At 70.6% G+C, this 57,671-nt stretch carries 32 protein-coding genes (1 of these 32 cut by a window edge); 15 read left to right on the forward strand and 17 right to left on the reverse strand.

Annotated features, from left to right (window positions below; genetic code table 11):
* Positions 1 to 81: 81 nt before the first annotated feature.
* Together ACFVH0_RS26790 and ACFVH0_RS26795 are read right to left on the reverse strand one after the other, a co-directional pair.
* Positions 82 to 603 (reverse strand): ATP-binding protein, encoded by a 522-nt coding sequence (locus tag ACFVH0_RS26790; RefSeq protein WP_385824134.1) that lies wholly within the window; start codon positions 601 to 603, stop codon positions 82 to 84.
* Between the two features lie 187 nt (positions 604 to 790).
* Positions 791 to 1,108, reverse strand: coding sequence for a hypothetical protein (locus ACFVH0_RS26795; RefSeq protein WP_385824136.1), 318 nt, complete (start codon positions 1,106 to 1,108; stop codon positions 791 to 793).
* Between the two features lie 205 nt (positions 1,109 to 1,313).
* On the opposite strand from ACFVH0_RS26795, the gene ACFVH0_RS26800 reads away from it, so the two are divergent.
* On the forward strand, positions 1,314 to 2,444 hold the full coding sequence (locus tag ACFVH0_RS26800) for a PLP-dependent cysteine synthase family protein (RefSeq protein WP_385824138.1): 1,131 nt from the start codon (positions 1,314 to 1,316) through the stop codon (positions 2,442 to 2,444).
* 42 nt (positions 2,445 to 2,486) lie between these two features.
* On the opposite strand, the gene ACFVH0_RS26805 is transcribed toward ACFVH0_RS26800, so the two are convergent.
* The 3 genes from ACFVH0_RS26805 to ACFVH0_RS26815 form a co-directional block, all read right to left on the reverse strand.
* Positions 2,487 to 2,954 (reverse strand): SRPBCC family protein, encoded by a 468-nt coding sequence (locus ACFVH0_RS26805; RefSeq protein ID WP_385824140.1) that lies wholly within the window; start codon positions 2,952 to 2,954, stop codon positions 2,487 to 2,489.
* Between the two features lie 159 nt (positions 2,955 to 3,113).
* Positions 3,114 to 3,566: an SRPBCC family protein gene (locus ACFVH0_RS26810; protein ID WP_385824142.1), complete on the reverse strand. Its 453-nt coding sequence runs from the start codon at positions 3,564 to 3,566 to the stop codon at positions 3,114 to 3,116.
* Between the two features lie 68 nt (positions 3,567 to 3,634).
* On the reverse strand, positions 3,635 to 4,474 hold the full coding sequence (locus ACFVH0_RS26815; RefSeq protein WP_385824144.1) for a DeoR/GlpR family DNA-binding transcription regulator: 840 nt from the start codon (positions 4,472 to 4,474) through the stop codon (positions 3,635 to 3,637).
* A gap of 185 nt (positions 4,475 to 4,659) precedes the next feature.
* On the opposite strand from ACFVH0_RS26815, the gene ACFVH0_RS26820 reads away from it, so the two are divergent.
* Complete coding sequence (locus ACFVH0_RS26820) at positions 4,660 to 7,050, forward strand: hypothetical protein (RefSeq protein WP_385824146.1); 2,391 nt, start codon at positions 4,660 to 4,662, stop codon at positions 7,048 to 7,050.
* Here the strand turns inward: ACFVH0_RS26820 and ACFVH0_RS26825 are convergent.
* The 5 genes from ACFVH0_RS26825 to ACFVH0_RS26845 form a co-directional block, all read right to left on the reverse strand.
* Complete coding sequence (locus ACFVH0_RS26825; protein ID WP_385824148.1) at positions 7,020 to 9,458, reverse strand: right-handed parallel beta-helix repeat-containing protein; 2,439 nt, start codon at positions 9,456 to 9,458, stop codon at positions 7,020 to 7,022. The genes ACFVH0_RS26820 and ACFVH0_RS26825 overlap by 31 nt on opposite strands.
* 152 nt (positions 9,459 to 9,610) lie before the next feature.
* Entirely contained in the window at positions 9,611 to 10,117 is a 507-nt protein-coding gene (locus tag ACFVH0_RS26830) for a hypothetical protein (RefSeq protein ID WP_385824150.1), read from the reverse strand.
* A 322-nt stretch (positions 10,118 to 10,439) separates the two neighbouring features.
* Entirely contained in the window at positions 10,440 to 10,931 is a 492-nt protein-coding gene (locus tag ACFVH0_RS26835) for a DUF6643 family protein (RefSeq protein ID WP_366109936.1), read from the reverse strand.
* A 354-nt stretch (positions 10,932 to 11,285) separates the two neighbouring features.
* Complete coding sequence (locus tag ACFVH0_RS26840; protein ID WP_385824152.1) at positions 11,286 to 11,762, reverse strand: DUF6630 family protein; 477 nt, start codon at positions 11,760 to 11,762, stop codon at positions 11,286 to 11,288.
* A gap of 162 nt (positions 11,763 to 11,924) precedes the next feature.
* Complete coding sequence (locus tag ACFVH0_RS26845) at positions 11,925 to 15,272, reverse strand: BTAD domain-containing putative transcriptional regulator (RefSeq protein ID WP_385824154.1); 3,348 nt, start codon at positions 15,270 to 15,272, stop codon at positions 11,925 to 11,927.
* Positions 15,273 to 15,517: 245 nt separating this feature from the next.
* On the opposite strand from ACFVH0_RS26845, the gene ACFVH0_RS26850 reads away from it, so the two are divergent.
* The 5 genes from ACFVH0_RS26850 to ACFVH0_RS26870 are packed head-to-tail and all read left to right on the forward strand — an operon-like array spanning position 15,518 to position 39,870.
* Entirely contained in the window at positions 15,518 to 16,459 is a 942-nt protein-coding gene (locus tag ACFVH0_RS26850; protein WP_385824156.1) for an ACP S-malonyltransferase, read from the forward strand.
* Between the two features lie 3 nt (positions 16,460 to 16,462).
* Positions 16,463 to 16,720: an acyl carrier protein gene (locus ACFVH0_RS26855; protein ID WP_385824158.1), complete on the forward strand. Its 258-nt coding sequence runs from the start codon at positions 16,463 to 16,465 to the stop codon at positions 16,718 to 16,720.
* A 34-nt stretch (positions 16,721 to 16,754) separates the two neighbouring features.
* A complete protein-coding gene (asnB, locus tag ACFVH0_RS26860; protein ID WP_385824160.1) occupies positions 16,755 to 18,797 on the forward strand; it encodes an asparagine synthase (glutamine-hydrolyzing) in 2,043 nt (680 codons plus the stop codon).
* Positions 18,797 to 38,947 (forward strand): SDR family NAD(P)-dependent oxidoreductase, encoded by a 20,151-nt coding sequence (locus ACFVH0_RS26865; protein WP_385824163.1) that lies wholly within the window; start codon positions 18,797 to 18,799, stop codon positions 38,945 to 38,947. Before asnB ends, ACFVH0_RS26865 begins: the two co-directional genes overlap by 1 nt.
* Positions 38,944 to 39,870 (forward strand): LysR family transcriptional regulator, encoded by a 927-nt coding sequence (locus ACFVH0_RS26870; RefSeq protein ID WP_385824165.1) that lies wholly within the window; start codon positions 38,944 to 38,946, stop codon positions 39,868 to 39,870. Before ACFVH0_RS26865 ends, ACFVH0_RS26870 begins: the two co-directional genes overlap by 4 nt.
* A 90-nt stretch (positions 39,871 to 39,960) precedes the next feature.
* Here the strand turns inward: ACFVH0_RS26870 and ACFVH0_RS26875 are convergent, their stop codons facing one another.
* Entirely contained in the window at positions 39,961 to 41,049 is a 1,089-nt protein-coding gene (locus ACFVH0_RS26875) for an NADH:flavin oxidoreductase (RefSeq protein ID WP_385824166.1), read from the reverse strand.
* A 26-nt stretch (positions 41,050 to 41,075) separates the two neighbouring features.
* Positions 41,076 to 41,240, reverse strand: coding sequence for a hypothetical protein (locus tag ACFVH0_RS26880; RefSeq protein ID WP_385824168.1), 165 nt, complete (start codon positions 41,238 to 41,240; stop codon positions 41,076 to 41,078).
* Positions 41,241 to 41,327: 87 nt separating this feature from the next.
* On the opposite strand from ACFVH0_RS26880, the gene ACFVH0_RS26885 reads away from it, so the two are divergent.
* The 5 genes from ACFVH0_RS26885 to ACFVH0_RS26905 all read left to right on the forward strand — a co-directional run bounded on the left by ACFVH0_RS26885 (position 41,328) and on the right by ACFVH0_RS26905 (position 48,587).
* Complete coding sequence (locus tag ACFVH0_RS26885) at positions 41,328 to 42,113, forward strand: SDR family oxidoreductase (RefSeq protein ID WP_385824170.1); 786 nt, start codon at positions 41,328 to 41,330, stop codon at positions 42,111 to 42,113.
* Between the two features lie 65 nt (positions 42,114 to 42,178).
* Positions 42,179 to 43,375: a cytochrome P450 gene (locus ACFVH0_RS26890; protein WP_385824172.1), complete on the forward strand. Its 1,197-nt coding sequence runs from the start codon at positions 42,179 to 42,181 to the stop codon at positions 43,373 to 43,375.
* A 196-nt stretch (positions 43,376 to 43,571) separates the two neighbouring features.
* Positions 43,572 to 46,973 (forward strand): carboxylic acid reductase, encoded by a 3,402-nt coding sequence (gene car / locus ACFVH0_RS26895; protein WP_385824174.1) that lies wholly within the window; start codon positions 43,572 to 43,574, stop codon positions 46,971 to 46,973.
* Positions 46,974 to 47,055: 82 nt separating this feature from the next.
* Positions 47,056 to 47,430: a nuclear transport factor 2 family protein gene (locus ACFVH0_RS26900; RefSeq protein WP_385824176.1), complete on the forward strand. Its 375-nt coding sequence runs from the start codon at positions 47,056 to 47,058 to the stop codon at positions 47,428 to 47,430.
* A 182-nt stretch (positions 47,431 to 47,612) separates the two neighbouring features.
* Positions 47,613 to 48,587, forward strand: coding sequence for an alpha/beta hydrolase (locus ACFVH0_RS26905; protein ID WP_385824178.1), 975 nt, complete (start codon positions 47,613 to 47,615; stop codon positions 48,585 to 48,587).
* Between the two features lie 65 nt (positions 48,588 to 48,652).
* On the opposite strand, the gene ACFVH0_RS26910 is transcribed toward ACFVH0_RS26905, so the two are convergent.
* Entirely contained in the window at positions 48,653 to 49,897 is a 1,245-nt protein-coding gene (locus ACFVH0_RS26910) for an NADH:flavin oxidoreductase/NADH oxidase family protein (protein WP_385824180.1), read from the reverse strand.
* 99 nt (positions 49,898 to 49,996) lie between these two features.
* On the opposite strand from ACFVH0_RS26910, the gene ACFVH0_RS26915 reads away from it, so the two are divergent.
* The gene (locus tag ACFVH0_RS26915; protein WP_385824182.1) at positions 49,997 to 50,620 is read left to right on the forward strand and encodes a TetR/AcrR family transcriptional regulator; all 624 of its coding nucleotides are present in this window, start codon (positions 49,997 to 49,999) and stop codon (positions 50,618 to 50,620) included.
* A gap of 383 nt (positions 50,621 to 51,003) precedes the next feature.
* Here ACFVH0_RS26915 and ACFVH0_RS26920 read toward each other — a convergent pair whose 3' ends face one another.
* Together ACFVH0_RS26920 and ACFVH0_RS26925 are read right to left on the reverse strand one after the other, a co-directional pair.
* Entirely contained in the window at positions 51,004 to 51,849 is an 846-nt protein-coding gene (locus ACFVH0_RS26920; RefSeq protein ID WP_385824208.1) for a PaaX family transcriptional regulator C-terminal domain-containing protein, read from the reverse strand.
* Positions 51,850 to 51,884: 35 nt separating this feature from the next.
* On the reverse strand, positions 51,885 to 52,520 hold the full coding sequence (locus ACFVH0_RS26925; protein ID WP_385824184.1) for a GNAT family N-acetyltransferase: 636 nt from the start codon (positions 52,518 to 52,520) through the stop codon (positions 51,885 to 51,887).
* 108 nt (positions 52,521 to 52,628) lie between these two features.
* Between ACFVH0_RS26925 and ACFVH0_RS26930 the strand changes: the two genes are divergently transcribed.
* Positions 52,629 to 53,693 (forward strand): alpha/beta hydrolase family protein, encoded by a 1,065-nt coding sequence (locus ACFVH0_RS26930; RefSeq protein WP_385824186.1) that lies wholly within the window; start codon positions 52,629 to 52,631, stop codon positions 53,691 to 53,693.
* Positions 53,694 to 54,133: 440 nt separating this feature from the next.
* Here ACFVH0_RS26930 and ACFVH0_RS26935 read toward each other — a convergent pair whose 3' ends face one another.
* Together ACFVH0_RS26935 and ACFVH0_RS26940 are read right to left on the reverse strand one after the other, a co-directional pair.
* Entirely contained in the window at positions 54,134 to 54,871 is a 738-nt protein-coding gene (locus ACFVH0_RS26935) for a L,D-transpeptidase (protein WP_385824188.1), read from the reverse strand.
* 54 nt (positions 54,872 to 54,925) lie between these two features.
* Positions 54,926 to 56,749: a choice-of-anchor A family protein gene (locus ACFVH0_RS26940; protein WP_385824190.1), complete on the reverse strand. Its 1,824-nt coding sequence runs from the start codon at positions 56,747 to 56,749 to the stop codon at positions 54,926 to 54,928.
* Between the two features lie 328 nt (positions 56,750 to 57,077).
* Here ACFVH0_RS26940 and ACFVH0_RS26945 point away from each other — a divergent pair, with 328 nt between their 5' ends.
* Positions 57,078 to 57,671, forward strand: the beginning of a protein-coding gene (locus ACFVH0_RS26945) for a TerD family protein (protein ID WP_385824192.1). 732 nt of this gene lie beyond the right edge of the window; the window shows 594 of its 1,326 coding nt (coding positions 1–594); the start codon lies at positions 57,078 to 57,080; its stop codon lies off the right edge, out of view.

The raw sequence follows: 57,671 nt of genomic DNA on the forward strand, positions 1-57,671 counted from the left end.
GACGCCCACCAGGTCGGGGGCGACCCGCGGTCGGGGGCCCCCCCCCTCCCCGTCGCGTCACGGTCCCCGCCGCCCCGCAGGTCAGCCGACCACCGCCGACCGCGCGGCGGACGGCGTACCGATCTCCGGATATATGACGGAGTCCAGCTCGAACGGCCCGTCGGTGGTGGCCCCGTACACCGGATGCGGTGGCAGCGCGAAGCTCCGGGGAGGCGCCGGAAGGGTGAACCAGACGATCTTTCCGGCCCCGCCCCTCGGGCGGACCCCCCAGCTCTCGCTGACCGCGGCGATCAGTGCGAGCCCGCGCCCCGACGTACTGGACGCGCTGGGCTCACGTACGGTCGGCAGCCGGGGGTCGTGGTCGTGGACGGACACCGTCAGCCGTTCGAGCAGCAACTCGATCTCGACGGTGCATGACTTGTCCGGCTGGGCATGCCGGTGGACATTGGTCAGCAGTTCGGTGACGCCGAGCGCGGCCTGGTCGATCAGAGGATCGAGATGCCAGTAGCGCAATTGCGCCGAGATGATTCTGCGGACCTGACCGATCCGCGACGGCAGGGCCTGGAGCTCCACCGTGCAGTGCCTGCTTGGCTCGCTGATCACGGCTGCGACTCCCCGAATTAGGTCCGGAAGAAGACGAAGGAACGGATCCGGCGGCCGACCGGCCGCTGATCCGGTCTCCGGCGGTGTGACTCTCAGTGTCACCGCCGGTGAACCATGAGTGACGTGTCCAATGTCGCTCAGGGGTCACAGCTCCGCAACTCGCGACGACCCGGCGCGGCCGACGGCGTCAGGTCATCCGTCCGCCCGCACTGCGCAGCGTTTCGAGGAACCGCCGGGCCGGGCCGCCCCGGTCCGGACCGCGGTTGCGCTGCCCCATCGTCAGCCGGTACCGCGTCCCGTTGAGGCGGGCCACGGCCGCACCGGCTCCGGCGAACCACGGCCTGCCCGCGCTCACCGACACCACCGGGGCGCTGTCGATCTCCCGCCCGTTGCTCGTCAGCAGGGCCAGTCTGCCGTCCTTGACGATCACCTGCCCGGCCCTCGTGAGCGAGCGGGCCCACCGCTCGATCCGTACCCCCGTCGCACTGAACTCCGTTTCCGGCATGGCTGCTTCGCCCCCTTCGTAACACTTCTGATGGGAAGTCTGCACAAACCGGGACCGGTACGCCAGGCCGCGTCCCGGTCCGGTTGCGAAGATGCGGGCCCGCAAGGGCCAAGGCAGGGCTATGGAGCATCAAAGTGAACGTTTGTGCAGGTGGGGGGAATACCGTTGTCGGTGGAGTGACGGCGACACGAGGAGGAACGCGCTGATGGGCACCGAAAAGCACGGCGGCGACGGCCGGGCCGCGGCAACGATCGACATCGACCGCTCCGACGCCGGATACCGGGCCTGGCTGAAGGAGGCGGTACGCAAGGTCCAGGCCGACGCCAACCGCTCGGCCGACACCCATCTGCTGCACTTCCCGCTGCCCGAGGCATGGGGCATCGACCTCTACCTCAAGGACGAGTCGACGCACCCCACCGGCAGTCTCAAGCACCGGCTGGCCCGTTCGCTCTTCCTCTACGGGCTCTGCAACGGCTGGATCCGGCCGGGCAAGCCGGTGATCGAGGCGTCCAGCGGATCGACGGCCGTCTCGGAGGCGTACTTCGCCAAGCTGATCGGTGTGCCGTTCATCGCCGTGATGCCCCGCACCACCAGCCCCGAGAAATGCCGGCTGATCGAATTCCACGGCGGCCGATGTCATTTCGTCGACGACTCGCGGAAGATGTACGAGGAGTCCGCCACGCTCGCCGCGGAGACCGGCGGCCACTACATGGACCAGTTCACCTACGCCGAGCGGGCCACCGACTGGCGCGGCAACAACAACATCGCCGAGTCGATCTACCAGCAGTTGAAGCTGGAGCGCTATCCGGAGCCGACGTGGATCGTCGCCACGGCGGGCACCGGCGGCACCTCGGCGACCATTGCTCGCTATGTGCACTACATGCAGTTCGACACCCGGATCTGCGTGCCCGATCCGGAGAACTCCTGCTTCTTCGACGGCTGGACCCAGCACAACCCCCTGGCCACCAGCGACTGCGGCTCCCGGATCGAGGGCATCGGCAGGCCCCGGATGGAGCCGAGCTTCGTGCCCGGGGCCATCGACCGGATGATGAAGGTGCCGGACGCGGCCAGCGTCGCGGCCGTGCGCGCCCTGGAGCAGGCCATCGGCCGCAAGGCCGGCGGCTCCACCGGCACCGGGCTGTGGAGCGCGTTCAAACTGGTCGCCGAAATGGTCGAGCAGGGCAGCACGGGCAGCATCGTCACCCTGATCTGCGACCCCGGCGACCGCTACCTCGACAAGTACTACTCCGACAGCTGGCTCGCCGCACAGGGCCTGGACATCGCCCCGTACACGGCGACCATCGACTCCTTCCTCGCCGACGGCAACTGGCCCTGACCACCCGGGCGGAGCGTGGTGCGCGGGGGGTCGGGCCGCGGATCAGGCCAGCCGCCGGTCGAGCTTGCGCACCGCGTCCCGGAAGGACCGGCCCATTCCCGACCGGGCCAGCCGCAGAGTGAACCGGAAGGGCCCGGAACCGTCGGCGGCGAACGTCCACCGCACCCGCGTCCCGGTCCCGGCCGGGGTGAGCCGCCACTCCTCCAGCAGGGCCCGCATTCCGGGGGCGTTGGTCCGGTCGGCCCGGTAGGCGTACCGCTTGCCGGGCTCCGCCGCCATGATCGTCTCGTGGATCACGAAACCGCCCTTGAGCCGGACCTCGCGGCCCGCGCCGTCCTCGGTGGGCCGGGCCGACGTCACCGCCGTGAACCAGTCGGGCCAGCCCGGCACATCCTCCGCGAGCGCCCGGTAGACGCCCTCGGGGGCCGCGGACACCTCGGCGGCGAAGACCAGTCGCAGCGGAGCGGAATCGACGAAATCGAGTTCCACGGAACGGAGTCGGCGTGGCATGGAACGCACCTCCCGGGCGGTCGGCGGCGGACGGGGCCGTGCCACACCATAGCTGACGCCTCATCAGATGTCGTGCGGGGTGGAGCCGTCACGCCTCGGCCAGTACGGGGCTGCGCCCGTCCGCGGACGGGTCCGTGCCCACGCGGCCCCGGCACCGCGCTACGGACGGTGCCGCGCCGGACGGTCCAGCATGCTGTCGAGCACCCGGCCGAAGACCCGGCGACCCGCCCCGGCGATCAGCGGATCGCACCACCGCGGCAGCAGCCGCGTGCCCAGCTCCTCCACCCACACCACATGCGAACCGGAATCCGTCGGATACACATCGATCGACGCCCGGCCCCGCACCAGCGAACCGCGCTTCTCCAGCCGGCACAGCCCCGCGCGCCCGGCCGCGGGCGGCGTCCACCGCACCACTTCCATCGGATCGTCGAACGCCAGCGGCCCCACGCCCGTGCGCGCCACGAAAACGGTTCCGACGCCGGTCGGCAGCCCCATGGGGACGGTGATCGTGGTCAGCGGTACCTGCGCGGCGTGCCGTTCCCAGTCCGTCACCCGGCGCCAGGACTCGGCGGCGGGCAAGGAGGTGAAGCGCTCGATCCGGAAGACGGCCACAGCACGATCCTAAGGGCCCGGGCACCGCCCGTCGCGAGCCGAGCGGAATCCGTGCTATGGCCTACGGCTCAGGAGTCGTCGCCCTCCGCGACCGCGCCGGTCACCACCAGCCCCGGCAGATGCTCCTCGATCTCCTCGCGGGCGGCGGCCGACAGCCCCGCGTCCGTCACGAAGGTGTCCACCTGATCCAGCGAAGCGAACGAACTCAGGCCCACCGTGCCCCACTTGGTGTGGTCCGCGACCACCACCACCCGCCGCGCCGACTGGACGAAACGGCGGTTGGTCTCGGCCTCCGCCAGATTCGGCGTCGAGAGCCCGGCCTCCACCGAGATCCCATGCACCCCGAGGAACAGCACATCGAAGTGGAGGGAGGCGATCGCCTGATCGGCGACCGGACCCACCAGCGAGTCCGAAGGGGTCCGCACCCCTCCGGTGAGCACCACCGTGGCGGCCCCGGGCCGCGCCCCGCCCGTGCCCCCCGAACGCTGCGCGGCGTGGAAGACATCGGCGACCCGCACCGAGTTGGTCACCACCGTCAGCTCCGGAACGTCCAGCAACTGCTGGGCGAGCGCGTACGTCGTCGTACCGCCGGAGAGCGCGATCGCGCTGCCGGGCACCGCCATGGCCGCCGCCGCTCGCGCGATGTCCTCCTTGGCGGTCAGCTCCAGCGCCGACTTGGCCTCGAAGCCGGGCTCGTGGGTGCTCGCCTCGACCACCGGCACCGCCCCGCCGTGCACCTTCTCGATGACCCCTTGGCGCGACAGCGCGTCCAGGTCCCGGCGCACCGTCATGTCGGAGACATTCAGCTTGCGGGTCAGCTCATTGACCCGGACCCCGCCGCGCCTGCGCACCTCGTCGAGGATCAGGGCGCGCCGCTGCTCCGCGAGCAGGTTCTGATTGTCGCTCAACGCCGGGTCCGGTCCTTCCCTCTGGCCGTGCAGCAGTCTCTTCGAACGGGGTCATCCTGCCACGCGGTGTCGCCGGCCGCCGCACTGGGGAGATTCCGTGAGAGCGGTGCGGCCACCGGCCTCCTTCCGCGATTCTGGTGACCGCGCATCGACACCCCCCACGACCGAGAGAGTGAGCCACTTCCGTGCCACCTGCCACCCAGGCCCCCCAGAGTCCCGGACCCGCGCTGGAACTACTGGTCCACGGCGTGGGCGGCGCCACCCCCCAGGAAATGCTCGACGATCCGCGTACGGTCCGGATCACCGGCGACGCGACCGCCGCGATCTACCGGCGGACCGAGGACACGGACGCCGAACAGCACCCGGAGCGGTACCGCGACCGCCCCATCCCCGAGGCCTACTGCTGGTCCAACCTGACCTCCGGCAACGGCTCCCGCGCCCTGTGGCTGCTGCTGCTCCCGTTCATGGTGGTCAACCTCGCCCACTGGATGCGCCCCACCGCCCGCTCCCGCACCCGGACGGTGCGGCTGTACGGCGTCCTCGTCCGGCTCGTCGCGCTCAGCCTCACGGTGCTGCTGACGGCGGCGGCCTGCGAGGTCGCGCTCGACCTGGCGGCCTGGCAGTGCGCGGGCGTGCCCAACTGCTCGAACCAGCGGTCCTGGCTCGGCTTCCTGTCGACCGCACAGGGCGGCTGGTGGTCCCAGCCGGGCCGCAGGCTGGCCCTCGCCGCACTGGTGCCCACCGCCCTGGTCGCGCTCCTCTGGTTCCTGTCCAACCGGACCTGGAGCGCATACGAATCGCAGCGCCCGCTCACCGGAACCGAACCGGACGAGGACCTCGACCCAGCACCCGCCCCGGCCACCACCGGCACCGCCCCGCCCGTCCGCCCCGCCCTCGGCCGGCCCGGGTTCTGGTACGGCCGCCGCCTGGTCGCCCGGCTGCGCGCCGCCCACACCGCCGCCGGCTTCCTGACCGTCGCCGCCTCGGTCGCCGGCGCCGCGGCCCGCCACGACCGCGCCGTCACCGGCCCCGTACCCGGCATCATCGGCCGGCTGATCGAGGCGGCCCTGGTCCTCGGCGGGCTCGTCGTGCTCTGGGTGGTCTGCCGCCGGGGCCGCAGCGAACGGCGCCTCGACAACCGGCTCGACCGCGCCCTCATCACCTATCTGCCCGGCGCGGCCCTGGCCCTGCTCGTCCTCTCCGCGGCGTACGCCGCCTGGTCCCGCCCCGACTGGGCCTCGTCCGGCGCCCTCCCCGGCGACCTCGCCTTCAGCGTCATCACTCTCGGCCAGGGGACACTCGTCGTCGTGCTCGCCGTGGTGGCACTGAGCCTGTACCGCCGCACCCCCGAGCCCCGCACCGTCATGTACGGACTCGGCGGACCCGTGGTCGCGATGCTCGCCTGCGCCCTCGGCGGTGTCATGAGCGGCGGGGTCTCCCAGCGCGTCGCCGACTGGCTCGACGGCCCCGGTACCCCCGGCATGGGCCGCAGCTCCGTCATCGAGGGCCCGCCGGTGCTGCTCAGCTGGCAGGCGTCGGTCATCCCCGTGCTCCTGGTGCTGCTGGCCATCCCCGCCCTGCTGCTGCTCGTACGGACCTGGCTGGCCGCCCGCGCCCTGGAGCCCGGGATCGACCGGGCCTACGAGGACGAACGCCCGGACCCCGCCCGGACCCGGCAGATCGCCCGGATCCAGGCCGCGGCCGCCCTCACCGACTCCGCGCCCTGGATCCTCGGCCCGGTCTGCGGTGCCACCCTGCTGCTCGGCGCGGCGGCGGTCTGCGGGGCCTGGGTGAGCGGCCAGGTGCCCGGACTCGCGATGAAGGGCAGCGGTCCGTTCATCGAGTCCGTCGCCCAGGCCGCCCAGTCCACCGGCTCCTGGATGGTGGGCCTCGGCTTCATACTCTTCGTCACCTGGGGGCGGCGCGCCTACCGCGACGCCTCGGCCCGGCGCACCATCGGCATCCTCTGGGACGTCGGTACGTTCTGGCCGCGTGCCGCCCACCCCTTCGCCCCACCCTGCTACGCCGAACGGGCCGTCCCCGACCTGGCGTCACGGATGTCCGGCTGGACCGCGCTCACCCGGGGCAGGCTCGTCATCTCCGGACACTCCCAGGGCAGCGTCCTCGCCGCCTCCGCGGTCTGGCAGCTGCCCGCCGAGACCCGCGGCCGGGTCGCCCTGCTCACCTACGGCTCGCCGATCGAGCGACTCTACGGACGCTGGTTCCCGGCCTACTTCGGCCCCGGACCGCTGCACGCCCTGCACCGCTCCGTGCACTGCTGGCGCAATCTGTGGCGGGCCACCGACCCGATCGGCGGCCGGGTCCGGCTCGACGAGGCCCCCGGCCCCGAGGTCGACCGCGGGCCGCTGAAGGACCCCCTGGTCTACGGGCGGACCCGGGAACATCCGCTGCCCGAAGCCGTTCTGGGGCACTCGGACTACCAGGCGGACCCCGTCTTCGCCCAGGAACGGGCCGCGCTCCTGGAGCGGCTGGACCCGGTCCTGCCCCGCCAGGCCGACGGGGAGGACACCACCAGGACCCGGGCTCAGGGCAGTTCGGGCAAGTCCTCCGGGTAGAGCAGGGTGAGGTCGTCCGTGCTCGGCTCGGCGAGCTGGGCGACCCGGCCCGCATGCCGCTCCACCATCGACTCGAAGGTCTGGCGCGCGGTACGGCCGTTGCCGAACGCCGGACCCTTGGGAAGCTCGGTGAAGTATTTCAGCAGCGCCTCACCGGTGCCGGAGGCCAGGCTGTACTCGTGCTCTTCGGCCTGCTGCTCCACGATGTGCAGCAGCTCCGCTGGCTTGTAGTCGCTGAAGGTGATGGTCCGTGAGAAACGGGACGCCACCCCGGGGTTCACGGTGAGGAACCGCTCCATCTCGTGGGTGTAACCGGCGACGATGACGACCACCGCGTCCCGGTGGTCCTCCATCAGCTTCACCAGCGTGTCGATCGCCTCCCGGCCGAAGTCCCGTCCCGAGTCCTCGGGCGACAGGGCGTACGCCTCGTCGACGAAGAGCACCCCGCCGCGCGCCCGGTCGAAGGCCTCCTGGGTGCGGATGGCGGTCGATCCGATGTGCTCGCCGACCAGATCGACCCGGGACACCTCGACCAGATGACCCCGCTCCAGCACCCCGAGCGAGGCGAGGATCTCGCCGTACAGCCGGGCCACGGTGGTCTTGCCGGTGCCGGGGGAGCCGGTGAACACGAGGTGGCGGCGGACCGACGCGGCCTTGAGCCCGGCCTCCTGACGCCGGCGGCCCACCTCGATCATGTCGGTGAGGGCGCGCACCTCCCGCTTGACGCTGTCCAGGCCCACCAGCGCGTCCAGTTCCCCGAGCACCGCCTGCGAGCCGCGCGCCGGCGCGGGGGCGGGCACCTCGGCCGGGGCGGGCTCGACGGCACGCTGTCCGGGAACCCCGCCGAGCAGTCCGGGGGCCGACTGGGTCGCTGTCAGCACGGTGGGCGCCGGGGGAGCGGGGGAGCGCAGGGCGCTCTCGTCGCTGGTGCAGTCCTCCACGACGGGGCCGGCCCCCTGACCGTCCTCGCGCGAGACAGGGGGCTCGGCGAACTCGTATCCGCCGCGGGCGCACCGCTCGGTCCGGCAGCGGGTCAGCGTCGTACGGCAGCCGTCCATCACATGGAAGCCGTAGCCGTCGCTTCCGGTGACCCGGCAGCCGTGGAAGGTGCCGCGGCCCTCGGCGGAGACGTAGAAACCGGCCTCGGCGGGCGAGGTGACCGTGCAGCGCTCGATCGTCGGGTCGGCGCCCTTGGTGACGATCACTCCGGTCTGCACCGTGTCGATGGTGCAGTTGTTCAGCGTGCCCCCGCTGCCGTGGTCTCGGAACCAGGCGCCGGTGGAGGCCTCACGGATGCGGCAGTCGTCGAGCTGCGCGGTCGCCCCGTCGCTCACCGAGACCGCGGTGTTGCGGACCTGGGACAGATCACTGTCGACCGCGTCGGCGCGCGAGCCCCGGTCCAGCACGAAGATGGCGTCCGGCACGTCATGGACCCGGCAGGAGTCCAGTATCACCGTCGCCCCGTCGCTCACCCAGACCGCCGGGTAGTCGCCCGTACTGTCGTGGATCTCGCACTGGTTGGCGTCGACCCGGGTACCGGGATCCCAGACCGAGAGGCCGTTGCGGCCGAAGCGGCGCACCGTGGAGCGGGTCAGGGTGAGCACCGAACGGGAACGCAGGTCCACCGCGTTCTCCGGGATGTCGTGGATGTCGCAGTCGGCGAGGGTCAGAACCGCGTCCGTGTCGAGCGTGACGCCGTCCGCCGAAGTGCGGTGCACCGTGCAGTCGGTGAGGTGGGCGGCGGCACGCGCGGTCACCTGTATCCCGCTGCCCTTGATCTCGTACACCTCGCAGCCGACGCCCTCCAGGGCGCTGCCCTCACCGGTGACGCTCAGGCCCGCGCCCGACGCGTGGTGGACCCGGCAGCGCTCCAGCCGCGGATGCGCGCCGTCGCGCACCGAGACCCCGGACTGCCCGGCGGAGACGACCTCGCACTCCTCGAACACGCCGCCCGCGCCGTCGAGTACGGCGATGCCGACCCCGGCGGGGTTGTCGACCGTGCAGCGGCGCACGGTCGGCCGTGCCGTGCCGCGCACCTCGATCCCGGCGGCGGAACGGGTGACGATCCGCAGGTCCGCGATCTCCGGTGCGCCGTCCTCGACCAGCAGCGCGGGGGCCGTCGAGTCCTGGCCCTCCACATGCAGGTCCGAGACGACGGCGGAGGCGCGGACGGTCAGTGGCACCCCGTCGGCCGGCGCGATCCGTACGGAGCCGACGGAGCCCTCGGGGCCGCGCAGGGTCACCGCCCGGTGCAGAACCAGATTCTCCCGGTAGGTGCCCGGGGCGATGGTGAGCACATCGCCGTCGGCCGCGGCCTCCAGGGCTGCGGTGAGGGAGGCGTACTCGCCTGTGCGGCGCCGCCACCGCGATGTGCCGGTGTGCGTCACCTGGACCGTGCCCTGTGCCATGGCGCTGTTGTGCCCCCACCTCGTGCGTGCGTGATGCCCGTGTCACCGGCCTTCCGGCAGCGGTGAATCCCGGGACCGCCCACCGGGAAAGCGGGCGGGCCGGTCCACCGTAGCGCGCGCGGCGGGCGGGAGTTGACCCGATCAGCAGCTGATCAGCTGCCGGTGCCGGTCCTGCCCCAGTCCGGACCGGTCCTGGCCCAGTCCTGGTCGATCCGGGTGTACCTCGACCGCATCATGTGCCGGACGATCAGCTGCCGTACGCCCTCGATCAGTCCGACGGCGAGCATCGTCGCGCCGAGCCCGGCCAGCACCGCGTGGGTACGGGCCGTCGGAGCGTCCATCGGACGCGAGGCGGGGCGGCCGTCGAGGTCCGTCCAGATCTCCACCTTCGTGCCGGGGGCGGTCTTCCGGGAGGAGGCCGTCACCGTGCCCCGGCGGGCGGTGCCGTCCGGGGCCTTCCAGCGGGCCACCACCGGGGTCTGCGAGTGCTCCGAGGAGACCTCGGGATCGGTGACGAAACGCGGCGGCCGCGGTGCCCTGCGCAGCACGACCGCGGTGGTGGCGCGGCGCCCGGCCTGCTGGGCCCGCACCGATTTCTGCAGGGCGTCGTCGGTGTACGATCCGCACGCCCAGCCGAGGGCCGGCGCTGCCAGCACCATCAGGAGCAACGCGAAAAGAGCCACCCATGCCTCGCGCCGGTCAGTGGCGCGGCGCAGGGGATTGTGCCGCCAACGCCAGACACCCGTAACCGCTCGCACAGTCCTGCACCCCCTTCCGTATCCGTCATAGCCTGATACGGCACGCTTCGCGCGCGGAAGGAGCGAAGAGAGAGCAACTTCACCCCGGCCAACGCGCGGACCACCCCCGTGAGTTCCCGCCCGCCGCACCGGACCGCCGGGCCGTGCGGTGCGGGAACGCCGAAGTCGCCGTCGAGTCCCCATGGCTCGACGACGACTCCGTGCGACTGCGCGTGAGGTCGGCTCAGTACCCCCGGCCCTGGTACGGGCGGTTGTACGGGTCCTCGTAGGGCGAGGGCGCCGGGGCCGGACGCTGCGGCGCCGGGCGCGGCGCGGCCGGACGCATGGCCTCGTAACCGGTGCCCGGCGCGGGCCGCTGCTGTTGCTGCGGATGGGGCGGCTGGTACCCGCCACGGGCCGCGGTCGGCTGCTGCGGGATGTACGGCGCCGGGGCGTGCTGCAACTGCGCGGGCTGCATCGGCGCGTAACCCTGCTGAGCCGCCGGCTGCTGGTAGCCGTACGACGGACCGGGCTGGGAAGGCGCCGCAGGAAGAGCCGGCAGCGCCGCCGGGAGAGCCGGCAGATAACTGTTGCCGGTGTCATAGGCGGCAGGCACTCGGATCGGAGCGATCTGAGGGGTGCCCCGCTCCGCGACCAGGGAGTCGTAGATCGGAGTGTCGGGGAACGACGGTGCGGCGTAGTAGCCGCCGCCGTAGGTGGAGCGGGGGGAGGTCATGACACCTAAGTTAAGCCCACGATGAGCCGGTTGGGGAGTCCCAATCTTGGGGTCATCCGTTTTACGCTGATTCTGTCCGCCCGACCTGCTAAGAGATCGATAAAGCTTTCGTCGGTGGCGGGGGGATTTTCCGTCGCGGGGTCCTATGCGCACGCCCGTGGAGAATTTCTCGGAACGGCGGTGGCGTGCTCCCTCACGTCCGCCTTCTGTTCAGTGAGTACGGCGAGTTCCGGGAGTACATCCGCGCCCGGCACGAGCCGGTCCCCGGGTAGGGCGAAGCCCGGCGTGATCCCCCTGAGAGCGCCCGCACTTCACGGTCCGGGGCTCCACCACGCCGTGGTCACCGCACCGCCCTCAGTTCCCCAGGCCCCGGGCGGTGTACCCCGCACGGCCGGCGAGCTCCGTCAGCTCTTCGACCCGCGCCGCCCGCAGACACACCACCGGGTAGCAGTCGGATTCGATGTCCAGGACGGCGAGCGCCGCGCCGACATCGCGGTAGTGCCGACCGCAGGCCATCAGGAACTCATGGGTCGGCAGGGACATCTCGTCGGCTTCGAACAACACCCAGGGGTCCACGGACGGCCGGGAGGCGAGCATCCTCAACTGGTCCCGGATCTCCTGCGGATCCTCCTTCCAGTCGAATTCCGCGAGCAGTTGGTGATCGAAGAGCGCGTCCACGAGCGCTATCCACGCGAGTTCCGCGACGGGTTCGTGGATGCAGCGCTCACCCAGCTGATCCGCGTGCGTCCGCACATAGCCCTCGGGATCGTCGTGGGCGTGCAACACCTGCTCGATCACATCGGGATGAGCCGGGGCGAGAAGCGATGCCATGGCTTCCAACGACATTCGGACTGTTTCGGTGCCGGACATGGTGTGCGCTCCTCGGGCGGTCGTGCTGCCGTGTCGTCGCCGGGGCGAGGGCGGGTGCCCTCTCGGCGTCCACGGATACACCTACACCCCGAGTGGCTCACCGGAGGCCGCGGGTGGCATCACTCACTCCGGCAGTACCGTTTCTGCCGACTCGGGGCCCAGCAGCTCGTGCAGCAGGCGCGTGGCGGGAAGCGCGGAGTTGAGGTACACGTACTCGCGCCGGTGCTCGACCACCGCGACCATGGTGCGCAGGGTGTCCACAGCTTCCTCCCGCTGTCCGGCGTGGTGCTGGGCCTGGGCCAGCAGCCCCAGATGGAGCGGGAGGCGTATGTTCGTTCTGGACTGCCGCAGTTCGGCCAGCGAGTTCTTCATGTCGGATATCCCCTCGCGGCGGCCGGTGTACGTGAGGGCCCAGCCCAGCGGCAGATGGAGCATCGCCTTCCAGTAGTACAGCCCGTGCTCGACGGCCAGCCCGACGCCCTCGGTGCCGGAGGCTCGCGCTGTCTCCACGTCGCCCTCCCAGGCGGCCACGATCGCGTCGGCGTAGAGGGCCTGGGCCCGGTCCCACGGCTTGCTCCCGTGCTGCGTGAGCCGCAGCAGGCGGCGGCGCTGTTCCGCGGCCGTCGCAGAGTCGTTCAGCAGCCAGTGGGCGAGGATGCAGTAGCAGCGGAAGTAGACGCGTGGGTCGGACCGGTACGTTCCGTCGGGTAATCGGCCCTCGCAGGCCAGGCGCTCCGCCAGTTCCGCGCCGGGCTCCAGCTCTTTGAGCGCATCGGACAGGTGCCCGCGGACGAACAGCGCCATACCCTCGCCGTACGCCGCGCCGAGCCGGGCCGTCGGTCCGTCGGTGCGCTCCGCGATGTTCCGCAGCAGGACGGACAGCTGCTGTGACTCGTCGTAGCGGCCGCGGACGAGAAGCGACGTGGCCAGCAACGACAGGACCGCCGGGTCATCCGGCGTATGCGGCGTCGTGTGCGGGGTGTGTCCCTGGGTGATCTCCGCCTCCGCCTCCGCGTCACCGAATCCGTGCACCTGGCCCAGTACATGGCCCAGCTCCAGGTGGAGCCGCTGCTTCAGGTCGCGGGCGGTCGTTCCGTCGGGCAGTGAGCCGGTCATGCCGACCGCACGGCGCAGCCACAGCTCGCGCTCCTCGGAGGCCAGGTGCAGTTCCGCGTTCTCCGCCGCGCGCAGCAGCCAGGGCAGCACCCGCTCCGAGGGCATGACGTCCTTGGCGAGCCAGGCGTGGCGGGCGACGCGATCGGTCTCCTGCGGATCGCCGCCGATCTGGACGTGCGCGGACAGCGCATCGGCGTACCGGGCGTGCAGCCGTTGGCACTCCTCTTCCGTCAGCTCGCCGGCCAGCACCTCCTGAGCCTGGGGAGGGGCGAGGCGGAGCCGTCCGGTGCGCTGCCGGTCCGGAGCGAGCAGGCCGTACCGGACGGCCGACTCCACGATGGCGATGGCCGAATTGCCGCCGAAGGCACGGCAGACCGCATCCAGGTCGAAATCGGGTGCGACGACCGCACACAGCCGGAGCAGCCGAAGCACGGGTTCCGGCAGCATGGCGAACTCCTGGCGCAGTACCGTGCGCGCGCACGTCACGATCAGGCCGAGGATTTCGTCCGTGGCACCCGGCTCGCGCAGGTCCCTGGCGTCGCAGAGCAGGGAGAGCATCTGGATGACGAAATACGGACTGCCCGTGCTCTCGCGGTGCAGCGCGTCGATGATCCGCTCGTCGACGCCCGGCCCCGCGTGCGCGTCGACCAGCGTGGCGACATCCGGACGGGCCAGGCCGGCGAGCCGCAGGATCTCCGCGTCCGGGCCCTTGAGCACCTCGGTCATCACCCGGAACCGCGAGGCATCGGGCCACGCCTCCAGGTCCCAGCCGGTCAGTACGATGCTGAGGGGATGTCCCTGGCGACGGGTGGTCAGCAATCGGAGCAGGTCCAAAGAGGCCGCATCCGCCCAGTGCACGTCCTCCAGCAGCAGCACCAGGGGCCGCTGCGCGGCCAGCGAGAGCAGCACTTCGCAGAGCGCGTCGTGAATCCGGAAGGGGCTCGGTGAGCCGCCGGGGTCGGGGCCGGTCCCCGCGCCGGTTCCGGCCTGCGGTCCGGGCAGCAGCGGGGCGAGCAGCGAGCCGAACGGCGCGGCGGCGGCCTCGAAGGCCTCGGGCCGTGCCGCCGACAGCCGGCGCAGCACCTGCGTCCACAGCCAGTACGGCGGAACTCCCTCCCCGCAGAAGCAGCTGCTCCGGATCGTCTCTATGCCCTCGTCGATGCTCCGGAGGCGCTGGACGAGCTCCATCATGAGGTGGGACTTGCCGAGCCCGGACGAGCCGAACACGCAGGCAAGGTGTCCACGACCCGTCGCCGCACCGGCCGTTGCGGCGACCAGTCGCCGCAGCTCCCGTTCCCGGCCTGTCAACGGCGGGGGCGGCACGGACTCGAAGAGGGCGAGCCCGGGGGCCATGGACGTGACCCGTGCCGTACGGTCCGGTTCCTGCGGCTTGCCCATACTGCGCATGGCGGTCTTCGCAGCCCCGGGGGACGCCTCCGCCACGCGCTCCGCCGCGCCGGACAACACGGTCCGGACGGGCCGGGGGAGCTCGGCGGCCCTGGCCGGCAACTCGTCACTCAGCACGGCACGTGTCCGCTGCTCACCGAGCTCCTGCCGGAGCAGAGCGGTGTGCAGCTGCTGGAGCTCGGCCGTCGTGTCCACGCCGTACTCCTCGACCAGATAGCTGCGCGTCCACTCGTACACCTCCAGCGCCTCCGCCTGCCGGCCCGACCGGAACAGCGCGGTCATCAGATGGCCCACCAGGCGCTCCCGGGTGGGATGCTGACGCACCTCGCGTTCCAGTTCCGTGACCACCTCCGCGGTCCTGCCCAGGACGAGACCGGCCTCCGCGGAGGCCTCCAGGGCGGTGAGCCGGACCTGCTCCAGCCGGGTGCTCTCGTCGGCGAGCGGCTGGTGAGTGACGAACTCCGCGTACGGGGAGCCGCGCCACAGTCCGAGCGCCCGGGTGAGCCGGTCGCGGGCCGCCACGGGATCCTGGCGGGCGAGGAAGCGGCGCCCCGTGGAGAAGAGCTGCTCGAACCGGTGGACGTCCACCTGCTCCGGGGGCAGCTCAAGGACGTATCCGGGGGCCCGGTAGCGGAGGACCGCCGGCCGGTCGGGGCCGGTCGCGGGGGCCAGCACCCGGCGCAGATGCGAGATATGACTCTGCAGGGTGGCGACGGCCCGCCGAGGCGGGTCCTCCCGCCACAGCTCCTCGATGAGCACGGAGGTGGGGACGACCCGGCCCAGCCTGATCACCAGCAGGGCGAGCAGCGCTCTGCGACGTGGCGGGCCCAGTGGTACGTCATGCCCTTCGTACTGGGCCGCCATGGGCCCCAGGACCTGCAGCACCGGTCCGGAGTGGGCGGCCGACGGTGGAGGCAGCAGTGTGCTCTGAGCCTGACGTGCAGACATCTTCGGCCCCATTCGTTACCACGCTTGAGACTTCTCCGGCTAATTGATCCTAGAACAGGGGGTGTTCAGTCATGCGATTCGGCTGATGAATGGCCAATAAACGATCACGTAATTGGCAATTTACTTCTCCTTCATACCGATGGAAGCGGCAAGCGAACGGCAAGTCGGCAGGCAAGGATCCGGACAAGGGTTCGCGTCGGGTCATCAGCATTCCGGCCAGTGGACCGCAAGGGGAGTGGCACAGCATGTGCGGAACCGACATCGCCGCGTGGTGTGGGCCAGCCACCGGCGCAGACCCTGGAGGCATCACGGTGTTCGCGATTTTCTTCCCCGGGCAAGGAGCGCAGTTCCGGGGTATGGGCGCAGATGTTTTCGGCCGCTATCCGGGCCTGACGCGATTCGCCTGCGAACTCTTGGGGTACGACCTCGTCTCGCGCTGCCGCGACAATCCGGACGACGTGCTCTCCCGTACGGAGTGCACGCAGCCGGCCCTGTACACCGTCAACGCGTTGCACACCTTCGAGCGTGAACGCCGGGAGGGCCGGCCCGCCGACTACTGCCTCGGACACAGCGTGGGGGAGTACAACGCGCTCCTGGCTGCCGGGGTCTTCGACTTCGAGACGGGTCTGCGGCTCGTCGCCAAGCGCGGCGAACTCATGGCGGCGGCGTCGGGCGGCGGGATGAGCGCGGTCATGAACACCCCTGCTCCACGCCTGCTCGACGTGTTGCGGGAGGACGGCGTCGACGGCGTGGACGTGGCGGCCTACAACACCGACGCCCAGGTCGTGATCGCCGGCAGCGACAGCGTGCTGCGCGCCGCCCATGCCTCTTTGAAGGCCCGGGGCATCCGCTTCGCCCCCTTGCGGGTCAGCGCCGCCTTCCATTCGCGTCACATGGAGCCCGTCCGCTCCGAATTCGAGAATTTCCTCAAGGGGTTCACGTTCGCGGAGCCCAGAACGACCGTGATTTCCAATGTGACGGGGCGGCCCTACGAGCGGGGTGCGATACCGGAGATGCTGAGCAGACAGCTGGTGGAGCCGGTGCGATGGGCCGACAGTATTCGGTATCTCCTTTCCCTCGGCAGCGGTCTCGATTACGAGGAGATAGGTGGAAAATCCCTTCTCCGCATGGTGAAGAGCATCGAGAAGACCGGTACCCGGGACGCACTCGTCAAGAGCGGGGTGTGAGACATGGACAGGAAGCAGTACATACAGCGGCTCATCGAGGACCAGTTTCTCGTGGAGTTCGACGGTGAACTGACCGCCGAGACCGATCTGTTCAAGACGGGAGTGATGGACTCCTTCGGATATATTCAGCTCCTTACTGCTGTCGAAAGGGAATTCTCCCTCCAGCTGACCGACGAGGAATTTCTCAGGAACATCTTCTCTTCGCTGGAGGCCATCGACGCCTTCGTAGCGAGCAAGCTCGCCGAGCGCGACGGCCACTGAGACCGCGACGATCACTGGAGAAGGAGAACACCGCATGTGCGGAATCGCAGGCTTCGTCGCGCCCTCGCTCCACGACGGAGGGACGCCGGAGGTGATGACCTCGATGCTCTCGCTCATCCGCCACCGCGGGCCGGACGAGGCGGGCTACTACCTGGACGACGGCATCGCCATGGGCACGGCACGACTGTCGATAGTCGACCTCGCCATGGGCGCCCAGCCGATGGCCGACCCGACGGATCGCTACTGGATCTGCTTCAACGGTGAGTTGTACAACCACATCGAACTGCGCGAGGAACTGCGTGGGCTCGGCCGCCGGTTCCGTACTCGCTCCGACACGGAAGTATTCCTGCAGGCATGGGCCCAATGGGGGCCCGCGTGCCTGCCCCGATTCAACGGCGCGTTCGCGGTCGCGATCCGGGACGTGAGGTCGGGAGACCTGTTCCTGGCGCGGGACAGATACGGCAAGAGGCCGCTCTTCTACGTCGACCGCGAGGGGTGCGGCGCCCAGGGAGCCGGGAACGGAGAATTCCTCTTTGCCTCCGAAATGAAGGCTTTTCGCGCGTTCCCGGGGTTCCGTTTCGAGCTCGACCCCCACGAACTCGCCTCCACCTTCGCGGTATGGACGCCGTTGCCCGACCGGACCCCTTTCAAGCACATACGCCAGCTCCCGATGGGGTGTTACCTGACCGTCCGCGACGGGCGGGCGCTTCTGGGTGACTACGCGGAGCTCGAACTCGACGTACCGCCGTTCACCGGTTCCGAACGGGAAGCGGCCGCATTGGTCCGCGATGCCCTCCGTGAGAGCGTCGAGATGCGGCTGAGGAGCGATGTCGAGGTCGGGGTCTATCTGAGCGGCGGCCTCGACTCCTCCATCGTCACCAAGCTGACGACCGACCTCTCCTCGCACGAGGTCCGCACTTTCTCCGTGGAGTTCGACGACGCGGTCTTCGACGAGTCGAGCAGCCAGCAGGTCGTCGCCTCGCACCTCGGCACCCGCCACTCGTCCATTTCCGTGTCCAGTGCCGATATCGCGGCGAACTTCCGGTCCGCCGTGTACCACGCGGAAGTACCCGCGTTCCGCGCGGCGTTCGTCCCCATGTTTCTCCTGTCCCGCCACGCGCGGGAGGCCGGAATCAAGGTGATTCTCAGCGGTGAGGGCGCAGATGAGGCGTTCCTCGGGTATTCGCTCTTCCGTGAGACGCTGCTGCGCGCTTCATGGAACGAACTGTCGGACGATGAGCGCATGGCCAGGCTCGGCAGCCTCCACCCGGAACTGAGCCATTTCGGCCCCGCGAACCGGGCGCGGATGAAGGGTCTCTTCGAGCAGTTCGCCGTCGAACGGCTGCCCGGTCTCTTCTCCCACGAACTCCGTTACCAGAACGGCCGTTTCGCCGCGCGCCTGCTGAAACGACATGGCGAACCGTTCGCGGATCTCATGGCCCTGACCGGCGCGACACCCGGATATGCCGCGCTGAGCCCGGTCCGAAAGGCACAGTGGCTCGAATTCAAGACGCTGCTGCCCGGCTATCTCCTCTCCACCCAGGGCGAGCGCATGAGCCTCGCCCACGGTGTCGAGAACCGGTGCCCGTTCCTGGACCCCGCGGTCGTCCGCGCGGCGGCCTCGATCAATCTGCGCTTCGATGACGGTCTCGATGAGAAGGCCATCCTCAAGAAGGCGTTCCGGGGTGAGCTGCCGGAATCGAGTCTCACTCGGCGGAAGCAGCCGTACCGCGCGCCCGGAGCGGCCGTCTTCAAGCAACAGCAACCCGACTACCTGGAACTTCTCCTCTCGGAGACGGAGCTGGAGAAGATCGACGGCATCGACCCGGTGTTCGCCCGGAAGCTCGTCAAGAAGATCATGGCCACGCCCACGGACGAGATCAGTACGAAGGAGGACCAGGCCTTCGTCTACCTGCTCTCGACCGCGGTCCTCAACCAGCAGTTCGTGCTCGGACAGGAAATACCCGGGGAATCAACGGCACCGGCCGACTTCAAGGTGAACACCATCATTGATCAGCGGAATTCACGGGGATCGACGCCGGCCGGTCGGGGCCTCCCCTCTGCAGGAGGAATCTGATGAGTACGTTCGAACCGGCGCCCGCGACGGACGATGTCGCGATCATCGGGCTCGCTCTGCGATTCCCCGGCGCGGAAACACTGGATGAGCTCGGCGGCCATCTCGTCGCGGGCCGGTCGCTCATCTCGGAAGTCCCGCCGGAACGCTGGTCGAAGGAACGGTACTTCGGTGACCCCAGGCTCGGGGCCCAGAAGACGAACAGTGTCTGGGGCGGCTTCATCGAGCATGCGGACTGTTTCGATGCCGATTTCTTCAATATTTCGCCGCGCGAGGCCGAGAGCATGGACCCCCAGCAGCGCATGGCTCTCGAACTCGCCTGGCGGGCGATCGAGAACGCAGGCTATGCGGCGAGTTCCCTCGCCGGTACGGAGACGGGCGTCTTCATGGGTGTCTGCCATGCGGACTACGCGGAAATGATGGAACGCGAAGGGGCGAGGACGGACGTCTATTTCCCCACCGGGACGGCCTACTCGATCATTGCGAACCGGATCTCCTACTATTTCGACTTCCAGGGCCCGAGCATCACCAACGACACGGCATGTTCGAGCTCGCTGGTGTCGGTGTACGAAGCGGTACGCGCGCTGTGCAACGGCGAGTGCGGTGTCGCCCTGGCCGGCGGAGTCAACCTGATCTGGTCGCCGAAGCACTTCGTCGCGTTCAGCCAGGCGAGCATGTTGTCCCGCACCGGTCGTGCCAGCGCCTTCGACCAGAGCGCCGACGGCTACGTCCGCGGTGAAGGCGGGGCGGTGCTCCTTCTGAAGCCCCTCGCGCGGGCCGTCGCGGACGGCGATCCCATCCACGCGGTCATCAAGGGCGTAGCCACGAACCACGGCGGCCGCACCAACTCCCTCACCGTCACCAACCCGACGGCACAGGCGAATCTGATCGAGGGGCTCTACACCCGCGCCGGAATCCGGCCGGATACCGTTACCTATATCGAGGCGCACGGCCCCGGAACGCCCGTCGGCGATCCGATCGAGATCATGGCTCTGAAGGAAGCCTTCCGGAACCTCCACGCGGCCCAGGGCACCGTCGCCCGGCCCGAGAGCTGCGGAATCGGCTCTGTCAAAACCAATATCGGGCATCTGGAAGGCGCCGCCGGGGTCGCCGGGATCGCCAAGGTGATCAGCTCGCTGGCACTGCGGATACTGCCCGCGAACGTCAACTTCCGGAATCAGAACAGGCTCATCAAGCTCGAGGACAGCCCGTTCCATGTCGTCCGCGACACCCGGCCCTGGACCGCGACGGCCCCGGAGAGCGACGGAACGATCCGGCCGCGGCGGGCCGGGGTGAGCTCGTTCGGGTTCGGTGGCACGAACGCGCATGTCGTGCTTGAGGAACACCTGCCCGATGAAGCGGATGCGGGAGCGCAGGACGCCTCGCTCCGGGGTCCGGAGCTCCTGCCGCTCTCGGCGAAGACGCCGGACCGACTGCGCGCGGTCGCGGTCAATCTGCTCGCCCACCTGCGCGAGCACCCGTCGCAGGCACTCGCCGACATTGCCCATACCCTGCGGGTCGGCCGCGATCCCATGCCCGCCCGGGTCGCGTTCGCCGTCGAGGACCGCGACGAACTGGAACGGCTCCTACGGGAGTTCACCGACGGAACCCGTGCGGCGGGCGAACTCCACCTGGGCGGGAAGGCACGAGGCACGGAAGAGGAAGTCGCCGAGCTGAGGGCGGCAGGGACACGCTGGGTACAGGGCGGGGCGGTGGACTGGGCGGACCGGTTCGGGCACGACGCACCCCGGCCACGTCCACGACGTGTGCGGCTGCCCGGGTATCCCTTCGCCCGGGAGCGGCACTGGTTCGGCGTTCCCCACAGGGAGGCCGAGGCCCCGCACAAGGAGGCCGGGACTCCGCGCACGGGCGTCGAGACCCTGCGCCCGGGCGCCGAGGCAGGAGTGACGCCACCGGCAGCGAGCGCCGCTGCCGCCGCGCACCCACTGGTTCACGCCGACACCTCCGGCCCCACAGGTCACCGCTACAGCTCGATGTTCACCGGAGCGGAGCCGTTTCTCGCCTCGCACGTGGTGGGCGGTGCCCGTGTGTTCCCGGCGGCCGCCCACGTCGAGATGGTCCGGGCCGCGGCCGTTCGTGCGATGGGGCCCGACGCGGCGGAGCCGACGGTCGTCCGGCTCCGCAACGTCGCATGGCCGCGTCCGCTCGTCGTACCGGACGCGCCGGTCGAGGTCAGTGTCCGGCTCACCCCGCAGGTCGGCGCCGCCCTTGCCTTCGAGGTCGCCACCGGCACGGACCCGGCCGCGGTCCACAGCTCGGGCATCGTCGAGACCGACGGGCCGCAGGAGCCGGATCGCGTCGATCTGGGCGCGCTGCTGGCAGCCTGCCCCGGGGAGCGCAGCCCGCTGGACGTGTACGCGGCGTTCCACGACCGGGGCCTGGAGTACGGACCGGCCATGCGCGGGCTCAAGGAGCTCTGGCTGGGGCCGCGGGAACTGGTCGCGCGTATCGGGAAGCCCGCTGCCGGTGAGGCGGCGGACGCCGGATACGTTCTGCCTCCGAGCGTGCTCGACGCGGCACTCCAGTCCTCCGTCGTGCTCCTGGCGGAAACCTCGCGAGAGCCGGCCGACAGCCCGGCACTGCCGTTCGCGTTCGAGGAACTCACGGTCCACGGCGCCTGTGTGTCGGAGACATGGGCGTGGGTCCGGCGCCGCGAAGGACACGGCACGCTCGATGTGTTCGACATCGACCTCTGCGACCCCGAGGGCGTGGTTCTGGTCGCTCTGCGCGGGCTGGTCCAGCGGACGCACGGGGCGAAGCCCGGACGCGGAACCCGCGCGGGCGTCGTCACCGCCGCCGTTCCCTGGGTGCCGGCGCTCCTCGACCTACCGGAGGACCGGACAACGCCCTTCCCGTCCGTGCGCGGGTACCTGAGTGGACGAGCCTGCGCACACACCGCCGCCGTGGAGGACACGACCGGCTTCACCCTCGCCCGCCTTCCCGATGTCGAACCCGGCCGTGTCGCCGATGGTGTCGGGGCCGTGGTGGACCTGGTCTTCCGGCACGCCGCGGAGCTGGTCAGGTCGAAGCCCGGGGGAGCGCACCGGTTCGTCGTCCTGGTGGACGATCGGTCGCCGCGGCACTACCACGCGCCGCTGACCGGCCTGTTCAGGACCGTCGTCGTGGAGAACCCCCGTGTCACGGGCCGTGTCGTACGCGTCGCGGAACTCGACACCGCGTCGCCGGAGCGGATCACGGACATCCTCCGCGCAGAGGCGGCCGACCGGTCGGCCGACTGCGAGATCCGCTACGCGGCCGACGGCACCCGTCACGCGGCACGTCCCGTGGAATTCCGCCTCGGCGAAGGAGCGGAGATCCCGCCGTTGAAGGAGGGCGGGGTCTACTGGATCACGGGCGGTCTCGGCGGTCTGGGGCTGCATGTCGCACGGTACTTCGGCCGGTGTGCGGGCGTAGTCGTCGTCCTGAGCGGCCGGTCGGCTCCCGGAGCCGCGAGCGGGACGGCGCTGCGCGGACTGCGGGAAGCGGGGGTCGAGGCCCACTACCTCCCCGTCGACGTGGGCTCGAAGGACGATGTGGACCGTGCGGTACGCACCATCACACGCGATCACGGAGCGATCGACGGCGTCGTCCACGCGGCGGGCGTCCTCCGCGACGCGTACCTCTTCACCAAGAACGCCTCGGACGTCCGGGCGGTGCTGGCGCCGAAGGTCGACGGCGTGCTCAACCTCGACGCCGCCACGCGCGGCCTCGCGCTCGACTTCTTCGTCGCCTTCTCCTCCGTGGCGGGGGTGTTCGGCAGCTCCGGGCAGTCGGACTACGCGGCGGCGAACGCCTTCCTGGACGCATTCGCCCACCACCGCCGGGCACTGGCGGAGATGGGCGAGCGGAGCGGGAGCACGTCGGCCGTCAGCTGGCCGCTGTGGGCCGACGGCGGGATGTCCATGGACCCCGTGACGCGGGAGTCGATGCGCCGGGACCGGGGCTGGGAGCCCCTCCCGACGGAGGACGGCATCCGGGTTCTGGGCGCCGTGCTGCGTGATGCGCCCGCCCACACCGTGGTGGCGTACGGCGCCGCCGCGACGCTCACGGCCACCGCCCCGCTCCCGGCAGCGCCCCGCTCCGTACCCGTGGACACCACACCCGTGGAGCTCGCGGCCGCCGGCGTGGAGGAAGACCTGACGGAGCGTACGACGGCCCTGCTGCGCCGCATCGTGGGAGAGGTGCTGCACCGAGACCCCCTGACGCTCGACGAGACGGCCAACCTCGTCGACTACGGGATCGACTCGCTCGCCATTCTGGAGACGACCGCGTCGCTCGAAGTGTTCTTCGGCCCGCTGTCCAAGACGATCTTCTTCGAGTACACGACCATCGAGGGCGTCGCAGGCCACCTCATTGCGGAACACCGTGACAAGCTGCGCGCGGTCATCAGAGCCGAGGACCCGACGCCGCCGGCCGCACCCACGGCCCCCGCGGCCGGGACGGACGAGGCGCAGTCCCCCGCCGCACCCGCGCCGATCGCCTCCGACACCCCCGCCGCACGCGCGCCGATCGCCTCCGACACCGGCGGTACTCCCACCGCACCCGCGCCGACCGTCTTCGGTACCCCCGCCGCACCCGGACCGCGCGACGACCGGCACGACATCGCGATCATCGGCATCTCCGGGACGTACCCCGGCGCCGACACCCTCGGCGAACTCTGGTCCGTGCTCGGCGAAGGCCGCCACGAGTTCCGCGAAGTACCGCGCGAACGCTGGGACTACGACGCGGTCTACAGCCGCGACCGCAGCGTCCTCGGCAAGAGCTCCATCCGTACCGGAACCTTCCTCCGTGACATCGAGATGTTCGATCCCCGCTACTTCCGTATCTCCAAGCGCGACGCGGAGAACATGTCGCCCGAGGTCCGGCTGTTCCTGCAGACGGGCGTCGAGGCGCTCGAAGACGCCGGCTATTCGCGCGAGACGATCCAGCGGCAGTACGACGGAGACGTCGGCGTACTGGCCGGTTCCATGAGCAACCACTACGGCCTGTACGGATTCCAGAACAGTCTGACGCGCGGTTCCCCGGCGAGCGGCAGCTACACGGCGACGCTGCCCAACATGCTCTCGTACTTCTACGGATTCACCGGCCCCTCGATGTTCGTGGACACGATGTGCTCCGGGTCCTCGACCTGTGTGCACCAGGCCGTGCAGATGCTCCGGGCCGGCGAATGCCGGATGGCGGTCGCGGGCGGAGTGAACCTGCTGCTGCACCCGTACAACCTCATCAGCTCGTCACAGGAGCACTTCACGACGGCGACCTCCGATGTCATCCGGAGCTTCGGCCTGGGCGCGGACGGGACCATACTCGGGGAGGGCGTCGGCGCCCTCGTCCTCAAGCCGCTCGTCGAGGCCGAGCGCGACGGCGACCATGTGTACGCCGTCATCAAGGGGACGGCCCTCGCCAACGCGGGGGTGCGCAACGGATTCACCGTCCCCAGCCCCCGCATGCAGGCGCGGGCGATCGAGAAGGCGATCGACGACGCGGGAGTCGATCCACGGACCATCAGCTACGTGGAAGCGCACGGCTCCGGGACGTCACTGGGCGACCCGATCGAAGTGAAGGCGCTGACCACGGCCTTTCAGAAGTACACGAAGGACACCGAGTTCTGCGCGATCGGCTCCGTCAAGTCGAACATGGGACACCTGCTGCACGCCGCCGGGATGATCGGCATCGCCAAGGTCGTCCTCCAGTTGCAGAAGGGGAAACTGGCCCCCTCACTGCACAGTTCGGTGACCAATCCGGACATCGACTTCTCCCGTACACCGTTCCGTCTGCAGCGGGAACTCGCCGCGTGGGAACCCGCGGTGACAACCGTGGAGGGGCGCAGGATCACACACCCCCGACGGGCGGGGATCACTTCGATCGGCGCGGGAGGGATGAACTCGCACATCATCCTTGAGGAGCACCCGCGACCCGACCGCGATCCGCACGGCGCACAGGACGGGCGCGAGGAACTCCTCGTGTTCTCCGCGATGAACGAATCGGCCCTGGAGGAATACCTCACCCGATTCCGTGCATACCTGGCGGCCGGCACGGAGCCGGACCTCGCGGCCATCGCGTTCACACTCCGCGTCGGCAAGAACGAACTCCCGCACCGCTGGGCGTTCCTCGCGAGGACCACCGGGGAAGCCGTCGCCGCCGTCGACCGCTATCTGGCGGGAGAACGGGACCTCGGTGCGGCGCTCGTGAGCGGTGGCCCGCGGACCGAGGGGCTGCGGCGGCTCGCCACCACCTGGGTGGGTGGCAGGAGCGTCGACTGGCGCGACGCCGACGAAGGAACACGCCCACCCCGACGGGTCTCGCTCCCCGCGTACCCCTTCGAGCGCGTGCGCTGCTGGGTCACCCCGGAGGAGGGCGCGCCGTCCGTGATCGCGCCGCTCGCCCTGCGCGACAAGCTCCATCCGTTCCTCGGCAGGAACGAGTCGGACGCCGACGGGCTGCGGTACGTGCTCGATGTGCACCTGGACGATCTCCTCGACTACGGGTGCACCACGGGGGAGCGGCAGGACAGGAAGCGCGGCGTGGTCCCGACCTTCGCCATCGACCTGGCGATCGCCGCGACCAAGGTCTCCGGATTCGCCGACGGGTCGGTCGTGCGCCGGCTGCGTCTCCTGGGCCCGGTCGACTGGGCGACTGCCGCCCGCCTGGTGACGGTCTTCGACGCCCGTGACGGGAAACAGGCCTCCGGACTCGTGTTCACACAGGACGAGGCGGGGGCCCGGATGCCCGTAGCGGCGTTCGACGTGCCGACTGGTGAGGAGGACGGTACGCCGCTCTCCGGCCACCCCCGCGCGGACCGCTTCGCGGGAATCGCCGCCGCTGTGCTCGCGCCCGACCGGGCGAAACCGCAGTCCCCGGCGAAATTCCTCGCGGAACTCGCGGACGGCGGCATCGAATACGCGCCACAACTCAGCGGCACGGAAGGTGTGTTCCGCCTGCCGGACGGGCGACTGGTGCTCAAGGTCGGCACCCCCGAACTCCAGCGGGACCATGTGAAACCGCGTGTCACCCTCGCTCCGCATGTCCTCGCCGCCATCGCGCAGGGCCTCCAGGCCGAAGCGAAACGGCAGGGCTCACCGCACTGGGCACGGACCGCGCCCCACCGGATCGACGAGATCCGGCTCCTCACCGACGGGAGCGGCGGGAGCGACGGGAGCGTCCCGGTCGCGTACGTCGTCTTCGACGTGACCGCCGTCGGAGAAGGACTCGGCGGGTCCGTCGGCCTGCTGGACCGGAACGGCCAGGTGGTCGGTGTGCTCCACGACCTGTGGTGCGGCGATGACGAAGGACCGCGAAAGGACCGGGACATGAGCGAACGAGCGGCAGACCGAGCCGAAGCTGCGGACCGGGAGGCACCGGGGCGGGACGGCGACGACGTCATCTCCTTCGCGGTGGACGAGCTGCGGGAGATGGCGGGCGGCATTCTCAAGTTCGACGCGGGTGAACTCGACGCCCGTACCGGCTTCGACGCCTTCGGCTTCGACTCGATCTCGCTCATCACCCTGTCGCAGCAGGTACGCGAGCGGTTCGGTATCGATCTGACCCCGGCGGTCTTCTTCGACCGCAATACGTTCGACTCACTGGGCAGGCACCTCTTCACGGAGCATGAAGGCCCACTGCGCACGGCGTACCAGCGCTCACTCCCACCGGACCCCGCCGGGGAGCCCGACCCGGGCCCCGGAAACCGGTCCGGTGGCGAGACGACCGGAACGGCTGGAGCCATGGCCGGAACGGCTGAAGAGACGACCGGGGCTCCTGACGCCGGGCCGGCCGTCCCACAGCGCCCGGCACCGGCGGACTCACCCCTTCCGGTGGCCGTCATCGGAGCCGCGGGCCGGTTCCCCGGCTCACCCGATCTGGACGCGTACTGGGCGAATCTGGCCGCGGGGACCGACAGCGTCACGGCCTTCCCCCTCGACCGCTACGACGCGGACTATGCGCGGATCGCCCGGGCGGCAGAGTTTCCGCACCACGCGGCCGTCCTCGACGACGTGGACGCGTTCGACGCAGCCTTCTTCCGCATCCTGCCGCGCGAGGCCGAGCTGATGGACCCCCAGCACCGGCTGGCGCTGCAGACGGTCTGGAACGCGGTGGAGCACAGCGGCTACGCGCCCTCCGGCCTGCCGGCGAACACCGGACTGTTCCTCGGTGTCTCCGGCACCGACTACGCGACTCTGCTCGCGGCCCACGGCACCCCGCCGGACGCCTTCACCTCCACGGGCAACGCCCACTCCATGCTCGCCAACCGCATTTCGTACGTACTCGACATCCACGGCCCGAGTCAGCCCGTCGACACGGCCTGCTCCAGCTCGCTCGTCGCTGTCCACCGAGCCGTCGAGGCCATCCGCTCCGGGGCGTGCGACGCCGCGATAGCGGGCGGGGTGAACCTCCTGCTCAGCGTCGACACGTTCGTCAGCGCCGGGCGGGCCGGCATGCTGAGCCCGGACGGACGCTGCAAGACCTTCGCGAGCGGGGCGAACGGCTACGTACGTGGCGAGGGCGTCGGCGCCGTCGTACTGAAGCCCCTCGCCGACGCGGAGCGCGACGGGGACGCGATCCTCGCCGTGATCGTCGGGACCGCGGAGAACCATGGCGGGCGGGCCAACTCCCTCACGGCGCCCAACGGCACCGCGCAGGCGGACCTCGTGGTGCGGGCGATGGAGGGCATCGACCCCCGCACGATCGGCTATGTGGAGGCCCACGGCACCGGCACCGCCCTGGGCGACCCCGTCGAGGTGCGCGCGCTCCAGGCCGCGTTCCGGCAGCTCGGCGGCGACACCACCGCGACCTGCGGGCTCGGCTCCGTGAAGACCAACATCGGTCATCTGGAGGCCGCCGCGGGCATCGCCGGGCTGCTCAAGGTGGTCCTCGCGATGGAACACGGCACCCTTCCGCGGAGCCTGCACTGCGACCGGATCAACCCCTACATCCAGCTCGACGGCAGCCCGTTCCGCATCGTGCGCGCCAATGAACCGTGGGAGCGGCCCCGCGACCGTGACGGTGGCCTCGCCCCGCGACGGGCGGGGGTCAGCAGCTTCGGATTCGGCGGCGCGAACTGCCACGTAGTCATCGAGGAGTACACCGGGCGGACGCCGGACACGAGTCCGGCACAGGACACGGACGGCCCCGGGAGCCGGGTCGCCGTACCCCTCTCCGCCCGTACGGAGCAGCAGCTCCGTGAGCGGGCGCGGAACCTGCTCGCGTACCTGGAAGGCACGACCGGTCCCGCTCCGCTCCGTTCGATCGGGTGGACGCTCCAGACCGGGCGCGAAGCCATGGCCGAACGGATCGGCTGGGTCGTCTCCTCCCACCGTGAACTCGCCGGGAAATTACGGGAGTTCATCAGCGGGCAGGAGAGTGGACGGGTGAGCGGGGTACAGCACGGCGACCGGCCGGCGCAGGACGGTCTCGCCGACGCGGTCGCGCGCTGGAGCGCCGGGGCGGAGGTCGACTGGCGGCGGCTGTACGAGGCCGCCGACGCGGCCCTGCCCGGGCGCGCGCACCTGCCCACGTACCCGTTCGCACACGACAGGTACTGGCTCCCCGACAGCGCGGAGAAGGCCAACAGCGTTGCCGGACAACACCCTTCGGCCGGCACGACGCTGTTCGTACCCCGCTGGACGCCGAAGCCCGCGTCACGGGACCTGGCCGACGGGACCGCGTACACACGTCATGTCGTGATCCTCTGCGGAGCACCGGCGGCCCTGCGGGACAGCGTGGAGCGCCGTCTGCCGGGTGTGCGCTGCCACGCCGTCACCACCGCCAAACGGCGCCCGGAGACCCGCTTCACCGACCTCTCGCGCCAGGTCTTCGAGATCGTCCGGGGGCTCGCCGGGCAGGCGCACGACGGCGCCACCCTCGTGCAGGTCGTGACACCGGCGGACGGCGACGAGGCGGTAGGGCCCGCGCTCGCGGGATTTCTGCGCACGACGGCGCTCGAAAGTCCGCACATCGCCGGGCAGATCCTCGCTCTCGACGGCGAGCGCGAAGCGGACGGCATCGCGGCGATCGTCCTGGAGAACGCCGGGCACACGGACGACACACTCGTTCTGCACCGGGGCACGGAACGCCGGGTGCGGAGCTGGGTGCCCTCGGCGGCCGAGGGCACGGGCACGCCCTGGCGCTCGGGAGGCGTCTACCTGATCACCGGAGGCGCCGGTGGCATCGGCGCCGTCGTCGCCCGCCGGATCGCACGGGACGCCGTACGCCCGACTCTCGTCCTCGTCGGACGCTCGGCGCCGGACGCCCGAATAGGTCAACTGCTCTCCGAGCTGCGGGAAGCCGGTGCGGTGGCCCAGTACGCCGTCGCGGACGTCTCCCGCTGGGAGGAGGTCCGCCACCTCGTCGCGCGAGTCGGCGAGGAGACAGGCGCGATCCACGGAATCGTGCACGCCGCGGGCGTGATCCACGACGCGTACCTCACGAACAAGACGACGGAACAGTGGGACAAGGTCCTCGCCCCGAAGGTCGACGGAGTGGTGCACCTGGACCGGGCCACGGCGCACATGCCCATCGAGTCCTTCCTCGTCTTCTCGTCCGGCACGGCGGTCACCGGAAATCCCGGCCAGTCCGACTACGCCGCGGCCAACGGCCATCTCGGCGAGTACGCCGCCCGCCGCAACGCGCGTGTCGCGGCCGCCGAACGGTCGGGGCGTACGGTCGCGATCGCCTGGCCGCTCTGGAAGGACGGCGGAATGGCGGTCGACGACGCGACCCGCTCGTACCTCCGGCGCAGCCGCGGTCTCGTGCCGATGGAGTCGGACGCCGGACTCGAAGCCCTCCTGAGCGCCTGGCGGTTGGGCCGGGCCGGCGAGGACCAGATCTGGGTGCACCACGGCGAGCCGGTCGAGTCCGCTCCCGTCCCCCCGCCCGCCGCCGCTCCCGCACCGGAGACGGCTGCCGGGCGGCCGGACCGGGAGACGCTCCGGTCGGTCGTGGAGCTCTTCGCCCGGGTCACCAAGCTCCCCCTCCACGACATCGACGCCGACCGGCCGCTCGACGACCTGGGCCTCGACTCGGTCATGGTCGTACAGCTCAACAGGGAGCTGTCCTCGATGTACGGCGAGGTCCCGACGACGCTCTTCTACGAATTCCCCACACTGCGCGCCATCGCCGGCAGGCTCGCCGGGGCACCCACCCCGCCCGCCCCCGGTGCGCGGACCGACGGCCCGTCCGGCCCGCTCCGGCTGCCGGCGGCGTGGCACACACCCGCGACAGCCACCGCGTCCGGCCCGCCCGAGCCGGACGACGCCATCGCGATCATCGGGATGAGCGGGCGCTATCCGCAGGCCGAGAACACCGACGAGTTCTGGGCGAACCTCACGGCGGGACGCGACTGCATCACGGAGATTCCCCCCGGCCGCTGGCCGCTGGACGGCTTCTACGAGCCGGATCGTGACACAGCCATCGCCACCGGCCGCAGCTACAGCAAGTGGGGCGGATTCCTGCGGGACTTCGAAGCGTTCGATCCGCACTTCTTCCGGATCGCGCCGCGTGACGCCTACGCCATGGACCCGCAGGAGCGCCTCTTCCTCCAGGCTTCCTGGGAAGTGATCGAAGACGCGGGCTACACCCGCGAGGAACTGGCCCGACGCCATCAGCGGCGCGTGGGTGTCTTCGCCGGTGTGACCAAGTCCGGCCACGCACGGCACGGCGCGGCCCGGCTGCCGTCCGGTGAAACGGTCGTGCCCTCGCTCTCCTTCGCCTCGCTCAGCGCCCGTACCTCGTACGTCCTGGACCTCCACGGCCCGAGCCTGACGATCGACACGATGTGCTCCTCCTCGCTCACGGCGATCCACGAAGCCTGCGAGCACCTGCGCCGGGGCTCCTGCGAGCTGGCCATCGCCGGTGGGGTGAACCTGTATCTGCATTCGTCCGACTACGTCGAGCTGTGCCGTTCCACCATGCTGTCCTCGCAGGCCCGGGTGCGGAGCTTCGGCAGCGGCGGTGACGGGTTCGTGCCCGGCGAGGGTGTGGGCGCCGTGCTGCTGAAACCCCTCGCTCGCGCTCTCGCCGACGGCGACCAGGTCCTCGCGGTGGTGCGCGGGACGAGCATCAACCACGGCGGGCGGTCCCACGGCTATACGGTGCCGAGCCCGACCGCCCAGGCGGAACTGATCCGCGACGCGCTGACCCGGGCCGGGGTTCCGGCGCGGGCGGTGAGCTACGTCGAGGCGCACGGCACCGGCACGGAGCTGGGCGACCCGATCGAGGTGAAGGGTCTCTCGCTCGCCTTCGAAGAGTCCACGGACGAGAAGCAGTTCTGCGCGATCGGCTCCGTGAAATCGATGATCGGGCATCTGGAGGCCGCCGCGGGGATCGCGGGGGTCACCAAGGCCGTACTCCAGCTCCGGCACCGCACGCTCGTACCGAGCCTGCACGCGCAGGAGCTGAACCCGGGCATCAGGTTCGAGGAGACGCCGTTCTTCGTCCAGCGGACACTCGCGCCGTGGGAGTCGCGGACACCACGGATCGCGGCGGTCTCCTCCTTCGGGGCAGGCGGCTCGAACGCCCACGTGATCCTTGAGGAGTACGTGCCGGACCCCGCCCCGGACCGGCCGGCGTCCGGAGAGGGCGAGCAGCTCTTCGTCCTCTCCGCGCGGACACCGGAGCGGCTGCGGCACTCCGCCGCGCGCCTGGTCGCGTTCCTCGAACGCCGGGAGGCCGAGCGGGCGGCCGTCGGCCTGGCGGATCTCGCCTTCACCCTGCAGGTCGGGCGTGAGGCGATGAAGGAACGCCTGGCGGTGACCGCCGCCTCACTGCCCGAGCTCCTGCGGGTACTGCGCGAGTACGCGGAGAACGGGGACGGGGCGGGGACACCCGGCCTCCACCGGGGCAGCGCCGGACAGGCCCCGGGCGCCGTCGCCGAGATCTCGGCCGACGACGACCTCCGGGAACTCCTGGTCGAGCGGTGGGCCCGCAAGGGGAAGCACGACAAGCTGGCCGCGCTCTGGACCGGCGGAGTGGAGCTGGACTGGCGGCGGCTGCACGGGGCCACGTCGCCCCGCCGGATATCCCTGCCGACGTACCCGTTCGCAAGGGACCGGTACTGGGTCGGGGACCTGGCACCGGTCCGGGAGGCGGCGCCCGCCGCGACTCCGGCCATCGCCGCACCGCAGCCGGGGAAGGCCGGGCCGCAGCCCGAAGAAACCGCGCCGTGGTCCGGGAAGGCCGGGCCGTACACGACGCCCGACGAGACGCCGGACGCCGCACCCGATGTCACACGTGACGAATGGGTCGCCGGCACCGTGCGCGCGACGATCGCGCAGGTGCTGGTCATGCCGCCGGACGAGGTCGACGGCGGGCTCGCGTTCGCCGACTACGGACTCGACTCCATCCTCGCGGTCCGCCTCGTCCACCTGCTGAACGAGGCGCTCCGGCTCGACCTGTCGACCGGCGTCGTCTTCGACCACAGCTCCGCCGACCGTCTCGCCGCGCATCTGCTCGCGGAGTACGCCGATATCGGCCCCGCCGCCCCGCCGCCGGCCGTCACCGGTGAAGCGCGTCCACGGACCACGCCCGGCTCCCGCCCCGCCGGACGGCCCGCCGCCGACGCGCCGATCGCCATCGTCGGGATGAGCGGCCGGTTCCCCGGATCCGACAGCCTGGACGACCTGTGGACGCACCTCGCGAACGGCGACGACCTCATCACGGAGGCGACCCGCTGGAATCTCGCGGACACCGGCGCCGACGGCTCCGCGCGCTGCACCCAGGGGGGATTCCTCCACGGGATCGACCGGTTCGACCCGCTGTTCTTCGGCATCTCGGGCGTCGAGGCAGCCGCGATGGATCCCCAGCAGCGGCTGCTCCTCGAAGAGGCGTGGAAGGCACTGGAGGACGCGGGGTACGCCGGCCGGCACCTGGGCGAGACCCGCTGCGGCGTGTACGTGGGCTGCTACAAGGGCGACTACCAGGAGGTCCTCGGGGACGACGCGCCCGCCCAGGCGTTCTGGGGGAACATGGCGTCGCTCATCCCCGCACGCGTCTCCTACTTCCTCGATCTGAAGGGCCCCGCGCTGGCCGTCGACACCTCGTGCTCCAGCTCGCTCGTCGCGATCGACCTGGCATGCCGGGGGCTCTGGTCGGGCGAGACGGAGATGGCGTTGGCGGGCGGTGTCTTCGTCCAGTCGACGCCGCGCCTCTACGAGCTGGCCGACGGCGCCGGAATGCTCTCCGCGACGGGCCGCTGCCACACCTTCGACCACCGTGCCGACGGATTCGTACCGGGCGAGGGCGTCGGTGTCCTGGTGCTCAAGCGGCTCGATGACGCCATCGCCGACGGGGACCACATCCACGGCGTGGTCCGCGCCACCGGCAGCAACCACGACGGTGCGACCAACGGCATCACGGCACCCAGCTCCGTCTCGCAGGAGCATCTGCTGCGAGACATCTACGAGTCCTTCGGCATCGACGTCGAGTCCATCGGGCTGGTGGAGGCGCACGGCACCGGCACCCCGCTCGGCGATCCCATCGAGTTCTCGGCGCTCAGCCGCGCGTTCCGGGCCAGCACGGAGAAGTCCGGCTACTGCGCGCTGGGTTCGGTCAAGACGAACCTCGGGCACACCCAGTTCGCCGCAGGGGTCGCGGGGGTGTTCAAGATCCTCCTCTCGATGAGGCACCAGCAGATCCCGGCCTCACTCCACTTCGAGAAGCCGAACCCCGCCGTCGGTCTCGAAGGCAGCCCCTTCTACGTGAGTACGCGCAGCCACCGCTGGGAGCCCCCGGCCGACGGCGGACCGCGCCGCGGCGCGGTCAGCTCCTTCGGCGCGAGCGGCACCAACGCGCATCTCGTCATCGAGGAAGCACCTCCCGCCGCCCGAGCCCGCGCCCGTACGCCACGTCCCGCGTATCTCGTGGTCCTCTCCGCGCACTCACGTGAACAGCTGATTCAGCAACTCGACCGGCTCGCGGAGCACTGCCGTCGCGCGGACCTCCCCGACCTGGGCGACCTCGCCCACACGCTCGCCGTCGGCCGGGACCGGTTCGCCCACCGGTTCGCCTGCGTGGCGGCGGACCGCACGGAGCTGCTGCGGATCCTCGGCGAAGGGCTGGACGGAGCAAGGGCGTTCACCGGCCGAGCGGTGCCGGCGCGCAAGGGCGCCGCGGGTGCGGGTGCCGGTGCGGAGAAGAGCCACGGCGAGGAATGCCTCCGCCGATGCGCACACCCGACGGGTTCCGAAGCGGATGCCGTTGCGTACCGCGCGGACCTCACCGCCCTCGCCAGGTACTTCGCACAGGGCGTCGACCTCGACTACGGCGCAGCGTTCGCAGCGGGGGCCCATCTCCGGATCCCGCTGCCGACCTACCCGTTCGCCGGAGAGAGCCACTGGGCCGGAACGCCGCCCCTGTCACCTCCGCCCGTCACCACCCCCGGCCGGCCCCTCCCGCACCATCCGCTGATCCACCGGTCGTCGATGGTGGCGGACCTCCCCGGCGCGCTACGGGCCTCGACGCTCTTCAACGGCGACGAAGCCGTCCTCCGCGACCACACGGTGCGCGGGCAGCGCGTCCTCCCGGGCGCCGCCCACCTCGAAATGGCACGGGAGGCGGCGGCGCGTGCGTGGGGCACAGCGGCGACAACGCCCCTGCTGATACGCGACATGACCTGGGTACGGCCGCTCGCCCTCGACGACGAGCCACTGGGCGTCGATGTCCTGGTGAAGCCGGCGGAAGGCGAGGAACTCACCTTCGAGATCGCCTCGAACACCGCCGGGGACGCCGCTGAGGTCGTGTTCTCCACCGGGCGCGTGGCCCTCTCCGGCACGGCCCGCCCCGACCGCGTCGACCTCGCGTCGCTCCGCGCCGTGTGCGGGACAACCGTGTCCGCGGAACGCGTCCGTGCGGCGCTCGCGGCGATGGGCATCGTCCACGGGCCGTCTCTCCGCGCTGTCCGCGAGGCACACGTCGGTTCCGGCACCGTCCTGGCACGGCTCGACCTGCCGGCCGGGACGGACCCCGCCGACACCGGGTACGTACTGCCCCCGGCGCTGCTGGACTCGGCCATCCAGTCCTCGATCGCGCTGCAACTCGCCGACGGCGGGGCCGCCGTGGAGACCGTCGTGCCCTTCGCGCTCGACAGGTTCGAACTCTTCGCACCCTGCACGGCCTCGATGTGGGCTGTCGTCCGTGTCGCGGACGGCACCCGGACGGCGACCGCGCTGAGCCGGCTCGACGTGGACCTCGTCGACGGGGACGGGGAGGTCTGCGTCCGGATGACCGGATACACCTCCCGCCGGTTGAAGGAACCGGCACCCTCACTGTTCGCTCCGGTCTGGGAACCCGTGCCGGGGCCCACCCCCGGCACCCGCGCACTGCCGCCCGCGGAACACGTCCTCGTGGTCGGAGGGACCACCGGGCAGCGGTCCGGGCTCGCCCGCCAGTACCCGAGTGCCACGATGTGGGACCTGGAACCGAGCGCGTCGACGGACGAGATCACGTCCCGGCTCCGGGACCTGGCACCGGTCGGCCACCTCGTCTGGATCGCGCCCGGTACGGCGCCGGAGGGCCGGGGCGCGCTGCTGCCGGCCGACACCGCCGGCTTCACCGCGGCCCAGGAGGACGGCGTCATCGCGGCCTTCCGCATGGTCAAGGCCCTCGTCCGCACGGGACACGACGCACGTCCGCTCGCCGTGACACTGGTGACGCGCAGCGCCCTGGCCACGTACGACACCGAGCCGACGGCACCTGCCCACGCCGGGCTGCACGGCTTCTTCGGATCGCTCGGGCAGGAGTACACGAACTGGTCGGTACGCCGCACGGACCTCGACACCGCCGGCCCGGCCGAGGACCTGCCGGCACTCCCGGACCACGCGGAGAGCGACACCCTGGTGCGCCGCGCCGGCCAGTGGCTGGTCCGGCGCTGGGTACCGGTCGAGCCCGGGACCGAACGGCGGGACGCGTACCGGGAAGGCGGGGTCTATGTCGTGATCGGGGGTGCGGGCGGGCTCGGCACCGTATGGACCCGGCATGTCGTCCAGCGCCACGGCGCCCATGTGATCTGGATCGGGCGGCGCCCGCAGGACGCGTCGATCGAGGCCAAGCTGAGCACCTGCGCCGGGCGCGGCAGCGTGCGCTACCTCTCCGCAGACGCTTCCGATCCCGCGTCGCTGCGCACCGCATACGAGGAGATCAGGCGGCACCACCCGCGGATCCACGGCGTCATCCAGGCGGCGCTGGACCTGCGGGACCAGAGCCTGGCGCGCATGGACGAAGCGACGCTGCGCGCCGGCCTCACCGCGAAGGCCGACGTCAGCGTGGCCATGGCAGAGGTCTTCGCGGACGAGCCCCTGGACTTCGTCCTCTTCTTCTCGTCCGTCCAGTCGTTCACGACCGCCGCGGGCCAGAGCAACTACGCGGCCGGATGCACCTTCAGCGACGCCTACGCCCAATTCCTCGCCAGGCACCGGGAGTACCCGGTGAAGGTGATGAACTGGGGGTGGTGGGGGAGCACCGGCAGCGCCTCGACCGAACTCCACCGGGAACACATGGGCCGCTGGGGCCTCCTCTCGATCGAGCCGCCCGAGGCGATGGAGGCACTCGACACGCTGCTGCGCGGGCCGCAGCGTCAGCTGAGCTTCATCAAGTTGCGCAAGACCGACGCCATCGCGGGGATCGACCCGGCGACCCGGCTCACGGTCCACAAGAGGGCGCGGTCCCGCATCACGCCCGCCGCCATCGTGGCGGAGACCGCGGCGCCGTCCGAATGGGAGGCGATGCGCGCGATCGCCGAGTGGCGCAGGAGCGAACGCGATCCGCTCCTCGCGCGCATGGTCCGCGGACACCTGGAAGCACTCGGCGGCCTGCGCGACCCCGGTACGCCGCCGGCCCGCGCAGACGTAGCCGCGCTGCGCGGGCGGGCCGGAATCCTGGAGCGGTACGACACCTGGCTCGACCACGCGCTCCGTATCGTGCCGCCGTCGGCCCCGCCGCTGGACGTCCTCGGCCGGGAGTGGGACCGGCGCCGCGCGCAGTGGTCGGCTGATCCGGACAAGGCGGCAGAACTCGCCCTGCTCGATGCCGCACTCGGTGCGCTGCCGGACATCCTCACCGGCAGGACCAGGCCCACCGACATCCTGTTCCCGCGCGGTTCCGTCGCACTCGTCGAAGGCACATACCGCAACAACCGCGTGGCCGACATGTACAACCGCGCCATGACGGACACCGCGGCCGCCATCGTCGCGGAGCGGCTGCGTCTGGACCCGGCCGCCCGCCTGCGCATCCTGGAGATCGGCGCCGGTACGGGCGGCACCAGCACCGGGATGTTCGCCGCACTGCGCCCGTTCCAGGACCACATCGAGACCTACGCGTACACCGATCTCTCGAAGGCGTTCCTGAACCACGCCAGGACCGAGTACGGTCCGGACGTTCCGTATCTCTCCTACGCCCGCTTCGACGCGGAACAGCCGCTGGCCGGGCAGGGAGTGGAGAGCGGGAGCTACGACCTGGTCATCGCCGCGAACGTACTGCACGCGACGCGCGACACCCGGAACACCATCCGCAACGCGAAGGCGGCGCTGCGCGACGGGGGATGGCTCCTGCTGAACGAACTGGCGGCGTTCGATGTCTCCAGCCATCTCACGTTCGGACTGCTGGAGGGCTGGTGGCTCTTCGAGGACCACGCGCTGCGCGTACCCGGTTCCCCCGCGCTGTCGCCCGCGAACTGGCGGGAGGTACTGGTGAGCGAGGGCTTCCCCGCCGTCGTCTCCGTGCTGCCCGAGACACTTGAGCTCGGGCAGCAGATCATCGCCGCCGAGAGCGACGGGATCGCCCGGCAGACAGTGGCCCCGCCGGCGCGGCGGGAGACCTCTGCTCCGCGAGCGCTCCCGGAGCCCCCCGCGCAGGTCACCGTATCCCCGCACCCCCGCCCCGCCCCGGCATGGCCCCCGGCCGACGCGACAGCCGCTGCGTCCGGCGCCGGTACGGAGAGCCGGGCCGGCATCATGGCCGGATACCTCAGGGACCGGGCCGCGCGGACCCTCGGCATTCCGCCGGAGAAGATCGCGCTCTCCGCCCCGCTCAGCGACTACGGGATGGACTCCATCCTCGTCCTTCAGCTCACCGCCGCGCTGCGCGAGGACCTCGGAGAGGTTCCGTCCACCCTGCTCTTCGACGCCGAGTCCGTCGAGGAACTCACCGACCACTTCATGGCGACCGGCGGCCCTCGGGTGGACGCCCTGCTGGCTCGACTGAGCCCCGCGCCGGCGGCGACACCCGCCCCCGACACCGGGGTCCGGCCGCCGGAGCCGTCCGCGCCTCCCGCCACGGCACCGGCACAGCCCATTGCCGCGCTCTTCCGTACGGCGGTACGGACCGGCACCCCGCAGCAGGCCGCAGACCTGCTTTCGATCGCGGCCCGGCTCCGGCCGACCTCCGCGACCGCAGCCGGGCCGGAGCCGGAGACCCTGCGGCTGTCGGACGGTGATCAGGAACCGGCCCTGGTCTGCCTGCCCTCCCTCATCGCCCCCACCGGGGCCCACCAGTACGTGAAGTTCGCGGCCGCACTCCGCGGCCGCCGCCAGGTGCGGACGGTCTCCATCCCCGGATACGGCACAGGTGAGCCGCTTCCGGCGGACCTGGAAGCGGCCGCGGACCGGCTGGCGGGAACGCTGATCCGACGGTTCGAGGGCCGGCCGTTCGCACTCGCCGCCTACTCCTCCGGCGGATGGGTCGCCCACGAGCTGGTACGACGGCTGGAGAAGGCCGGTGCTCCGCCCGCCGCTCTGGTACTGCTCGACACGCTCCAGTCGGCCGGAACCGCCATGATCCGGGGAATGTCGGTGCTCACAAGACGGCTGATGGACCGGTTCCCCCAACTGCCCGTCGTCGACGACCAGCTCACGGCGATGGCGTGGTACGCGCAGTTGCTCGAAGGCTGGCGTCCCCTGCCGGTGACCACCCCGACCCTCCTGGTGAGCGCCGCGGAGGACAAGACCCTGCTCGACCTGCTCGGCGACGACGCGCGCGCCGACTGGCCACTGGAACACGTACGGACGGAAGTGGCGGGGGACCACTTCTCCATGCTTGAGGAGTACGCGGAGCCGACCGCACTCGCCGTCCACGAATGGCTCCGCGAACACTGCGCCTTCGGGCGGGAACGGTCCGCGCGTCAGGGGTTTTCGGGGGGTGCGCGATGAGCGATCGCCTGGGCTTCAGCCTGACGCAGCTGCGGTACTTCGTCGTTTCCGCGGAGCTCGGCAACATATCGGAGGCGGCGGAGAGGCTGTGCGCGTCGCAGTCGACGGTCTCCTCCGCCGTGATGAAGCTGGAACGCCAGCTCGGTGTGCAGTTGCTGCTGCGCCATCACGCCCGCGGTGTCACCCTGACCCCGAGCGGCCGCCACCTGCTCCGGGAGGCACGCGCGTTGCTGGGGCAGGCCAGGAACCTCAAGGCTCAGGGCGACGCCCTGGCAGGCCACACCGCCGGCCGGCTGGACGTCGGATTCTTCTTCTCGATCGCCCCCTTCCTGCTGCCCCTGGTCCACAGGGTGACCGAACAGCGGTACACGGCCCTGCAGCTGAACGTTCATGAGGCATCGGAGCGGCTGTTGGAGCTGCTGCAGGACGGCCGGTGCGAATTGGCCGTGACGTACGACTTCCTGTCGGGCGATGCCAGGTTCCACCCTCTGGCCGAGCTGCCCGTCCATGCCCTGTTGGCGGACGATGATCCCATGGGCATGACCGGCTCGATCGGATTGGACGAGCTGGCCGCCCGACCGCTCGTCACCCTGGACGTCCCGGCCGTTCTCCGCCATTTCGAGACGATGTTCGCCACTGCGGGCGTGCCCATGCCGCAAGTGATCACGACGACGAGTCTTGAGACGATGCGCGGACTGGTGGCCGCGGGCTCCGGGTTCGCCCTGATGTATCAACGCGCGGCCCATGCGCGGACCCTGGACGGCGGGAGGGTCCGATCGGTCGAGATCGCCGGAGCGGTGCCTCGCTCCGCCCTCGGCGTGGCCATGATGCCCGATCTGCACCTCAGTAGCCGCGCCAGAGCCTTCCTGGACGTGCTGGGCTCCGCGGTTTCGCTCAGCGGCGAAGTGAATGCGATTGTGTGACGCGGAACGGTCCACGGTGCGGCCGGCAGCTCCTGGGCTGCCGGCCCACCGCCGGAGATCCCCCGCGCACCCGCAGCGGCAGTGCCGCGGTCAGACCAGGGTCTTGAGGACGGCCGGGTCGTAGGGGACGGTCTGGGCCAGCTCACCGCGCAGCGCCTTCGCCGCCCAGTCCGGGTTGGCCAGCAGCGTCCTGCCCACGGCGACGAGGTCGAACTCGTCCCGCTCCAGGCGGGCCACCAGCTCCTCGATGCCGGTCAGGCCGGCCTGCTCGGTGAAGCCCTGGGCGAACTCGCCCACACCGTACTGCTGGTCCAGGCCGACGGAGCCGACCGTCACCGCGGCCCGGCCGCTGAGCTTGCGCACCCAGCCGGCCAGATTGAGCGGGCTGCCGTCGAACTCGGGCAGCCAGTAGCGGCGGGTGGAGGCGTGGAACGCGTCGACACCGGCCTCGGTCAGCGGCGCCAGCAACTGCGCCAGCTCGTCCGGGTTCTCCGCGATGCGGGCCTCGTAGTGGTTGACCTTCCACTGGGAGAGCCGGAAGAGGACCGGGAAGCCCGGACCGACGGCCGCGCGGATCGCCTGCACGATCTCGGCGCCGAAACGGGCACGGGAGGCCGGGTCTCCGCCGTAGCGGTCGGTACGCCGGTTGGTGCCGCGCCACAAGAAGTCGTCGATCAGGTAGCCGTGCGCGCCGTGCAGCTCCACACCGTCGAACCCGAGCCGCTCCGCGGCTGCGGCGGCCTCCGCGAAGGCGGCCACCGTTTCGTCGATGTCCCGCCGGGTCATGGCACGACCGGCCGGTGCGCCGTCCAGTCCGAGCCCGGACGGGCCCTCCGCAGGCGGTTCCGTTCCGAAGCGCGCGGCCCCGGTGTGCCACAGCTGAGGAATGATCCTGCCGCCGGCCTGGTGCACCCGCCGCACCACGTGGGCCCAGCCGGCGAGCGACTCCTCGCCGTAGAAGCGGGGCACGTTGTCGTACGCGGCGGCGGCGGCCCGATTGATGTAGGTGCCCTCGGTGATGATCAGCCCGACCTGGTGGGCCGCCCGGCGGGCGTAGTACTCCGCCACGTCCGGGCCCGGCACGCCGCCGGCGGACTGCATCCTGGTCATCGGCGCCATCACGATCCGGTTGGGGACCGTGAGATCGCCCAGGGTGAACGGCTCGTCCAGGGTGGCCATTTTTCCTCCAGATTTGTCGGCACTGCTCACACGGAATTGTTTCTGCCGCGCACCGGTAGCGCATGATTATCGACCCTGCCGATAGCGGTGTCCAGCTTGCAGAGATCATTCCGGCTTGTATCGCATGATGCGATCCAGTGCATCGAAATAATCAGGTTGACCGTATCGGAGGGGCCGTTGATAGTGGTCATCGTGATTCCGCGTCACCACGATCGCCTCCCTTGTCGATCAATTGCGCGGACAGGCCTGTTGACGCAGGAAAGGGGGCGGAACCCGGAGTGAGCCGAGATCGCCTTACCGAAAAGACAGAAAAGTTCGCCGGCGAGCTGGAAGGCAAGCGGGCCGTGGTGACCGGCGGCAGCCGCGGTATTGGCGCCGCGATCGTGCAGCAATTGCTCGACGCCGGCGCCACCGTCGTGACCTCCGCCCGCAACCCCACCGAGCAGACTCCGTCCGCAGCCAAATTCGTCAGAGCGGACCTCAGTACGCCTGACGGAGTGCGAGATTTCGCGGACATCGCTCTGGAAAATCTCGGCGGAGTTGACATCATCGTCAATAACGCAGGTGGCTGCCGAACCTTTCAGAGCGCGCTGGACATCGAGAAGGACTGGCAGTACACGGTGGACATCAATTTCCTCGCGGCTGTCCGCCTCAATTCCGCACTTGTGCCGTCCATGCGGGAGAGCGGTGGCGGAGTTGTCGTACACGTGTCGTCGATTGCCACCATCGCGTCCTATCCGATGATCCTGCACTACGCAGCCGCCAAGTCCGCCCTGGAGACGTACAACAAGGGGCTCGCGGCCGAATTGGCGCCGCAAGGAATCCGGGTCGTCGCCCTCTCTCTCGGGAACGTCATGACGCCAGGGGCGGACGAGGCGCGCGAAAAGATAGTGGATTACCTCGGAAATGATTCCGTGGACTGGTCCGACGAAATCCCTCTCGGGCGCATCGGCCGGTCCGACGACATCGCGGAGGCGGTCGGCTTCCTGGTCTCCGAACGCGCCGCGTGGATCACCGGCAGCACTCTCGTCATCGACGGAGGGCGCACCGCGGCCCTGTCCTGAAAGCCCTTCACCAGTGACCACGTATGCGCAGGCAACCATCTGCCAGGACTGAAAGGACCGACACGATGACCGCCACAGGGGAAGGGGTACGGGCCTACCCGTTCGGCCCGGTCGACCGACTCGAAGTGGACCCGAAGCTGGCCGAGATCTGCGGCGAACAGCCGGTGCTGCGCGTGAGTCTGCCCTACGGCGGCGACGCCTGGCTGGTCACACGGCACGCGGACGTCAGGGCGGTACTGGCCGATCCCCGATTCAGCCGCGCCGCCGCCGTGGGCGAGGACATCCCCCGCACGGTCGCCACCGGTCTGCCCAGCACCTCCATGCTGAGCATGGACCCGCCGGAGCACAGCCGACTGCGGCGCCGGGTGGCCAATTCGTTCACCGTACGTCGTGTCGAAGCGCTCCGCCCGCGCGTCCAGCACATCGTGAACGGACTGCTCGACACCATGATCGCCGCAGGTGGGCCCGCCGACCTGACCCAGACGCTGACCTGGCCGCTGCCGATCACGGTCATCTGCGAACTGCTCGGCGTGCCCGTCGCCGACCGCGACCGCTTCAACGTCTGGGTCGACGGCTTGCTGATGCTGTCCGATCCGGCGCAGTCCATGGAGGCCCGGGGACACCTCAACGACTATCTCGCCGGCCTGGTCGCACTCCGCCGCACCACCCCCACCGACGACCTGCTCGGTGAGCTGGCCAATGTGGCGGACGAGGAGGACCGGCTCCTGGACGAGGAACTGGTCAGCCTCGGTGTCAGCCTGCTCTCCGCGGGCCAGGAGGCCACCGCCAACCAGCTCGGCAACTTCGTCTACACGCTGCTGACCAGACCCGATCTCTGGCAGAAACTCGTCGCCGACCCCGCACTGGTGCCCGACGCGGTCGAGGAACTTTCCCGGATCATCCCGATCAGCGCGTCCGCCGGCTTCACCCGCATCGCCATCGAGGACGTGGAGCTGAGCGGGCAGACCATTCGCGCGGGCGACGCGGTGGTCGCCGAGCTGGGGATCGCCAACCGGGATCCCGAAGTGTTCGACCACCCGGAGGAGATCGACTTCCACCGGGGGAACGTTCCGCACGTCACCTTCGGCCACGGCGTCCACCACTGCCTCGGCGCGCAGCTGGCCAGGATGGAGCTGCGAGTCGTGCTCGAATCACTGCTCCGCCGACTGCCCGGCCTGCGCCTCGCCGTGCCGGTCGACCAGATCTCCTGGCGTACCAACCGGCTGATCCGCGGGGTGGACGCGCTGCCGGTCAGCTGGTGAGGCCCGCACGCGCCCGCGGGCGCGTGCGCCACGGACACCGGCACGGCCGGACGCCACACCGCGCGCACGTCACCGCGGGCCGCTGCGCGCGGTGACGTGCTGATTCCATGACCGGCCGACACACGTAATCAAAGGCCCGGCGACGTCCACAGCCAGGACGCGCCGGCATCACCGGGACGCCGAGGGAGACCTGATCATGACCGAGCCACCGGAGGCGGTCACCGCGGCAGTGCATGACCCCGACAAGGGACTCGCCGAGGTCATGGCGGCCGTACTGGAGGGCTACGGGGACCGGCCGGCGCTCGGTGAACGCGCCGAGGAAGCCACGACAGCGCGGCTGCTCCCCAGGTTCGACACCATCAGCTACCGCGAACTGTGGGCGAGAGTCCGCGCGGTGGCCGGCACCTGGCACCACGACCCGCGGCATCCGCTGAGCGCCGGCGACCGGATCTGCGTCCTCGGCTTCGCCAGCACCGACTACGCGACGCTCGACCTCGCGTGCATCCACTCCGGTGTCGTGGCCGTGCCTCTGCAGTCCAGTGCGCCGCTGTCCCAGCTGACGCCGATCATCGCGGAGACGGAGCCGCGCGCCCTCGCCACCAGCATCGAGCGACTGGACACCGCCGTCGAAGCCGTGACCGGGGAAAGCTCGATCCAGCACGTGATCGTCTTCGACTACCGTCCCGAAGTCACCGACCAGCGAACCGCCTTCGAGTCCGCCCGGCGTCGCCTGGCCGAAGCCGGCCGCCCGGTGGTCATCGACTCACTGGCCACGCTGATCGAACGCGGAACGGGCCTGCCGCCCGCCCCGCTGTTCACCGCCGAAGCGGGGGACGATCCGCTGGCCCTGCTCATCTACACGTCCGGCAGCACCGGAACCCCCAAGGGGGCCATGTACACCCAGCGGCTGGTCGGCACCGCGTGGTACGGATTCAGCTACGGGGCGGCGGATGGACCCCCGGTCAGCATCCTCTACATGCCGCAGAGCCATCTCGCGGGCCGCTACGCCCTGATGGGCTCACTCGTGCGGGGCGGGGTCGGCTACTTCACCGCCAGGAGCGACCTGTCCACCCTGTTCGAGGACATCGCGCTGATCCGTCCCACCGAGCTGACCATGGTCCCGCGCCTGTGCGACATGCTCTTCCAGCAGTACCGGAGCGAACTGGGCCGCAGAGCCGGCGAGCCGGGTGACGTCGAGACAGCGGTCATGACGGACCTGCGCGAGAACTTCCTGGGCGGACGCGTCGCCAAGGCGTTCTGCGGGACCGCCCCGCTGTCCGCGGAGGTCGCGGCCTTCGTGGAGTCCTGCCTGAACCTCCACCTGTACACCGGTTACGGTTCCACGGAGGCCGGGGGAGTCCTGCTCGACACGGTGGTGCAACGCCCGCCCGTGATCGACTACAAGCTGGCCGACGTCCCGGAACTGGGCTATTTCCGCACCGACTTACCGCATCCGCGCGGGGAACTGCTGCTCAGGACGGAAAGCATGATTCCCGGCTACTACAAGCGGCCCGAGGTCACCGCCGAGATCTTCGACGAGGACGGCTACTACCGGACCGGCGACGTCATGGCCGAGCTCGGACCCGACCGGTTGGTCTATGTCGACCGCACCAAGGACACCCTGAAGCTGTCCCAAGGCGAATTCGTGGCCGTCTCCCGCCTGGAGACCGTCTTCGCCGGCAGCCCCCTCATCCGGCAGATCTATGTGCACGGCAACAGCGAACGCGCCTACCTGCTCGCGGTGGTGGTGCCCGCGCCCGGCGCCCGGGCCGACGGCGGCGAAGGGTCCGGTTCACTCAAGTCGCTGCTCAGCGAGGCGCTCCAGCAGATGGCCCGGGAAGCCGAGCTCAACTCGTACGAGATCCCGCGTGACTTCCTGATCGAGACCGAACCCTTCAGCCCGGAGAACGGCCTGCTCTCCGAGAGCCACAAACTGCTGCGCCCCAGGCTCAAGGAGCGCTACGGGCAGGCGCTCGACCGGCTGTACGACGAGATCGCCGAGGGTCAGGTCAGGGAGGTGCGCGAGCTGCGTCGAGCCGCTGCGGACCGGCCGGTGCTGGAGACGGTCACCGGGGCCGTCCAGGCAATGCTGGGCTGTCCGGACACCGCTCTGCGCGCCGACGCGCACTTCACGGACCTGGGCGGGGACTCCCTGACCGCGCTGTCCTTCTCGCTCCTCATGAAGGAGATCTTCCACATCGAGCTTCCGGTCGGGGTGGTCATCAGCCCGGCCAACGATCTGGCCCGGCTGGCGAGATACATCGAGGCGGAGCGCGAGTTTGGGGCGGAGCGGCCCACATTCGCTTCCGTGCACGGCGAGCACAGCACCGAAGTCCGCGCCGGTGACCTCACCCTGGACAAGTTCATCGGCGCGCGGACGCTCGCCGCCGCGCCGACGCTGCCCCGCCCCCGCGGTGCCGTGCAGGCCGTCCTGCTGACCGGGGCCAACGGCTACCTCGGCCGGTTCCTGTGCCTGGAATGGCTGGAGCGGCTGGCGCCCTCGGGCGGCAAGCTGATCTGCGTCGTACGCGCGAGCGACGCGGCTGCCGCTGCGAAGCGGCTGGAGGAGGCATTCGACAGCGGTGACGCGGAACTGCTCCGGCGGTACCGGGATCTGGCCGAAGGCACCCTGGACGTACTCGCGGGCGACATCGGCGAGCCGCACCTGGGCCTGGACGAGGACACGTGGAACGGCCTGGCCGACACCGTGGACCTGATCGTCCACCCGGCTGCCCTGGTCAACCACGTACTGCCGTACCGGCAATTGTTCGGTCCCAACGTCGTCGGCACGGCAGAGCTGATCAGGCTGGCGCTCACCGCCCGGATCAAGCCCGTCACCTATGTGTCGACCGTCGCCGTGGAGGCCGGAGCAGGGATGCCGGCTCTCGGAGAGGACGCCGACATCCGCGGCGCCGGCCCGGTGCGGCGGATCGACGAGGGCTACGCCAACGGGTACGCGACCAGCAAATGGGCGGGGGAGGTCCTGCTCCGGGAGGCACACGACCTGTGCGGCCTGCCGGTCACCGTCTTCCGGTCGGACATGATCCTCGCGCACAGCAGCTACCAGGGCCAGCTGAACGTCCCCGACCTGTTCACCCGCCTGCTGCTGAGCCTGCTCGCCACGGGCATCGCGCCGGCCTCGTTCTACCGGACCGGTGACCGCGCGCACTACGACGGTCTGCCGGTCGACTTCACCGCGGAGGCCGTCACCGCGCTGGGCGCGCGGGCCACCGACGGCTACCGGACCTTCAACGCGCTGAACCCGCACGACGACGGCATCTCGCTGGACACCTTCGTCGACTGGCTCATCGAGGCAGGCCACCCGATCCGGCGGATCGACGGCTACGGCGAATGGCTCACCCGCATCACGGCGGCGCTCCGCGCCCTGCCGGAGAGGCAGCGTCAGCACTCGCTGCTGCCCCTGCTGCACGCCTTCGCGCAGCCCGGGGAGGCCGTCCCCGGGTCGGCGATACCCGCGGACCGGTTCCATGCCGCCGTGCACGCCGCGAAGGTCGGCCCCGGCCAGGACATCCCCCATCTGTCGGCGGCTCTCATCACCAAGTACGTCACTGACCTGCGCCGGCTCGAACTCCTCTGAGAGCTGCGCCCCGGCCTTCGAACGGCGCAACGGCCCATCGGCGGCCGCACATTCGACGAGAGACAGCGGATGGGAACTCGATATGGGACAGGACATCGGCGAGCAGGCGATTTCGTTTCTGCGCTGTCTGGAGGCGTACGACTTCGCCGGGTGCCGGGCGATGTGCACCGGCGGCGCCACCGTGTGGCAGAACGACGGACAGGGGGCGCGGACGATCGATGCGACACTGCGGCGCTTCGAGGCCTTCGCCGCCGACGTCGATACGCTGCGGTACGACGTGATCCGCCAGTTCCGGAATACGAACGAGGTCCTCCAGCAGCAGGTGCTTCACCTGAGTGCGGCCGACGGGTCCGAGAGCAAGGTCCACGCCGCGGTCTGCTTCCGGTTCGAGGACGACGGCCTCATCGACCGGATCGAGGAGTACATCTACGAGGTCCCGACGGCCAGGACACTCTGATCCGCCCTCCCGCCCCCGTCGTCCGGCGCGCGACGCGGGCGGGGGCTTCGCGTGCCGGTTGCGACCCGCGGCCGGGGCGCCAAACATGGACATGGGCGATCTCCGCCTCGAACAGCCGTCACCAGCAGCGGCCGAGAAGGCCGCGCGACGACGCACTCGTGTGACCGACCCGAGGAAAGGCCATGACCGAACTCCCGCCCCCCATCACCCCCTGCCTCGAACCCGCCGCGAAGGCGCTGGCCGAGGCCACGGACCCGCACCCCCGGATCTACGAGGTCCCGCCGGAAAAGGGCCGTGCCATCCTCGCCGACCTGCAGAGCGACACCAGCGTGCCCCGCCCCGAGGTCGACGAGGAGTGGGTCGAGGTCGACGCCGGTGAGTGGGGTACGGTCCGCACTCGCATCATCCGCCCCAAGGGCGTGAGCGGCCCGTTGCCGGTGTTGTTCTTCATCCACGGCGCAGGCTGGGTCTTCGGCGACGACAAGACCCACGACCGCCTCTTCCGGGAACTCACCGTCGGCGCGGGCGCGGCGGGTGTCTTCCCCGTCTACGACCGGGCGCCGGAGGCCAAGTACCCCACCCAGGTGGAGCAGAACTACGCCGTGGGCCAGTGGGTCGTGAAGCACGGCGGGGAGAACGGCATGGACACCTCGCGCATCGCCGTCGCCGGCGATTCGGTCGGTGGCTGCATGTCGACGGTGTTCGCGCTGATGAACAAGGACCGCGGCGGGATCGACCTCAAGGCCGAGGTCCTGCTCTACCCGGTGACCGACGCGGACTTCGGCACCTCGTCCTACCAGCAGTTCGCCGAGGGCTACTACCTCACCCGCGACGGCATGAAGTGGTTCTGGGACGCCTACACCACCGACCCCGCTCAGCGCGCCGAGGTGTACGCCTCCCCGCTCCGGGCGCCCCTGGAACAGCTCCGGGCGCTGCCGCCCACCCTGGTCATCACCGACGAGGCGGACGTGCTGCGCGACGAGGGCGAGCAGTACGCCAACAAGCTCCGTGAGGCGGGCGTCGACGTCACCTCGGTCCGGGTGGCGGGCATGGTCCACGACTTCCTGCTCCTGGACAGCCTGCGCGACACCAGGGCCGCCAACATCGCCCGCAAGATCGCCATCGACTACCTGGGGTCGGCACTGCACGACAGTTGAACCGGCGGGGACACCGCCGGAGAAGAGACGCGCGGGTGAGTACCCGGGGCGCCTGCGGCGGCCTGCTACGCGGCGCGCCTCGCCGTGTTCAGCCAGGTGCGGTACCGGCGCAGTGCCCCTCGCTGCTTGAGCTGCTCGGTGAGGAGGGCGATCGCCGGGTGGGTGTTGGGCGTGGGGCGGCTGCCGCGGGCGATCCTGCGCATCTGGTGGCGGACCTGCGCCATGCCCGCGGCCGAGGCGAGTGCCTTGTCGGACCAGGTCACCGGCCGCAACTGCCGGTCGGCCTCGCGGCCGGTCCGCCAGCGCTCGGGCAGGTCCGGGGTGACGGCGAGGGCGGTGCCCATCCCGATGATCGCCACACCGCTGTCGAGGACCCTCTCGGCAGTCTCGCGCCGGGTGATGCCGCCGGTGAGCATCAGCGGCAGCGGGCTGCTTTTGACCAGGTCCTTCGCCAGCTCAAGGAAGTACGCCTCGCGGGCCTGGGTGCGCGCATCGGCCGGACGGCCGGACATCGCCGGGCTCTCGTAGCTGCCGCCGGAGAGCTCGACCAGGTCGACGCCGAGCGGCGCGAGCATCTCGATCACCTGGCGTGCGTCGTCGGCGTCGAAGCCGCCTCGCTGGAAGTCTGCGGAGTTGAGCTTGACCGCGACGGCGAAGGACGGGGAGACGGCGGCACGGACGGCGCGGACGATGTCAAGCAGCATCCGGGCCCGGTTCTCCAGCGAACCGCCCCACTGGTCGGTGCGCCGGTTGACCAGGGGGGAGAGGAACTGCGACAGCAGATAGCCGTGCGCGGCATGGATCTCCACCCCGTCGAATCCGGCCTGCTCGGCTCGCCGGGCGGTGACGGCGTACCGGGTCACGGTGGCCCGGATCTGCTCGGGCGTCATGGCGACGGGGCGGCCGAAACGGCCGCTGTGCCTGCCCAGGTCGACGGCGACCGCGGAAGGGCCCCACACGACGCCGGGCATGTCGGAGCCGATCTGGCGGCCGGGATGGTTGATCTGCATCCAGACCGATCCGCCGCCGGACTTGCCGGCCTCGGCCCACTCGGCGAACGGCTCCAGCGGAGCGGCAGCGTCGAGCACCACACCGGCCGGGCCGGTCAGCGCCTCGGCGTGGACCATGGCGTTGCCGGTGATCAGCAGTCCGGTGCCGCCGGCGGCCCAACGCCGGTACAGACCGAACAACTCCTCGTCCGGGAGCTGGCCGTCGGCGGCCATGTTCTCCTCCATGGCCGCCTTGGCGATCCGGTTGTTCAGTACCTGCCCGGAGGGCAGGGGCAACGGCGTGAACAACTCACTGGTCATCCGGGTTCCCTCTCGATTCGATCTCGATCGCTTACGATGTATGCAGCGTTCACATTAGGGCAGCGATGTGAGCGGCGTAAACATGAGGGAGTGTGACCTATGTCGCAAGCGAGCGGCACGTACCACCACGGCGATCTGCGCGCCGCCTGTCTGCGCGCCGCGCGGGAGCTGCTGGAGGAGGACGGCAGCGCCGGACTGTCCCTGCGGGCGGTGGCGCGGCGCGCCGGCGTGTCGGCGACAGCTCCCTACCGGCACTACGCGGACCGTGACGCGCTCGTCTCGGCGGTGGCCGCGCAGGGCTACCGCGAACTCGCCGGACATCTGGCCTCGGCGCACCCCTCGCCCTCGACGCCCGACGAACTCGCGGCGGTCGCCGTCGCCTACGTCCGTTTCGCGCTGGAGCGTCCCGCGCTGTTCCGGGTGATGTTCGCGGAGCCCTGCGATCCGGACAGTGAGGAACGGGTCAGCGCGACCACCGCCATCTCGGAATACGTCCGCGGCATCGTCCGCCGCACCTTCCCCGGCGCCGATCCTGACGCGCTGTCCACCACGGTGTGGGCCCTCGTCCACGGCCTGGCGTTCCTGCACCTCGACGGCAAGCTCGACACCTCCACTCCCGAGGTGGTGGCCGGCCAGGTGCGCGCCGCCGTCCACGCGCTGTTCACCGCCTCTGCGGCGCTGTCACCGACGACCGCCGCACCGCACGTGCAGGCAGAGGCGTAACGGGTCACGTTCCCTTGGGTTGCGGAGGGTGTCGTGCATTGCGGTGTCACCCCGGGTGGTGAATCCGTGGGCGGCAGTTCCGAAACCGGCGTCGGGGATGTCGCAAGTGTTGATGGGAATGCGCTCGTGACGGTGAGCGGGAAGGTGCGGCTGAGGCCGTTCCCGACAGCGGCACTCTCCCAGCGCAAGGCCGAGCGCCTCGAACAGCAAGTCGCCGGCCTGAAGGAACGCCTGGTCGACCGGGATGAGGATCTCCAGGCCGCCCGCACCACCGGTCGGTACGAATCAACGGGCGCAACCTCCGATGCCCGTCCGTCCGCAAGGCGGGTGTCCTCGCGTTGCCTTCGCCCCGACAGGCATGACCTGCGCCGTCCGTTCCGTCTTCAGCGCCTGGCCCGGTCGGCTGCTTCGCGGGTGATGTCGGCGTAGAGGCGGAAGAGAGCCGGGCGAGCTTCGCCCTGGTCGCGTTCGTGCAGGGCCGCCCAGCACCCGGCGATGAGCTCCCGGGCATGGGTGCCGGGCCAGGGCTGGGGCAGGAGCTGAGGCGGCAGCAGCGGGTCTGGCTCGATGGCGCGGGTGAGTTCGGCGGCCAGCTCGACAGCGATGGTGAGCAGTGCGGACGGGGAGGGTTCGGCAGGGCCGGTGAGCCGGGCGAGGCGGGGCCGGGCGATGCGGCTGAGGCGGTGGTAGCGGTCGGCGATCTCCTGCAGGGGCCACAGACGGCGGGCGAGTTCGCCGGGCTCTCGGGTGTCACCCCTGCGCAGGTCCGTCGTGGTGAGAAGGGTGAGCACGCCGTGGGCGCCCAGGCGGTGGGCCGCTTCCTCGACGTACGGTTCCCAGGTGTTGGCGCAGACGTACAATCCGCCCTGGAGCGGGGCGCCGCCGAGGTGGACGAGCTTCTCGCGCAGGGCGTCCCGGGCGGTGCGCGCCGATTCGGGCACCGCGAAGGCGGCCAGGTGCCAGACACCGTCCCAGGGCGCGAGCCCGGCGTCCTGTTGGAATGCGTGCCGCAGGAAGTCCGCGTTGGGGGCGAGGGCGCGCGTGGTGTCCGTGGTCGCGTGCAGCTCCGCCTTGCGGCCTCGGCCTTCATGGGTGAACCGGCCTTCGGTCACGAGGCGTTTGACGCACAGCCGTACCTGCTGGTCGCTCATGCCCAGAGTGTTGGCGACGGTGTACAGCTCGTCCGCGCCGACGGTGCCGTCCTCGCGGATCAGCGCGTGGACGAGCATGCGGGTGGGGACCTCGACGTGGTCGGTCTCGGCGCTCACAGTTCTCTGACCTCTCTTGTTCCGACCGGGCGGTGCATGGTGGTCACCGCGCCGAATCCGAGCAGCCTGCGGAGGCAGGGCGTGTGCTCGGTTCGTACGGCCGTGAAGCCGCGCCGCTCGTACAGGGCCCTGGCGCGCGGGTTGGTGTCGATCACGTCCAGTCTGATCTCCCGGCAGTCCTGCTCCGCCGCGACGGCGGCTACTTCCTCGATGAGCAGGCTCCCGACGCCGCGGCCGCGCATGGCCGGCTCCACGGCGATGCCGTCCATGACGAGCTGTCCGGGGGCCGGGTGACGTTCGAACAGGGCGAGGAGCAGGAGTCGGCGCAGTCCGCGTAGGTGCCCGTACGCGCGCAGCACGGCGCGGGCCGATCCCCCGGTGAGGGCCCGCCCGCCGTGCTGGTAGCCGGCGAGGCCGACGAGTTGCCCGTCGAGGAGTGCGCAGACCGCTCGATCGGTGTTCAGGTGGGCGGCGATGAAGGGCACCGCCTTGCCCGCCGGGTTCAGGGCGGGACCGAGTTTGCGGCCGAAGGCGTCCCAGTACAGCTCCGCCGCCCGCCGCTCGGCTCCAGTCGGAACGCCCCGCCGCACTGTCACCGGTCCGGCCCCGGGGCCTGTCGTGTCCAGTCCCATGCCGTGCCCCTTTCCCGCTGAAACCGAGAGTCAAATCTAACAGATTGTCGACGACCGTTTTTGTAGTGATAGTTTTGGTGTTCGAACCCGAACGGAGGCGGCCATCCCATGCGTCCAAAGACCCAGCCCCGGCGGCGCGGGCTCCGCACCGCTGTGTGGTCACTGGTCACGGTCCTGATCGTGGCCGCCGGCCTCGTCGGTGTGGTGCTGTGGCAGAACTCCTACGACATGGACGAGCAGCGGGTCTCGATCCGTCACGGCGGCCACACCCTCAACGGCGTACTGGCCATCCCCAAGGACGGCCGCAAGCACCACGGTCTGGTCGTGTACGTCCACGGCGACGGTCCCGTCGACGCCACCCACGACGACGGTTACAAGCCCATGTGGGAGGCGAGCGCCAAGGCCGGGTACGCCTCCTTGTCCTGGGACAAGCCCGGCGTCGCGGGCGCACCCGGCGACTGGCTCGACCAGTCCATGGGCGACCGGGCCGACGAGGCAGCCGCCGCCATCGCCTGGGCGCGCGCCCGCCCGGACATCGACGGCGACCGGATCGGACTCTGGGGCGCCAGCCAGGCGGGCTGGGTCCTGCCGAAGATCGCCGCCAAGACGCCCGTGAGCTTTGTCATCGCCGTCTCGCCCGCGATCAACTGGCTCCAGCAGGGCCGCTACAACCTCCTCGCCGAGCTGCGCGCCGCCGACGCATCAGCAGCCCGCACCAAGGCGGAGGTCGCCAAGAGCGACACCACCCGCCGGCTGCTGGGACGCCACGCGTCCTTCGAGGAGTACGTCAGGGCGATGGGCGGCGACGCGGACGGCATGACCGCCGATCGCTGGGCCTTCATCTCCAAGAACCACACCGCGGACGCCACGCAGGACCTCCGTGCTCTGCGCGGCGTACCGGTGCTGCTGACCCTCGCGGGGCATGACATCAACGTGGACACCGCCGACACGGAGCGCACCTATCACAAGGTGCTGGACTCGGGCGGTGCATTGACGGTCAGGCGTTACCCGGACGCGACTCATTCGCTGCTCAAGCAGTCCATTGAGCAGTCGGACCTCAAGATCACGCTCACCGCGCTCTTCTCCCCCCACTCGCTCTTCGCGGACGGATTCCTGGACGGCCAACGACAGTTCCTCAAGGAACTCGGCCGAGGCAGCCACGCCACTTCATGACACGATGTGTCAGCTCGAGGACCGGCTCGGTCCCCCTGTCCGGTCGTGCGGAACAGGCGGACGGGGCAGCCGGTTCAGCTCGACTGGACTGCTGACCAACATGAGCCGGAAGCCCCCACCGCCCGCGATGCGGATTCTCGCCTTCGCCGGGCTCCTCGGCTTCGGCGCCCTTGTTCGCGGTCTGCCAGTCGCTCTGCCCGGTGACGTGGCCGGCCGGGTCGTGTCCCACGAGCAGAACGAAACCGCTCGCGGCGAAGGTCACGAGAGCCTCCACCCCCTTCAGGTCCCGCATCACGCAGCCACCGTCCGCACCAGGCGCCGCGCGCCACGTCGACCTGTCGAAGCGGGCGTGACCAGGACGAAGTCCGACCGGACGATGAAGTCACCTCCGCCGAGCCCAACACACGCGACATGGTGCCGGTACGGGGACGCGGCGCGCCTCAGCCCGCCGTGCCCGGCTTGACGCCCCATACGTACACGCGGTCGTCGATGTTCAGGAGGTCCCACAGGGCCGCCGCGTCGTCCACCGTCAGATTGACGCATCCGGCCGAGCCGCCGCCGTCGTACAGGTCCCCGGGGTGCCCGTGCAGTGCCTGGCCACCGTCGAAGAACTGGGAGTACGGCATGGGCGCGTCGTCGTAGAGGGTCGAGACATGATCCTTGTCGCGCCAGTAGATCGAATGCCAGCCGGGCCGCGTCTCCTGCGCGTCGCGGCCCGTGCGGATGGGAACCGGTCCGAATACCACCCGGTCTCCGGTCTGTACCCAGAGGAGTTGCCGGTCCATGTCGGTGCAGGTGACCCGGTACGAACGGGTCGGACAGTGGCCGGCGGCATTCGGGTCAGGGGCTGCCTCGACGGCGACCATGGTGCGGTAGGTACCGAGGTCGGCGAACCCATCGGTGCGCGAGACCTTGTGCTCGCGCTGGAACGTGCGGATCGCCGCGCAGTCGGCCGCGGACTGGCGGCCGTCCACGGGGCGGCCGAGGTGCTTCTCCATCGGGCGCTGGTAGGGGCCGGTGGGAGCGGTGCACGCGGCGGCCGGGCCGTCCGGTGCGGCGACGGTGGCGGGGGCTGAGCAGAGCACTGCCGTGGCGGCTGCGGCGGTCACGGCACTGGCAACGCGAACTGGGTGCACGGATGGCCTCCTGGCGGTGCGTGCGGGGCCCAGCCAGTGCATCAGCCCACCGGTTCGGTCGCCATACGTGAACGGCCGAACCGGTGAGCGGACGGGCTACGCGCGCCGGTCCTCGCAGCTCTTGCCCTTGCAGGGCTCACCCCGGGTGTTCTCGATCGTTGCCGTCACACCTGTGGTGCTGTTCTCCGCCGTCACCTGGTACGGCCCGGAGACCGGGTTCGCCGGCAGGACGTAGCCCTCCGGTACGGCGGTCTCGCGCAGGTAGTACGCGCCGAGCAGCAGGTCGTCGAAGGTGCACCCGCCGTCCCCGTCGGTGGAGCAGTCGTCGACCCGGGTGTCGGGCTCGGTGCCGCCGGTCTGGAGACCGGGGACGTCGTTGGTCTCGCGCCAGAGTTCGAAGACGGCGCCGGCCAGCGGCTCCCCGTTCTTGCGGTCCGTCTTCACCAGGTCGATCCGGCCGGTGCCGGGCGGCTCGGACGTGGCGGTGTTCTGCGCCTCGGTCTCGACGCCGGTGCCGGCGTTGCCCCGGGTGAGGACGAGAGGGCCGAAGACATTGGGGTCGGGCAGGTCGTAGCCGTCGGGGGCGGCGGTCTCACGCCAGTAGTAGGTGCCGGTCGTGGTGGTCGCGGCGCAGATGCCGTCGGCCGCAGTGGTGCAGGTGGTGACCCTGGTGTCGGGCGCGGTACCGGTGGTCTGGAGGCCGGGGACGTCGTTGGTCTCGCGCCAGAGTTCGAAGTCGGCTCCGGCGAGCGGAGCGCCGGTGTCCGTGTCGGTCTTCAGCACCCGGACCTCACCGGTCGTCGGCTGCGGTCCGCCGCAGTCCGGCAGGTCGCCGTTGAACGGGTAGGCATGGAACTCCTGGCCGCCGCCGCCCGTCGCGGAACTGGTGTGGGTGAGTGAACCGGTGGTGAAGAAGCGGCCATTGACGCCGGCCAGCCGCACATTGGTCATCGAGGACTGCTCACCCATCAGGAAGCTGCCCTGGAACTGACCGGTTCCCTGGAGGTCGGCCGTCGTGGCGTCGGGAAAGTTCCACAGCAGCCGCTCACGGTAGGCGTTCAGCGGGTCCGTGTCGTCGGAGATGCCACCGCTGTACGTGTTCAGCACCCGGTTCGTCCCGAGGACGTTGACCAGAACGGTCGCGTCGTCCGGAATGTCCGCGAAGACGATGCCCTGCTGCGCGCCGCCCGGCCCGACCATGTCGAAGTCGACGTTGAAGACCTGTAGTGCTGACGTCCCGTCACCGGTGAACAGCGTCTGTGTCCCCTGGTTGACGGCCGTGCCCGTCGGAGTGCGCGGCCGGCCGTCGACCCGGGCGTAACAGCGGCTGGCGTCCGTCAACTGGTCGCGCAGGCCGGAGTACGGCTCGACGGCGGCGTCGTCCTGGATCAACTCGCCGGTCACGGCGCCGGTCCGGGTACCCGCGTGCCGGACGATGCCCCGCTCGCCGAGCAGGCCGCCGGTCGTTTCCAGCCGCTGCCCGGCGGCGATGCTCACGTTGCCGCCGGTGGTCAGGAAGTCGGAGTCGACCGGAGGTGCCACCCGGGAGCCGACACCGGCGATGCCCAGGTTGTAGAGGCCGCCGGCGGACGTGTCCTTGTTCTGGTCGAAGTCGTCGAGCACGACGACGCGGCCCTCGGCTTCAGCGGCTCGCCCGCGTACCAGGAAGTCGTTCCCGACGAAGACGTTGATCGCGTCGTCCCGCCCGGCGATCTGGCCGTTGTTGATCTCGGGGAAGGGGTCCGGGCAACTGCCGGGGACGCAGGGCCCGAGCCCGCCGGGCAGGGGAGCGGCCACGGCGGGCGCGGCCGGCAGTCCGAAGGTGAGCACGGGCACGGCCATGGCGAGCACGGCGCAGGAGGTCCTGGTGAAACCGGCGCGCGAGCGCAGCGAGGCGAGGCGCTGAGGCATTGATCTCATAGCGGGCATTCTTTGCGGAGATTCGCTCTTCGGAGCGGATTGTGAACCGTGCTGCCGCAAAGGGCCGCCCCAAGCACTCGAACAGGCTAGGTCCGGCCCAATGGGCCCGTCCCCGCAGGGGATCCGGGTCCGGACCCGGCCACCGACGGCGCGCGGACCGGGCCGCACCGTTCTCCGTGGCGAGGCGACCGGCCACCGCTGACCGCGAGGGGGCGGGCTCACACGGGCTACCGGTGGATCGCCGGGGCCGGACCGGACGTCCGTGACTCCTGTGACGGTCCGGGGGATTAGGTTGGCGGAGAAAAGTTTTCGGGCAGCCGGACTCGCGATGGGGGCGAGCATGACCATGCTAAAAGGGGCCAATGTTCCGGTGGCGGCTCAGGCCGTGCGGGTCGAACTGGGGTGGCGCACCTCCCCGGGGACACCGGACGTGGACGGGTCGGCGCTCCTTCTCGTGTCGTCGGGAAAGGTGCGCAGCGACGCCGACTTCGTCTTCTACAACCAGCCCTCGCACGCATCCGGCGCGGTGCGCCACGAGGGCAAGCGCACCGCCGGTGCCGGGACGACGGACAGTCTCGCGGTCGACCTGGCGCGCATCGAGCCGGCCGTCGACCGGGTGGTCCTCGCGGCCTCCGCGGACGGCGGCACGTTCGGCCGGGTGACCGGGCTCTACGTACGGATCACGGACGCGGCGAGCGGCAGGGAGATCGCGCGCTTCGACAGCGCGGACGCGACGGTCGAGACCGCGTTCATCCTGGGGGAGCTCTACCGTCGCCAGGGCGCCTGGAAATTCCGCGCCGTCGGCCAGGGATACGACACCGGCCTCGAAGGGCTCGCGACCGACTTCGGGATTTCCGTCGACGAGCCGCAGCGGCCCCAGCCGGCTCAGCCGTACCACCAGCCCCAGATGCCCCAACAGCCT

Source organism: Streptomyces sp. NPDC127117, assembly GCF_042677325.1.
In the GTDB taxonomy this organism is placed as follows: Bacteria; Actinomycetota; Actinomycetes; order Streptomycetales; family Streptomycetaceae; genus Streptomyces.

Bases quoted from the DNA above. Each gene is read 5' to 3' on its own strand.
- ACFVH0_RS26795 (WP_385824136.1), bottom strand. From the start codon at position 1,108: ATGCCGGAAACGGAGTTCAGTGCGACGGGGGTACGGATCGAGCGGTGG.
- ACFVH0_RS26800 (WP_385824138.1), top strand. From the start codon at position 1,314: ATGGGCACCGAAAAGCACGGCGGCGACGGCCGGGCCGCGGCAACGATC.
- ACFVH0_RS26805 (WP_385824140.1), bottom strand. From the start codon at position 2,954: ATGCCACGCCGACTCCGTTCCGTGGAACTCGATTTCGTCGATTCCGCT.
- ACFVH0_RS26825 (WP_385824148.1), bottom strand. From the start codon at position 9,458: ATGGCACAGGGCACGGTCCAGGTGACGCACACCGGCACATCGCGGTGG.
- ACFVH0_RS26830 (WP_385824150.1), bottom strand. From the start codon at position 10,117: ATGGTGCTGGCAGCGCCGGCCCTCGGCTGGGCGTGCGGATCGTACACC.
- ACFVH0_RS26835 (WP_366109936.1), bottom strand. From the start codon at position 10,931: ATGACCTCCCCCCGCTCCACCTACGGCGGCGGCTACTACGCCGCACCG.
- ACFVH0_RS26840 (WP_385824152.1), bottom strand. From the start codon at position 11,762: ATGGCATCGCTTCTCGCCCCGGCTCATCCCGATGTGATCGAGCAGGTG.
- ACFVH0_RS26845 (WP_385824154.1), bottom strand. From the start codon at position 15,272: ATGTCTGCACGTCAGGCTCAGAGCACACTGCTGCCTCCACCGTCGGCC.
- ACFVH0_RS26850 (WP_385824156.1), top strand. From the start codon at position 15,518: ATGTGCGGAACCGACATCGCCGCGTGGTGTGGGCCAGCCACCGGCGCA.
- ACFVH0_RS26855 (WP_385824158.1), top strand. From the start codon at position 16,463: ATGGACAGGAAGCAGTACATACAGCGGCTCATCGAGGACCAGTTTCTC.
- asnB (WP_385824160.1), top strand. From the start codon at position 16,755: ATGTGCGGAATCGCAGGCTTCGTCGCGCCCTCGCTCCACGACGGAGGG.
- ACFVH0_RS26865 (WP_385824163.1), top strand. From the start codon at position 18,797: ATGAGTACGTTCGAACCGGCGCCCGCGACGGACGATGTCGCGATCATC.
- ACFVH0_RS26870 (WP_385824165.1), top strand. From the start codon at position 38,944: ATGAGCGATCGCCTGGGCTTCAGCCTGACGCAGCTGCGGTACTTCGTC.
- ACFVH0_RS26875 (WP_385824166.1), bottom strand. From the start codon at position 41,049: ATGGCCACCCTGGACGAGCCGTTCACCCTGGGCGATCTCACGGTCCCC.
- ACFVH0_RS26880 (WP_385824168.1), bottom strand. From the start codon at position 41,240: ATGACCACTATCAACGGCCCCTCCGATACGGTCAACCTGATTATTTCG.
- ACFVH0_RS26890 (WP_385824172.1), top strand. From the start codon at position 42,179: ATGACCGCCACAGGGGAAGGGGTACGGGCCTACCCGTTCGGCCCGGTC.
- car (WP_385824174.1), top strand. From the start codon at position 43,572: ATGACCGAGCCACCGGAGGCGGTCACCGCGGCAGTGCATGACCCCGAC.
- ACFVH0_RS26900 (WP_385824176.1), top strand. From the start codon at position 47,056: ATGGGACAGGACATCGGCGAGCAGGCGATTTCGTTTCTGCGCTGTCTG.
- ACFVH0_RS26905 (WP_385824178.1), top strand. From the start codon at position 47,613: ATGACCGAACTCCCGCCCCCCATCACCCCCTGCCTCGAACCCGCCGCG.
- ACFVH0_RS26910 (WP_385824180.1), bottom strand. From the start codon at position 49,897: ATGACCAGTGAGTTGTTCACGCCGTTGCCCCTGCCCTCCGGGCAGGTA.
- ACFVH0_RS26915 (WP_385824182.1), top strand. From the start codon at position 49,997: ATGTCGCAAGCGAGCGGCACGTACCACCACGGCGATCTGCGCGCCGCC.
- ACFVH0_RS26920 (WP_385824208.1), bottom strand. From the start codon at position 51,849: ATGCTCGTCCACGCGCTGATCCGCGAGGACGGCACCGTCGGCGCGGAC.
- ACFVH0_RS26925 (WP_385824184.1), bottom strand. From the start codon at position 52,520: ATGGGACTGGACACGACAGGCCCCGGGGCCGGACCGGTGACAGTGCGG.
- ACFVH0_RS26930 (WP_385824186.1), top strand. From the start codon at position 52,629: ATGCGTCCAAAGACCCAGCCCCGGCGGCGCGGGCTCCGCACCGCTGTG.
- ACFVH0_RS26935 (WP_385824188.1), bottom strand. From the start codon at position 54,871: ATGCACTGGCTGGGCCCCGCACGCACCGCCAGGAGGCCATCCGTGCAC.
- ACFVH0_RS26940 (WP_385824190.1), bottom strand. From the start codon at position 56,749: ATGAGATCAATGCCTCAGCGCCTCGCCTCGCTGCGCTCGCGCGCCGGT.